46 protein-coding genes are annotated in these 55235 nt (G+C 71.3%); 19 read left to right on the forward strand and 27 right to left on the reverse strand.

Features of this window, described 5'->3' with window-relative positions; all coding sequences use genetic code 11:
- Positions 1-44 precede the first annotated feature (44 nt).
- The 4 genes from ABTZ59_RS31920 to ABTZ59_RS31935 form a co-directional block, all read right to left on the reverse strand.
- Positions 45-1517 (reverse strand): GntP family permease, encoded by a 1473-nt coding sequence (locus tag ABTZ59_RS31920; RefSeq protein WP_351421486.1) that lies wholly within the window; start codon positions 1515-1517, stop codon positions 45-47.
- 167 nt (positions 1518-1684) lie between these two features.
- Complete coding sequence (locus tag ABTZ59_RS31925) at positions 1685-2095, reverse strand: RidA family protein (protein ID WP_351421495.1); 411 nt, start codon at positions 2093-2095, stop codon at positions 1685-1687.
- On the reverse strand, positions 2092-2856 hold the full coding sequence (locus ABTZ59_RS31930) for an IclR family transcriptional regulator (RefSeq protein WP_351421507.1): 765 nt from the start codon (positions 2854-2856) through the stop codon (positions 2092-2094). The genes ABTZ59_RS31925 and ABTZ59_RS31930 overlap by 4 nt, the downstream gene beginning before the upstream one ends.
- Positions 2853-3941 carry a sugar kinase gene (locus tag ABTZ59_RS31935; RefSeq protein WP_351421703.1) on the reverse strand — a complete coding sequence of 363 codons (1089 nt, stop codon included), beginning with the start codon at positions 3939-3941 and terminating at the stop codon, positions 2853-2855. The genes ABTZ59_RS31930 and ABTZ59_RS31935 overlap by 4 nt, the downstream gene beginning before the upstream one ends.
- Positions 3942-4110: 169 nt before the next feature.
- Here ABTZ59_RS31935 and ABTZ59_RS31940 point away from each other — a divergent pair, with 169 nt between their 5' ends.
- Together ABTZ59_RS31940 and ABTZ59_RS31945 are read left to right on the forward strand one after the other, a co-directional pair.
- Positions 4111-5445, forward strand: a complete 1335-nt coding sequence (locus ABTZ59_RS31940; protein WP_351421515.1) for an amino acid deaminase — start codon at positions 4111-4113, stop codon at positions 5443-5445.
- Positions 5446-5542: 97 nt separating this feature from the next.
- Positions 5543-7174 (forward strand): N-acyl-D-amino-acid deacylase family protein, encoded by a 1632-nt coding sequence (locus tag ABTZ59_RS31945; RefSeq protein WP_351421520.1) that lies wholly within the window; start codon positions 5543-5545, stop codon positions 7172-7174.
- A 64-nt stretch (positions 7175-7238) separates the two neighbouring features.
- Here the strand turns inward: ABTZ59_RS31945 and ABTZ59_RS31950 are convergent, their stop codons facing one another.
- The 8 genes from ABTZ59_RS31950 to ABTZ59_RS31985 all read right to left on the reverse strand — a co-directional run bounded on the left by ABTZ59_RS31950 (position 7239) and on the right by ABTZ59_RS31985 (position 13517).
- Complete coding sequence (locus ABTZ59_RS31950) at positions 7239-7931, reverse strand: 2'-5' RNA ligase family protein (protein WP_351421524.1); 693 nt, start codon at positions 7929-7931, stop codon at positions 7239-7241.
- Positions 7928-9292 carry an extracellular solute-binding protein gene (locus tag ABTZ59_RS31955; RefSeq protein ID WP_351421527.1) on the reverse strand — a complete coding sequence of 455 codons (1365 nt, stop codon included), beginning with the start codon at positions 9290-9292 and terminating at the stop codon, positions 7928-7930. The genes ABTZ59_RS31950 and ABTZ59_RS31955 overlap by 4 nt, the downstream gene beginning before the upstream one ends.
- Positions 9293-9424: 132 nt before the next feature.
- Complete coding sequence (locus ABTZ59_RS31960; protein WP_351421533.1) at positions 9425-10246, reverse strand: carbohydrate ABC transporter permease; 822 nt, start codon at positions 10244-10246, stop codon at positions 9425-9427.
- Positions 10243-11157, reverse strand: coding sequence for a carbohydrate ABC transporter permease (locus tag ABTZ59_RS31965; RefSeq protein WP_351421544.1), 915 nt, complete (start codon positions 11155-11157; stop codon positions 10243-10245). Before ABTZ59_RS31965 ends, ABTZ59_RS31960 begins: the two co-directional genes overlap by 4 nt.
- A gap of 70 nt (positions 11158-11227) precedes the next feature.
- On the reverse strand, positions 11228-12241 hold the full coding sequence (locus tag ABTZ59_RS31970) for a LacI family DNA-binding transcriptional regulator (protein ID WP_351421551.1): 1014 nt from the start codon (positions 12239-12241) through the stop codon (positions 11228-11230).
- Positions 12234-12857 carry an HAD family hydrolase gene (locus ABTZ59_RS31975; RefSeq protein WP_351421555.1) on the reverse strand — a complete coding sequence of 208 codons (624 nt, stop codon included), beginning with the start codon at positions 12855-12857 and terminating at the stop codon, positions 12234-12236. Before ABTZ59_RS31975 ends, ABTZ59_RS31970 begins: the two co-directional genes overlap by 8 nt.
- 174 nt (positions 12858-13031) lie before the next feature.
- Positions 13032-13154 carry a DUF397 domain-containing protein gene (locus ABTZ59_RS31980; RefSeq protein ID WP_351421558.1) on the reverse strand — a complete coding sequence of 41 codons (123 nt, stop codon included), beginning with the start codon at positions 13152-13154 and terminating at the stop codon, positions 13032-13034.
- A gap of 15 nt (positions 13155-13169) precedes the next feature.
- Entirely contained in the window at positions 13170-13517 is a 348-nt protein-coding gene (locus ABTZ59_RS31985; protein WP_351421562.1) for a DoxX family protein, read from the reverse strand.
- A gap of 134 nt (positions 13518-13651) precedes the next feature.
- Between ABTZ59_RS31985 and ABTZ59_RS31990 the strand changes: the two genes are divergently transcribed.
- The 7 genes from ABTZ59_RS31990 (at position 13652) to ABTZ59_RS32020 (ending at position 20513) form a co-directional block, all read left to right on the forward strand.
- Entirely contained in the window at positions 13652-13804 is a 153-nt protein-coding gene (locus tag ABTZ59_RS31990) for a hypothetical protein (RefSeq protein WP_351421565.1), read from the forward strand.
- Between the two features lie 168 nt (positions 13805-13972).
- Positions 13973-15184: a pyridoxal phosphate-dependent aminotransferase gene (locus ABTZ59_RS31995; RefSeq protein WP_351421708.1), complete on the forward strand. Its 1212-nt coding sequence runs from the start codon at positions 13973-13975 to the stop codon at positions 15182-15184.
- A gap of 186 nt (positions 15185-15370) precedes the next feature.
- Positions 15371-15769 carry an SCO4983 family protein gene (locus ABTZ59_RS32000; RefSeq protein WP_351421568.1) on the forward strand — a complete coding sequence of 133 codons (399 nt, stop codon included), beginning with the start codon at positions 15371-15373 and terminating at the stop codon, positions 15767-15769.
- Positions 15770-15976: 207 nt separating this feature from the next.
- A complete protein-coding gene (locus tag ABTZ59_RS32005; RefSeq protein WP_351421571.1) occupies positions 15977-17068 on the forward strand; it encodes a hypothetical protein in 1092 nt (363 codons plus the stop codon).
- A gap of 37 nt (positions 17069-17105) precedes the next feature.
- The gene (locus ABTZ59_RS32010; RefSeq protein WP_351421576.1) at positions 17106-18296 is read left to right on the forward strand and encodes a toxic anion resistance protein; all 1191 of its coding nucleotides are present in this window, start codon (positions 17106-17108) and stop codon (positions 18294-18296) included.
- Positions 18293-19921 (forward strand): substrate-binding and vWA domain-containing protein, encoded by a 1629-nt coding sequence (locus tag ABTZ59_RS32015; RefSeq protein ID WP_351421579.1) that lies wholly within the window; start codon positions 18293-18295, stop codon positions 19919-19921. The genes ABTZ59_RS32010 and ABTZ59_RS32015 overlap by 4 nt, the downstream gene beginning before the upstream one ends.
- Entirely contained in the window at positions 19908-20513 is a 606-nt protein-coding gene (locus ABTZ59_RS32020) for a hypothetical protein (RefSeq protein WP_351421584.1), read from the forward strand. Before ABTZ59_RS32015 ends, ABTZ59_RS32020 begins: the two co-directional genes overlap by 14 nt.
- 142 nt (positions 20514-20655) lie before the next feature.
- On the opposite strand, the gene ABTZ59_RS32025 is transcribed toward ABTZ59_RS32020, so the two are convergent.
- Positions 20656-22512 carry a phosphoenolpyruvate carboxykinase (GTP) gene (locus tag ABTZ59_RS32025; RefSeq protein WP_351421592.1) on the reverse strand — a complete coding sequence of 619 codons (1857 nt, stop codon included), beginning with the start codon at positions 22510-22512 and terminating at the stop codon, positions 20656-20658.
- 251 nt (positions 22513-22763) lie between these two features.
- Here ABTZ59_RS32025 and trhA point away from each other — a divergent pair, with 251 nt between their 5' ends.
- The gene (trhA, locus tag ABTZ59_RS32030; protein ID WP_351421597.1) at positions 22764-23501 is read left to right on the forward strand and encodes a PAQR family membrane homeostasis protein TrhA; all 738 of its coding nucleotides are present in this window, start codon (positions 22764-22766) and stop codon (positions 23499-23501) included.
- A 60-nt stretch (positions 23502-23561) separates the two neighbouring features.
- Positions 23562-24185: a TetR/AcrR family transcriptional regulator gene (locus tag ABTZ59_RS32035; protein WP_351421602.1), complete on the forward strand. Its 624-nt coding sequence runs from the start codon at positions 23562-23564 to the stop codon at positions 24183-24185.
- A gap of 36 nt (positions 24186-24221) precedes the next feature.
- On the opposite strand, the gene ABTZ59_RS32040 is transcribed toward ABTZ59_RS32035, so the two are convergent.
- Positions 24222-25019, reverse strand: a complete 798-nt coding sequence (locus ABTZ59_RS32040; RefSeq protein ID WP_351421606.1) for a hypothetical protein — start codon at positions 25017-25019, stop codon at positions 24222-24224.
- A 126-nt stretch (positions 25020-25145) separates the two neighbouring features.
- Between ABTZ59_RS32040 and ABTZ59_RS32045 the strand changes: the two genes are divergently transcribed.
- From ABTZ59_RS32045 to ABTZ59_RS32060, 4 genes are read left to right on the forward strand one after another with little or no spacing between them, the layout of a single operon-like run.
- Complete coding sequence (locus tag ABTZ59_RS32045) at positions 25146-26741, forward strand: hypothetical protein (protein WP_351421609.1); 1596 nt, start codon at positions 25146-25148, stop codon at positions 26739-26741.
- Positions 26741-27880 (forward strand): hypothetical protein, encoded by a 1140-nt coding sequence (locus ABTZ59_RS32050; RefSeq protein ID WP_351421612.1) that lies wholly within the window; start codon positions 26741-26743, stop codon positions 27878-27880. The genes ABTZ59_RS32045 and ABTZ59_RS32050 overlap by 1 nt, the downstream gene beginning before the upstream one ends.
- Positions 27880-29691 (forward strand): tetratricopeptide repeat protein, encoded by a 1812-nt coding sequence (locus ABTZ59_RS32055; protein ID WP_351421619.1) that lies wholly within the window; start codon positions 27880-27882, stop codon positions 29689-29691. The genes ABTZ59_RS32050 and ABTZ59_RS32055 overlap by 1 nt, the downstream gene beginning before the upstream one ends.
- Positions 29685-30953 (forward strand): CHAT domain-containing protein, encoded by a 1269-nt coding sequence (locus ABTZ59_RS32060; RefSeq protein ID WP_351421622.1) that lies wholly within the window; start codon positions 29685-29687, stop codon positions 30951-30953. The genes ABTZ59_RS32055 and ABTZ59_RS32060 overlap by 7 nt, the downstream gene beginning before the upstream one ends.
- Positions 30954-31046: 93 nt before the next feature.
- Here the strand turns inward: ABTZ59_RS32060 and ABTZ59_RS32065 are convergent, their stop codons facing one another.
- From ABTZ59_RS32065 to ABTZ59_RS32115, 11 genes are all read right to left on the reverse strand, one after another.
- Positions 31047-32507 (reverse strand): aldehyde dehydrogenase family protein, encoded by a 1461-nt coding sequence (locus ABTZ59_RS32065; protein ID WP_351421626.1) that lies wholly within the window; start codon positions 32505-32507, stop codon positions 31047-31049.
- 11 nt (positions 32508-32518) lie between these two features.
- A complete protein-coding gene (locus tag ABTZ59_RS32070) occupies positions 32519-34279 on the reverse strand; it encodes an asparagine synthetase B family protein (RefSeq protein ID WP_351421630.1) in 1761 nt (586 codons plus the stop codon).
- An 87-nt stretch (positions 34280-34366) separates the two neighbouring features.
- Positions 34367-34915 carry a hypothetical protein gene (locus ABTZ59_RS32075; RefSeq protein ID WP_351421633.1) on the reverse strand — a complete coding sequence of 183 codons (549 nt, stop codon included), beginning with the start codon at positions 34913-34915 and terminating at the stop codon, positions 34367-34369.
- Positions 34878-35846 (reverse strand): hypothetical protein, encoded by a 969-nt coding sequence (locus ABTZ59_RS32080; RefSeq protein ID WP_351421636.1) that lies wholly within the window; start codon positions 35844-35846, stop codon positions 34878-34880. Before ABTZ59_RS32080 ends, ABTZ59_RS32075 begins: the two co-directional genes overlap by 38 nt.
- Entirely contained in the window at positions 35843-36880 is a 1038-nt protein-coding gene (locus ABTZ59_RS32085) for a hypothetical protein (protein ID WP_351421639.1), read from the reverse strand. The genes ABTZ59_RS32080 and ABTZ59_RS32085 overlap by 4 nt, the downstream gene beginning before the upstream one ends.
- Positions 36877-37626 carry a cupin domain-containing protein gene (locus ABTZ59_RS32090; protein ID WP_351421642.1) on the reverse strand — a complete coding sequence of 250 codons (750 nt, stop codon included), beginning with the start codon at positions 37624-37626 and terminating at the stop codon, positions 36877-36879. Before ABTZ59_RS32090 ends, ABTZ59_RS32085 begins: the two co-directional genes overlap by 4 nt.
- Positions 37627-37801: 175 nt before the next feature.
- Positions 37802-40270: a galactose oxidase family protein gene (locus tag ABTZ59_RS32095; RefSeq protein WP_351421648.1), complete on the reverse strand. Its 2469-nt coding sequence runs from the start codon at positions 40268-40270 to the stop codon at positions 37802-37804.
- Positions 40267-41598, reverse strand: coding sequence for a glycosyltransferase (locus tag ABTZ59_RS32100; protein WP_351421652.1), 1332 nt, complete (start codon positions 41596-41598; stop codon positions 40267-40269). The genes ABTZ59_RS32095 and ABTZ59_RS32100 overlap by 4 nt, the downstream gene beginning before the upstream one ends.
- A complete protein-coding gene (locus tag ABTZ59_RS32105) occupies positions 41595-43271 on the reverse strand; it encodes an ArnT family glycosyltransferase (RefSeq protein WP_351421658.1) in 1677 nt (558 codons plus the stop codon). The genes ABTZ59_RS32100 and ABTZ59_RS32105 overlap by 4 nt, the downstream gene beginning before the upstream one ends.
- Positions 43268-44524, reverse strand: a complete 1257-nt coding sequence (locus tag ABTZ59_RS32110) for a glycosyltransferase (RefSeq protein WP_351421665.1) — start codon at positions 44522-44524, stop codon at positions 43268-43270. The genes ABTZ59_RS32105 and ABTZ59_RS32110 overlap by 4 nt, the downstream gene beginning before the upstream one ends.
- Positions 44525-44729: 205 nt before the next feature.
- On the reverse strand, positions 44730-46769 hold the full coding sequence (locus ABTZ59_RS32115; RefSeq protein ID WP_351421670.1) for a thioredoxin domain-containing protein: 2040 nt from the start codon (positions 46767-46769) through the stop codon (positions 44730-44732).
- A gap of 177 nt (positions 46770-46946) precedes the next feature.
- On the opposite strand from ABTZ59_RS32115, the gene ABTZ59_RS32120 reads away from it, so the two are divergent.
- A complete protein-coding gene (locus ABTZ59_RS32120) occupies positions 46947-47513 on the forward strand; it encodes a Uma2 family endonuclease (protein WP_351421678.1) in 567 nt (188 codons plus the stop codon).
- A gap of 27 nt (positions 47514-47540) precedes the next feature.
- Here ABTZ59_RS32120 and ABTZ59_RS32125 read toward each other — a convergent pair whose 3' ends face one another.
- Positions 47541-48290 carry an anti-sigma factor gene (locus tag ABTZ59_RS32125; protein WP_351421681.1) on the reverse strand — a complete coding sequence of 250 codons (750 nt, stop codon included), beginning with the start codon at positions 48288-48290 and terminating at the stop codon, positions 47541-47543.
- On the reverse strand, positions 48287-48871 hold the full coding sequence (gene sigK, locus ABTZ59_RS32130) for an ECF RNA polymerase sigma factor SigK (RefSeq protein WP_503003796.1): 585 nt from the start codon (positions 48869-48871) through the stop codon (positions 48287-48289). Before sigK ends, ABTZ59_RS32125 begins: the two co-directional genes overlap by 4 nt.
- Positions 48872-49144: 273 nt before the next feature.
- Here sigK and ABTZ59_RS32135 point away from each other — a divergent pair, with 273 nt between their 5' ends.
- From ABTZ59_RS32135 to ABTZ59_RS32145, 3 genes are all read left to right on the forward strand, one after another.
- Entirely contained in the window at positions 49145-50725 is a 1581-nt protein-coding gene (locus tag ABTZ59_RS32135) for a molybdopterin-dependent oxidoreductase (RefSeq protein ID WP_351421691.1), read from the forward strand.
- 298 nt (positions 50726-51023) lie between these two features.
- A complete protein-coding gene (locus ABTZ59_RS32140) occupies positions 51024-51677 on the forward strand; it encodes a fasciclin domain-containing protein (RefSeq protein WP_351421694.1) in 654 nt (217 codons plus the stop codon).
- Between the two features lie 231 nt (positions 51678-51908).
- Entirely contained in the window at positions 51909-55145 is a 3237-nt protein-coding gene (locus ABTZ59_RS32145) for a tetratricopeptide repeat protein (protein ID WP_351421699.1), read from the forward strand.
- Positions 55146-55235 lie beyond the last annotated feature (90 nt).

Here is a 55235-nt window from a genome sequence, read left to right on the forward strand (position 1 = left end):
TGGGGCCCCCCCCCCGCCCCCCCCCCCCCCCCCCCCGACACGTTCTAGATGATCAGACTCAGCAGCGCCGCCACCACGAAGCCCGCCACCGACAGCACGGTCTCCAGGACCGTCCAGGACTTCAGCGTGTCGCGCTCCGAGATGCCGAAGTACTTCGCGACCATCCAGAACCCGCCGTCGTTGACGTGCGAGGCGAAGATCGAGCCGGCCGAGATCGCCATGATGATCAGCGCGAGATGCGCCTGCGAGAGATCCTGGCCCTCGACGAGCGGCACGACGATACCGGCCGTGGTGACGATCGCGACCGTCGCCGAGCCCTGGGCGACGCGCAGGACGACCGAGATCAGCCAGGCCAGCAGGATGACCGGCAGGCCGACGTCGTTGAAGGTGTCGGCCAGGGCGTCCGCGATCCCGCTGCCCTTGAGCACCGCGCCGAAGACACCGCCGGCGCCGACCACGAGCAGGATGTTGCCGACCGGCTTGAGCGAGGCGGTGGAGACCGTCTCCAGGGACTTGCGGGACCAGCCCCTCCTGATGCCCAGCAGGTAGTACGCGAGCAGCAGCGCGATCGTCAGGGCCACGAAGGGGTGGCCGAAGAACTCGATGACCGAGCGGCCCGTCGACGGGTCGAGGGCGATCGACGAGAAGGTCGCGAGCAGGATCAGGAGCAGCGGGGTGCCGATGATCGCGAGGACCGTGCCGAGCGCGACCGGCCGTTCCGGGGGCGTGACACCCGAGGCGCGCTGCTCGGCGGCGACCGCGGCCTTGGCCTCCTCAGCCGCCTCGACCATGTCCTGCGGAACGTCGACGAAGACGCGCTTCCCGATCCAGGCGGCATAGCCCCACGCGGCGAGGACGGCCGGGACGCCGACGACGACACCCATCAGAATGACCCAGCCGAGGTCCACCTCGAAGAGTCCGGCCGCGGCGACCGGGCCGGGGTGCGGGGGCAGGAAGGCATGGGTCATCGAGAGACCGGCGAGCAGCGGCATCGCGTACAGCAGGATCGATTTGCCGGACCGCTTGGCGGCGGCGTACACGATCGGCGCGAGCACGAAGATGCCGACGTCGAAAAAGACCGGGATACCGAAGACGACACCGGTGACGCCCATGGCGAGCGGGGCGCGTTTCTCACCGAAGAGGTTCAGCAGCCGGGCACTCAGCACCTCGGCGCCGCCGGACACTTCGAGGATCGCGCCGAGCATGGTGCCGAGACCGATGATGATCGCGACATGGCCGAGGATGCCGCCCATCCCGCTCTCGATCATCGAGACGGCGGCGGACTTCTGGACCGTACCGAAGAGTTCGGTGACGGACAGGCCCGCCGCGAGGCCGACGGCTATGGAGACGCCGAGCAGCGCCACGAAGGGCTGGAGCCTGACCTTGATGATCAGGAAGAGCAACAGGACGATGCCGAGGGCGGCGACGGTCAGCAGACCGGCGGTGCCGTCGATCAGGAGCAGCAGACCCCCCGTGTGGGGTGGGGTCTGCGGTGGTGCGTCAGCGGCGAGCAGCATGGGGAGCCTCTGGTCGTGGGCATGGGGGGATCACGGCACGGCGCCCGGTCGGCGGGCGCCGTGCCGTACGGCGGCGCGGATACGCGTAGGACGTTCAGCGGTGGGGTTCTCGGGACGGGGGGCAGGACGGGGCGGGGCAGGGAAGGCGGCAGGGGCGGAGCTATGGCTCAGCCGAGGACGGCCAGCGCGTCGATCTCGATCAACAGCCCCTTGGGCAGGCCCACATACACCGTGGTACGCGCGGCGGGCGCTTCCTTCAGGCCCTGCTCGCCGAAGTAGGCGTTGTAGATCTCGTTCATCTCGGCGAAGTGGTCGACGTCCGTGAGGTAGACGCGCATCATCATGACGTCGTCCCAGCTCGCGCCGCCCTCCTCAAGGATCGCCTTGACGTTGGCGAAGGTCTGGAGGGTCTGCTCGCGCAGGGTCGGGCCCGCGACGGTGGGCCCCTGGCCCTCGACGGCCGGGAGGAAACCGACCTGGCCCGCGACCTGGAGGATATTGCCCTTGCGGACGCCGTGCGAGAACTTCGCCGGCGGGGTGGTGTGGGTCGCGGGGGTCAGTGCGGTCTTGTCGGTCATGAATCGTCCTTGCTGGGATGGGTGTTGCCGGAATACTCCCTGCTGATCGCGTCGGCGGTACGACGTACCAGCGGGAGCAGGGTGAGAAGTTCCTCGGCGGTGACGACGACACTCGGCGCGGAGACCGACATGGCGGCGACGACCCGGCCGTCCGCACCGCGGATGGGCGCGCCGACACAGTTGATGGACTCCTCGTGGCCGCCGAGATCGGTGGCCCAGCCCTGTTCGCGTACGGTCGCCAGTTCCTTGAGGAAGGCGGCGGCGTTGGTGCTCGAACGGGGCGTGTACATGGGGTAGTCGAGGCGTTCGGCGAGCGCGCGGCGCTCGGCCTCGGGAAGGTCGGCGAGCAGCAGCTTGGCGACGGCGGCCACGGTGATCGCGACCGGCTTGCCGATCCGCGAGTACATCCGGACCGGGTAGCGGCTCTCGACCTTGTCGATGTAGACGACCTCGCCCTCCTCGTACACCGCGAGATGGACGGTGTGACCGCACTGGTTGTTGAGCGCGACCAGATGGGAGTGGGCGATGTCGCGCATGTCGAGGTTCTCGACGGCTTCCTGGGCGAGCGCGAAGAGGCGCGCGCCGAGGCGGTAGCGGTTGTCCTGCTGGCGGTAGACGAGCCCGTGTTCATGGAGCGTACGGAGCAGCCGGAGCGCGGTGGACTTGTGCACGCCGAGCCGGTCGGCGACCCGCCCGAGGTCGGCGGGGCCCTGGGCGAGCAGCGGCAGAATGCTCAGTGCCCGGTCGACGGTCTGGCTCATGGGGTACGTACCTCCTGCTCCGTGGCCGCCGTCCAGCCGGGGCCGAGACGAAGTGTCCCCCAGGTGGCGTCGTCGAGGCCCACGAGCCGGTCGGCTTCCGCCCGCGAGGGTGGTGTACCGAGGTCTCCGGGCACAGTGAGGGCAGCCGCGGCCATCAGATGGCCGTGCCGGAGCCGGGCGGCGGCGGGCAGACCGCGGAGGGTCGCGGAGAGGAATCCGGCGGCGAAGGCGTCCCCGGCGCCGACGGGCGCGACGACATCGACGCGCAGCGCGGGGACGGACGTCACGGTGTCGCCGCCGACGGCCCTGACGGCCCCGCCGGTCACGCCCTCGGCCCCCGAGCCAGCGCCCAGCCCATCCGCGCCCCGTTCGTACACCGTCGCCCCCGCGCCGCCCCGCTTCACCACCAGCGTCGCCGGCTCCGGGAGCGCGGCCCGGATCGCGTCCCCGCCGTGCAGGTCCCACGCCTCGGCCGCCTCGTCCTCACCGACGAAGACCAGATCGGCGCCCCGGGCGAGGTCCAGCAGAACGCGGGCGCCCGAGCCGTCGCGCCACAGCCCCGGCCGGTGGTTGACGTCGAAGGAGATCAGCGGGCGTCCCGGCGCGCGGCCGGTCAGCTCGCGCATCAGGGCGAGGCAGTCGTCCGAGAGCGCGGCCGTGATGCCCGACACATGCAGTACGCGCCCGGCCCACAGGTCGTCGTACGACAGGGCTCCTGGCGCCATCGCGGAGGCGGCGGAGCCCGCACGGTAGTAGGCGACCTCGTGCGCGTCGGTGGCGCGGTCCGTCGCCGTACGGAAGTAGATGCCGGTGGGCCGGTCCGGGTCGCGCTGTACGCCCGAGGTGTCGACGCCGTATGCGGCGATCGCGTCGACGAGATGGTCGCCGAAGCCGTCGGCGCCGACCCGGCCGACCCACCTGACGGTGTGTCCGGCGGCGGCCAGCGCGCAGGCGACATTGGATTCTGCGCCGCCGATCGTACGGGTGAAGGAGGGGACGTCGGCGAGGCGGCCCGGCAGCGAGGGCAGGAAGGTGACCATGGATTCACCGAGGCAGACGACATCCACGCCGGGGTGGAGGTCCATGTCTACGGTTCCGGTCACTCTGGGGCTCCTCGCCACTCGACCGGCTCTGGGCCGGTCACCGTGCCGGGTCACCATTGACCCGCTGTCGGCTCGGATGTTAGACAGCCCTCAGCGATATGCGCAATGGTCATTGCATGTAGTGCAACGAGATCGATATTGGGGAGGCTCCATGGCCGCCGGCCGACGAACGGACGAGCTCAGCGGACTCAGCGGACCCGGTGGGCTCAGTGGACTCAGCGGACTTCAGGAGCTGAGCGACGAACGCGTCGACCACCGCTTCAAAGCCCTCCCGCCGGACGCGGACGGCCTGACCGTCGGCGCGCTCGCCGCCGAGCGCCGCTCGCTGTTCACCGGTGGCTTCACCACCCCGGTCCTCGCCCTCTCCGCCGAGTCGGTCGAGCACAACCTCGCCCTCCTGGAGACCTACTCCGAGCGCCACGGCCTCGCCTTCGCCCCGCACGGCAAGACCTCCATGTCCCCGCGGCTGTTCGCGCGCCAGCTGGCCCACGGCGCCTGGGGCATCACCGCAGCCGTACCCCACCAGGCCCGCGTCTACTGCGCGTTCGGCATCCAGCGGATCTTCCTCGCCAATGAAGTGGTCGACGCGGCGGCGCTGCGCTGGCTCGCCGCCGAGCTGGACCGCGACCCGGGCTTCCGCTTCGTCTGTTACGTCGACTCCGTACGCGGCGTCGAGCTGATGGACGAGGCCCTGCGGGCGGCCGGCGCCGGCCGCCCGGTGGAGGTCGTGGTCGAGCTGGGCGCCGGTGAGGGAGCGCGCACCGGCGCGCGTACGGAGGCGCAGTGCGCGGCGGTCGCGGACGCGGTGGCGGCCGTACCGACCCTGCGGCTGACCGGGGTCGCCGGTTACGAGGGCGAGGTGCCGGGGGCCGACGGCGAGTCCGTGCGCGCCTGGCTGCGCCGGCTGGTCGCGCTGGCGGTGGAGTTCGACGCGGCGGGGCGGTTCGGGGGCACGGACGAGATCGTGGTCAGCGCGGGCGGCAGCGCCTGGTTCGACGCGGTCGCCGATGTCTTCACCGAGATCCCCGCCCTCTCCCGGCCCGTGCTGAAGCTGCTGCGCTCCGGCGCGTACGTCTCGCACGACGACGGCCACTACCGCCATCTCACCCCCTTCAACCGCGTCCCCGAGGAGGGCTCCCTCCAGCCGGCCTTCCGGCTCTGGGCGCAGGTCGTCTCCCGCCCGTCGGCCGGGCAGGCGTTCGTCAACGCCGGCAAGCGGGACGCGGCGTACGACCTCGATCTGCCGGTGGCGCAGGTGGTACGGGACGGCCGCACCGGCGAGATCCGCCCGGCGACGGGCATCACGGTGACGGGCCTGTCCGACCAGCACGGCTGGCTGACCACGACGCCCGAAGCCGCTCTGGAGGTCGGCGACTGGGTCGGGATGGGGCTGTCGCACCCCTGTACGTCGTTCGACAAGTGGCAGCTGATCCCGCTGGTGGAGGCGGACGGCACGGTCACCGACCTCATCCGTACGTTCTTCTGACCACGGACCACGGACCACTGATCAGCGACCACCGACCTCTGATCTCTGATCTCCGACCTCTGACCTCTGACCTCTGACCTCTGAGGGGGTTTCGCAGATGGATCTCGTCATTCGGGACGTACGGGTCATCGACGGCACGGGCGGGCCTTCGTACCGCGCCGATGTCGGCGTCGAGGACGGCCGCATCGCGGCGATACGGCGCGAGGGCGAGCCACGCCCGTCCGGCGCCCGCGTCCTCGACGCCGCCGGGCTCGCCCTCTCCCCCGGCTTCATCGACATGCACGCGCACAGCGATCTCGCCCTGCTGCGGGACCCAGACCACTCCGCGAAGGCCGCGCAGGGCGTCACCCTTGAGGTGATCGGCCAGGACGGGCTGTCGTACGCGCCCGTGGACGACGCGACCCTCGCACAGGTCCGGCAGACCATCACCGGCTGGAACGGCGGTGCGCCCGGGGACACGACCATCGACTTCGACTGGCGCACGGTCGGCGGCTATCTGGACCGGCTCGACCGCGCCTTCGAGGGCCAGGGCTTCGACGGCGACGGCATCGCGGTCAACGCCGCGTATCTGATCCCGCAGGGCACCGTCCGTATGTACGCGGTCGGCTGGGACGACCGGCCCGCCACGGACGCCGAACTGGACCGTATGAAGCGGCTGGTGGCCGAGTCGATGGAGCAGGGCGCGGTCGGGATGTCCTCGGGACTGACCTACACACCCGGGATGTACGCGAACGACTCGGAACTGACCGAGCTGTGCCGGGTGGTGGCGCGCTACGACGGCTACTACTGCCCGCACCACCGCTCGTACGGCGCCGGGGCGCTCCAGGCGTACGAGGAGATGGTGACGCTCACCCGGCAGGCGGGCTGCGCCCTCCATCTCGCCCACGCCACCATGAACTTCGGTGTGAACAAGGGCAGGGCGCCGGAGCTGCTCGCGCTGCTCGACAAGGCGCTCGACGCGGGCGCGGACATCTCGCTCGACACGTATCCGTACACCCCGGGGTGCACCACGCTCGTCGCGATGCTGCCCAGTTGGGCGAGCGAGGGCGGTCCTGACGCCATCCTGGAGCGGCTGCGCGACGAGCCGACCGCCGAGAGGATCCGCCACCACATGGAGGTGATCGGCGCGGACGGCTGTCATGGCGTGCCCATCGAGTGGGACACCATCGAGATCTCCGGGGTCTCGGCCGCCAATCTCGCGGACCATGTCGGCAGGACGGTCGCGGACTCGGCGGCGCGGGCGGGCGAGACCCCCTGGACCACGGCGCGCCGGCTGCTGATCGAGGACCGGCTCGGCTCGACGATCCTCCAGCACGTGGGCCACGAGGAGAACGTCCGGCAGATCATGCGCCACCGCGTCCACACGGGTGGCAGCGACGGCATCCTCCAGGGCGCCAAGCCGCATCCACGCGCCTATGGCACGTTCCCGCGGTATCTCGGTCGATACGCACGGGAGTTGGGCGTCCTGCCCCTGGAGGAGTGCGTGGCGCACCTCACCGGGCGCCCGGCCGCCCGCCTCCGGCTCCCCGACCGTGGCCTGGTCCGCGAGGGCTACCGCGCGGACCTGGTCCTCTTCGACCCGGACACCGTCGCGGCGGGCTCCACCTTCGAGGAACCGCGCGTGCCGCCGGTGGGCATCCCGTATGTGCTGATCGACGGCCGCTTCGTGATCGAGGACGGCCGCCGCACCAACGTCCTGGCGGGGAGGTCGGTGCGCCGCACGGGCTGACCGTCTCCGGAGAGAGGGTGCACGCCGGCGGGTCGAAGCACAGATACGAACGACCGGACAGGACCTAGTGGCGCAGGCGCCAGGTGTGGACGTGTTCCCAGGTGAGCGTCCGCCACCAACGCCCCGTCCAGTCGTCGCTGCGGGTGCGGTAGAGGGTGACGGTGTCACCCGGGAAGCTGTCAGAGAAGGGCACGGGAAGTCCGGTGACGTACTCCTCGACCTCGGCGAACAGGTCCGGGCGTTCGTACATGTCGTGCGAGAGCAGTGACAGGTGGGCCTGGAACGTGTCGGCGTCGAAGGGGTTTCCGTCCGGGTTGGGTGCCGGTGTCTCCAGGGGGGCGGTGGCCGCGTCGATCCGGGCCGCGAGGTCCGTGAACGCCGTGTTCGGGGAGATGCCGTCGGCGAGGTGGTGGACGTCGTAGACCAGCCCCACCCCCTGACGGCGCACGCCCGCGTTGTGCACGGTGAAGGCGGGGACGTCGGCCACCGCCCGGGTCACGGCCCCGATGATCTCCTCGACGGGGCCCGGGAGGTGGCGGCTGCCGACCAGCGTCGCGTGCGGCGGGAACGCGCCCGCCGAGACGAGCCCGTACTGTGCCCGCAGTTGGGTGGTCACCGCGGTGACCGCGGCGCAGGTGACGGGGTCGGGGCGCAGGTAGACGCCGTAGCGGTACGGGTCTCCGGGAGCCTGTGCGAAGCGCTCGTTCGAGGAGGTGTTCATGGGCGTGCCTGTGGTCGTGTTGGTCGTGTTGGTCACTGCCCCGCCTGCTTCCGGTAGTCCTCGATCTTCGCCGTCGCCGCTTCCTGCGCCGCCTTCAGAGCGCTGTCGAGCGACTTCTTGCCGCTGAACGCCTGCTGCATCTGAGGCACGACCGCGTCACGCACGCCCGGCATGGCGCCGCTGAGGCAGCCGGAGGTGGCCGTCGTGGCCGGGGCGTCGGCGAACTGCTTGCCGAGCACGGCATAGGGCTCGTGCTGGGCGAGGAACCCCTTCCACGTGGGCGAGTTGTCGACCGCGGTGTTGATGGGGGCGTATCCCGATGCCTTCGCGAATCGTTCCTGCGCTCCGGGGGAGGCAAGGTAGCTGATCAGCTTCCAACTGGCCACCTTCTCGGCCGCGCTGTGCCCGGTCCTGTCCACCCACATCGCGGCGCCGCCGATCGCGGCGCCCGCGGTGGACGGCGAGCCGGACACGGGGTAGGGCAGCGCGCTGTAGCCCTTCATGCCCGCCTCGGTGAGGCCGCCGATCGCGCCGCTGGAGTTGAACATCATGGCGGTCTTGCCGGCGGCGAACGCCGACAGGGCGGCGTTGCCGTCGTCGCCGGTGTCGAGACCGACGCCGTCGGTGTAGAGCTTGGCCATGATGCCGAACGCGGTGCGCTGCGGCCCGCTGGTCAGGGACAGCGCCGTGGCTCCGCCGGCCTTCCGGCCGTTGTCCGGGGTGCAGTAGGGGACCCCGGCCGCGGCGCTGAGCTGCTCGAACCACCAGCCGTCGAGGGGCTGGTCGATGCCCTTCACACCCGGCAGGGCCCCGTGGATCTTCCGCGCCGCCGCGGCCACGCCGGACAGCGTGCCGAGGGTCGAGCGGTCGACCTTCGCCTGGTCCAGCAGCGTGTCATTGACGTACAGCAGGGGCATGGACGTGTTCAGCGGTACGGCGAGGAGCTTGCCGTCGGCCGTGTAGTAGTTGCGCGCCGCCGGGCGGAGCTTGTCGAGGTCGAGGTCGTCCGGGTTCGCGGCGGCCATGTCCTGGGCGGCGACGGTCTGTCCGGCGTCGCGCAGATAACCGCTGGTGATGTCGTTGGAGACCATGACGCTCGGTGTGCCACCGCTGCGGATCGCGGAGGTGTACTTGGCGATGGCGTCGGCGTAGCTGCCCTGGAACGAGGCCTTCACCACGATCTTTCCGCCGGTGGACTTGTTGAACGCGTCGATCTCGTCCTGCAACGCCTGGCCGGCGGGGCCGCCGAGGCCGTGCCACAACGTCACGGTCACCGGCTTCTCCGCGTTGGCCAGCGCCGACGGTCCGGGCACCGCGTCGGTGGCCGTCCCGCCGCCGTCGGAGGCTCCGCAGCCGGTGAGGGTCAGGGCGAGGGCGGTCGTCAGGGAGCCGGCCACGACGCGTGCTCGCAGTCCGGTTCGGGAAGGGAGGGATGTTCGGGAAGGGAGGGATGAAGGAAACGGGGACATGGCGGATCGTCTTTCTTCCACGGTTGTGTACGGGTGGGCTGTGGGGGTTTCAAGGGGTGTTCAGGTGCTGATCCGCGCCGCCAGGCCGCGGACCAGGAAGCGCTGGCCGAACAGAACGAGCAGCAGGGTCGGCAGCAGGACCAGGAGGGTTCCGGCGTAGATGACGGCCGGTGCGGTGACCTGGTCCACGACGAGTTGCGAGAGGCCGACCTGGATGGTGCGACGCTGAGGGGAGTCGGTGATCAGCAGCGGCCAGAAGTAGCCGTTCCACGCCGACAGGGCGCACCACATCGCCGCCGTGACCAACTGCGGCCGCGCCATGGGCAGGATGACGAACAGGAGCGCGCGCAGATCCCCGCAGCCGTCCACGCGGGCGGCCTCCCACACCTCCCGCGGCAGTGCGAGGAACGCCTGGCGGAGCAGGAAGACCGCGTAGCCCGCGGCGAGATACGGGATGACGATCCCGAGCAGGGTGTCGCGCAGCCCGAGCCCGCTGACGAGCTGGAAGTTGGGGATGACCAGGCTCTCCCCGGGGAAGGCCAGGGTCGCCAGCACCAGGGCGAAGGCCCCGCCCCGGCCGCGCCAGCGAGGGAAGACGAGCGCGTACGCGGCGAGCGCGGCCGTGGTCAGCTGGGCGGCGGCCTGCACGGCGGTGACGGCCACGCTGACCATGTACTGCTGGGCAAGTGGCGCGGAGCCCAGGGCGGTACGCACGTTGTCCAGGGTGAGCCGGTCCGGTAGCGGGACGAGCCGGCCGGCGGCCACGTCGGCCGGCGGCAGCAGGGCGGTGACGACGGTGACGTAGACGGGGAACGCGACGACCACGACCACGAGGCCCAGCCACAACCAGCGCACGGCGGAAGCCGCTTGACGGCGTTTCATGCCCACCTCCTCAGCACCCTGAACTGAATCGCGGTGATCAGCAGGACGAGGAGCAGCAGGACCACGGCCAGTGCCGAAGCCGTGCCGACGTGGGGGAGCGCCTCGCCGAACGCGCGCTTGTACAGTTCGAAGACCAGCGTCGAGGTCGAGCCCGCCGGGCCGCCCCGGGTGAGGACCTGGACCTGGGTGAACACCTGAAGTCCGCTGATGGTCTGGGTGACCAGGAGGAATATCAGGCTCGGCCGGAGCATGGGGATGATCACCGACCGGGCCAGCCGCAGCCCCGACGCGCCGTCCAGCGCGGCGGCCTCGATGACGTGCTGGTCGAGCTGGGACACCGCGGCCAGCAGGACGAGGAAGGCGAACCCGAACTCGTACCAGGCGGTGGCGAGCGACACGGCGAGAACGGCCCATTCCGGAGAGCGCAGCCACTCCGGCCCGGTGACGCCGAGATGGGCCAGCATCTGGTTGAGGGTTCCGACCGCCGGGGCGAACAGGCCCGCGAACACGGCCGCCGACGCCGCCGCCGAGTACGCGAACGGCAGGGACAGCAAGACCGACACCACGGCCCGCGGCCGGCGTGCGGCCCGGCGCAGCGGGAGCACCGCGGCGAGCGCGCCGCCCACGGAGAGCAGCACGCTGAGCCCGGCGATCCCCACCGTGGTGAGCAGTGCCCGGCGCAGGTCCGGATCGCTGAACAGCGCGGAGTACTGGTCGAGGCCGGTGAACCGGGTCGGGTCGCCCAGCAGATCGTTGCCGTACAGGCTCAGTACGACACTGCGGACGACCGGCCAGTACGCGAAGACGAGCAACAGGCCGACACAGGGCAGGACCATCAGCGGACCGGCGAGGCCGCGCGGCCAGACCCTGCGGTGTGCCGCACCACGGGGGAGTGGAACGTTCCCAATCATGTGTGGAACGTTCCCATTCCGGGTTCGACGAGTGCAGTAGATGCCGGGTGAACAATGCGCAAAGAGCGGATCAGCCGACCGGCGGGGCGGTTGTGCGGCCCACCACCAGCGACCCGTGCAGCGCCTCGTGGTGGTCCGGAGGCTGCTCGCCGTCGAGCAATCGCACCAGGGCGTCCACGGCCCGACTGCCGATCAGGTCGATCGGCTGGCGCCAGTGCGTCAGCCCGATCAGGGATGTCGCCAGGTCCCCGATGCCGTCGTAGCCGGTCACCGACAACTCCCCGGGTACGGCCACATCCCGCAGCCGGAGTTGCTCCAGCAGGGCGACCGCGTGCCGGTCGCTGGGGGTCATCACGGCGGTGATCTCGGGATGCCGCAGCACTTCGGTCGCCCATGCGCCGGCCGTCTCCCGGTGCGGCCCCGCGATCTCGATGACGCGCGCTCCGTGCTCCCGCAGGTAGCGGGTCATGGCCGCCGTCCGCGGTCCCAGCGTCACGGAACTGCTGGCCGGCACGGTGATCACCGCGATCTCGCGATGCCCCAGACCGAGCAGATGGTCCGCCAGCGCGATGCCCCCCTCTTCCTCGTCGCAGTAGACGCTGGTGATGCTCGGATGGGTCTCGGGGCGCCCCGCCACGACCGTCGGCAGCCGGGCGGCGAACGGGAGGATCCGTTCACTCGGCAACAGTCCGCTGCACACGATCAGCGCCTCCACCCGCAGCATGGCGAGGGTCTCCAGCGCCCGGTACTCGTCACTCACCTCGAAGCGGCCGGAGCCCGTCGCGGTGACCACCCGGTAGCCGTGGGACGCCGCGCGCTCCTGCATCGCGGTGAGAAGGTGGCCGTAGAAGGGCGTTGCCGCGTCGCGGACGAACGCCCCGACGGTGTAGGTGCGGTGGGCGACCATGGCCCGGGCCACGGCATTGACGACGTAGCCCAGTTCCTGCGCGGCCCCCAGCACCCGCCGACGGGTCTCCTCCCCCACGCTGCCGCGCCCCGAGACGACCCGGGACACCACCGACTTGGACACCCCGGCCAGCCGGGCCACGTCGATGATCGTGGGGTTGCGCGGCCGGTCAGCCATCCAGCACACCCTCCTGGGCGAGCACGGCCGCGGCGGTCCCGGCTCCCGTCCACACGTGGGCGCGCCAGCCGTGGGCACGGGCCGCGGCGACGTTCTCCCGCCGGTCGTCGAAGAACACGACGTCCGAGGGGGCACGGCCGAGCCGTTCGTCCGTCTTCCCGTAGACGAGCGGGTCGGGCTTCATCAGCCCGAGATCGGACGAGAAGACCAGCGTCTCGAAGACATCGCTCCATGACGCCCGGCGGACCGCCGTCGCCAGCGAGTCCGGCGCGTTGGACAAGATTCCCAACGGTGTTCCGCGGTGCGTCAACCGGGCGAGCAGGTCGGCGGACTCGGGTGCGAGGCCCGACCAGCACTCGGTGTCGATACGGTCGAGTCGGTCGACCCATTCCTGGTTCAGCGGGCGCCCCAGATCCTTCGCGATCCGGTGCCAGTACTCATCGGGAGAGGCGCCCAGGTCGTAGGCATCACGGTGGGCCCAGTACGGGTCGGCAAGGCCGGATTCGGGTACGTCGAGAGCGGCGGCCAGCGCGCCGAGGGCACGGCCCGACGGAGCCAGGACGCCACCGAGATCCCATACGACTATGGTTGATGATTCACTTTGGGAACGTTCCACGAGCGGGATGATAGCGGCTCTCCCTCAACGCGCCGCCGGCACGAGTGTCCTGGCGGACCGCGCGGTACGCCGCACGGCCTGACGTACCGGTCCCGGCCGACCGGCGGCGAGGAGCGCCCGGCTCACCGCGGTGGCCGGGCGCTCCTGATCACGAGCGAGCCGGTGCGCCGACGATCAGCTGAACTCGCCGTCCACCGCGCCGCGCACGAACGCCTGCCACTCGTCGGCGGTGAACAGCAGGGCGGGCCCGCTGGGGTTCTTGCTGTCGCGTACGGCACGGCCGCCGCCGGACGGCACGGCGACCCGGCCGGCTCAGGCCGAGGCGAGGCGCAGCGCCAGCGCGGCGACGGCGAGCAGGAAGATGACGACGACCGGCGCGATCGCGTAGTCCTTGGCCCGCAGATGCGCGACGGCGGCGCCAATGAAGTAGAGGATCACGCCGATCGCGGCGGCGACGCCGAGCAGCGGCACCCAGAGCCCGACGACCAGCCCGAGGGCGCCCGCCGTCTTCAGCGTGGCAAGACGCGGCAGCCAGCTCTCGGGCACACCGAGCCCGAGCATCGAGCCGACGATCTTCTCCTGCCGGGTGAAGGTACCAACGGCGGAGCCGGTCAGGACGGCGGCGAGCAGGATGCCGACGACGGCATAGGCGATGAACACGGTAACCTCTCGGAAGATATGGACGGCAACGCCGGCCGCGGACGTACAAAGACCGGGCCGGACTGGGCAGGGCAGAGCTGCCACCGCCCGGGATCCGGCCGATTTCCTCAGTACCTTATTTTAAGTAAGCGACTATGGCCAGCCCTGCACCTCCCCCTCCGGCCGCCGACGGCGCGGATCTCACCGGCCACCTCGACCGCTTCGTCGCCACACTGGACGCATCCTTCGGTGACGACGTTCTGGGCACCCGCGACCTACTGACGGCAGAGGACCCCTGGAGCGACTGATCTTGAGGCGGCCGAAGCGGGCCCTGGCGACAGCGCGGGCCGGGGGTCCGTCTGCCGGTGCGCGCGGCGGCGTCGCGAGGGGCGACACCGTCCGGTTGGGGGCGAAGTGGTCCGGACGTGGCCAAAACCACCGAGCGGCCCCGCCCGCACCGCCGTAAGGTGGCCGCCATGCAGGTCATCCAGTCGACGAAGCTCGCCAACGTCTGTTACGAGATCCGGGGCCCGGTCCTCGACGAGGCGATGGCGCTCGAAGCAGCGGGCCACCGCATCCTCAAGCTCAACACCGGCAACCCCGCGGCCTTCGGCTTCGAGTGCCCGCCGGAGATCCTTGAGGACATGCTCCGTAACCTGTCCGGAGCACATGGCTACGGCGACGCGAAGGGGCTGCTGTCCGCGCGGCGCGCGGTGATGCAGCACTACCAGACCAAGGGCATCGAGCTGGGCGTCGAGGACATCTACCTCGGCAACGGCGTCTCCGAGCTGATCCAGATGTCGATGCAGGCGCTGCTGGACGACGGCGACGAGGTGCTCGTACCCGCCCCGGACTATCCACTGTGGACCGCGTCGGTCTCCCTCGCGGGCGGGACGGCCGTGCATTACCGCTGCGACGAGCAGGCCGACTGGATGCCGGACCTCGCCGACATCGAGCGGAAGATCACCGATCGGACCAAAGCGATCGTGATCATCAACCCGAACAACCCGACCGGTGCCGTCTACGGCGAGGAGATGCTCGGCGCGCTCACCGAGATCGCCCGCCGTCACCATCTCATCGTCTGCTCCGACGAGATCTACGACCGGATCCTGTACGACGGGGCCACGCACACCCCGACCGCCGCCATCGCACCCGATCTGCTCACCCTCACCTTCAACGGGCTGTCCAAGAACTACCGGGTGGCCGGGTTCCGTTCCGGCTGGCTGGCGGTCTGCGGCCCCAAGGCGCACGCCGGCTCGTACATCGAGGGCCTGACGATCCTGGCCAATATGCGGCTGTGCGCCAATATGCCGTCGCAGCACGCGGTGGCCACGGCGCTGAACGGCCGGCAGTCGATCCAGGATCTGGTACTGCCGGGCGGCCGGATCCTGGAGCAGCGGAACACCGCGTACGACCTGCTCACCTCGATCCCAGGCGTGACCTGTGTCAAGCCCAAGGGCGCGCTCTATCTCTTCCCGCGGCTCGACCCCAAGGTCTTCAAGATCAAGGACGACCGGCAGCTGGTGCTCGACCTGCTGCGGGCCGAGAAGATCATGGTCGTGCACGGTACGGGGTTCAACTGGCCGGAGCCCGACCACTTCCGGATCGTGACACTGCCGGCGGCACAGGATCTGGCCGACGCGGTGACCAGGATCGGCGCGTTCCTGGACGGTTACTCCCAGCCGTAGGCGCTACTCCCGGGCGTAGGCGCTACTCGCAGCCGTAGGCCCTACTCCCAGCCGTAGGGCCCTTCTCCCAGGCGTAGGCCTCACTCCCAGACTCCCAGCCGTGGGCAGACATTCGCCGGACTTCACTCAACTTTAGACTGAATCCAAGGTAGGATGGTCTCCTGACCCCGCCAGGAGGCCCCTCCCATGTACGAGCCGATCCGTACGAAGTCGGTCCACTCGCTGGCCGACGCCGCCCACGACTTTCCCCACCGCACCCGCGAGGAAGAGCTGAACATCCAGCTCGCCGGGCATCTCTCCGCCCTGCTCGCCGTCACGGACGAGCTGGGACTCGACGCGGCCGCCGAGTCCATCGCCGGACAGATCGCCAGGCTGCGCGGGGCCCCGCCGGCCCGGCACGCGGGGCTCACCGGCGCCGATCCGGCCGCGCTGCACCGCCGCGCGCTCGCCCTCGCGGGCCGCGCCCTGGTCGTCGCCGCCTCGCGCGCCGACACGGCGGCGGCGATCCTCTCCGCCGAGCGGATGGACGCGCACACCGCCGCGCTGCGCGAGCCGCACGAACCCCGGCTCGTCGGCGCCCGCTGACGGCCCCGGTCCACGGGCCGCGGAGGCGCGCGGACCGGGCGCCACACACGGCGCGGCCCCGCTCAGGACTCGCTCCGGCCGGGCCCACGTGAATTCCGGTCGGGCCCGCGTGAACGGATCCCTCCGGTTCCTCACCGGGATGGGCCCTTCACCTTCCGTACACCCAACTCCCCCCAGAACATAGGCTTCTGGGAGCACGCTTCCCTCGTGAAACGCATCGTAGGAATCGTTCTGGCGGTGCTGCTGATCGGCGGCGTGGCAGCGGCTGTCGTGGCAGGCCGGGAATCCCAGGGAACGGGCGAGGGCACGGCAACGAAGACCGTGCGGGGGGTGATCGGTTCGGAGAAGGGTGAGTTCTTCGCCGATCCCGATGTGGTGAAGGCCCTGGCGGACAAGGGCTTCACCGTCAAGACGGAGACTTCGGGCTCCTGGGCGATGGAGGAACTGCCCCTCACCGGCTATGACTTCGCGTTCCCCGCCTCCCAGGCCCCGGCCAAGGAGCTGGACGCGAAGTACAAGGTGCAGGGCGGCCCGCTGCGGCCCTTCTACTCGCCGCTGGTCGTCGTGGCGCACCGCCCGGTCGCCCAGGTCCTGGCGCGCAACGGGCTGGCCGCCCTCGAAGGGAAGCCGGGCGAAGAAGCGCGCGGCACGCTCCGGATGGGCCCGTTCCTCGACGCGGTCCGCGCGGACCGTATCTGGCAGCAGCTCAAGGGCGCCTCGGCGCACGCCGAGCTGAACGGGACGGTCTTCATCAGCAGCACCGACCCCGAGTCCTCCAACTCCGGCGCGCTCTATCTCGCCGCCGCTTCCTTCGTCGCCAACGGCGGTCTCGTCACCGACGCCCGCGCGGTGGACCGTACGGCGCCGCTGCTCAAGAAGCTGATCGCGCCCCAGGGCGCCCAGCAGACCAGCTCCGACGCGCCGTTCCGTGACTTCATCAGCGGCGCGGGCAATCCGCTGGTGCTGGTGTACGAGTCGCAGGTGGCCTCGCTGCTGCTCCAGAAGCAGGATGTCGGGGATCTGGTCGTGCTCTACCCGGACACCACCGTCAACAGCGACCACACTCTCGTCCCGCTCACCGCCGACGGCCGCGCGCTCGGCGAACTGCTCACCACCGACAAGCGGCTGCGCGAGCTGGTGGTACGCCACGGCTTCCGCCCCCAGGGAGCGGCGGCCGAGTTCACCGCGGCGACCGCCCCCCACGCGGCCTATCTCAACCAGACGCTGACCGGCGTCCACCAGGCGCCCGTGCCCACCACCCAGTGGCTCCAGGCGATGGCGCGGCGGAGCCGGTCCTGATGCCCATCCGGCACGGACACACACCCAGGGGGACCAGATGACCACCGAGAACACGGCGGGCGCGCCGAGCGAGCTGATCCTCACGCCGCCCGAGCCCGTCGCCCCCGTCCGTACGGAACAGGCGGCGGGGCTGGTACCGCTCGACGCCTCCGTACGCGACGAGATGACCCGGCGCGCCACGGACTATGTCGGCTCGCTCGCCGGTCTCGACGCGCGCTCGCCCGAATTCACCACGCGTATCGGGGAGATCGCGGCCCTCGGCTCCAGTGAGATCCGCGGCGCCGCGCAGCAGTCCAACCGGATGCTGGACCGTACGGTCCGCTCGCTCGCGTCCGGCGGCGAGGACGCCCAGTCCCGGGTGTCGTCCTCGCTCGTCGAACTGCGCCGTACGGTCGAGGACCTGGACCCGCGCGACACCCCGGGCAAGGGCGCCCGCAGGTTCCTCTCCAAGCTGCCCGGCGGCAACAGACTGCGCGACCACGCCGCCAAGTACGCCTCCTCGCAGTCCACTTTGAACCGGATCGTCAGCTCGCTCAGGGGCGGCCAGGACGAACTGCGGCGCGACAACGCCGCGCTGCACACCGAACGCACCCGCCTGTGGGAGACCATGGGCAAACTCCAGGAGTACGCGGTCCTCACCGACGCGCTCGACACCGCGGTCGGGGAGCGCATCGCGGCGGTCGACGCGACCGATCCCACCCAGGCGGACGCGCTGCGCGCCGATGTCCTCTTCCCGGTCCGGCAGAAGCACCAGGACCTGCTGACCCAGCTCGCGGTGTGTGCGCAGGGCTATCTGGCGATGGACGTCGTACGGCGCAACAACGAGGAGTTGATCAAGGGCGTCGACCGGGCCGCGACCACCACGGTCTCCGCGCTGCGCATCGCCGTGATGCTGGCCTCGGCCCTGGACAACCAGCGCAAGGTGACCGAGCAGGTGAACGTCCTGCGCTCGACCACCGAGGATCTGATCCGGGGCAACGCCGACATGCTCGCCACCCAGAGCGGTGAGATCCAGCGCATCGCGGCGGACCCGGCGGTCGGGGCGGAGACGCTGCGCTCGGCGTTCCAGCAGATCTACCGGACGCTGGACGCGATCGACACGTACAAGATCCAGGCGACGGAGTCGATGGCGTCGACGGTGGAGTCGCTGACGGCGGAGCTGAAGATCGCGAGCACACATCTGGAGCGGACCCGTTCCGCGTCCGCCCTGGAAGGCGGCCTCCAGTGACAGGAAAGCGGTCTTCTGGCAGCCGACGGCCGAGGCTGACGGCCACGCTGATCGCGGCGCTGCTCACCGCCACCGCCTGCTCGGCGGGCGGGTCCGACGGCGGGTCGAAGGACACCGGCAGCGGCTCCGGCACCGCCTACCACCCGGGCACCCTGCGGGTGCTCGCCTCCAGCGAACTCGCCGACACGCAGGGCGTGCTGGACGAGGCGGAACGGAAGACGGGGGTGAAGGTACGCCCCACCTGGACCGGCACGCTGGACGCCGCCGAGCTGATCGCGTCCGGCAAGGCGGACGGGAAGTACGACGCGGTGTGGCTGTCGTCCAACGACTATCTGCGACTGCACCCGGAGACCGCCGAGCGCCTCACCAACGAGACATCCATCATGTCCTCCCCCGTCGCCCTCGGTGTCAAGGCGGCCACCGTCGAGCGGCTCGGCTGGCGGCCGGACGAGGTCACCTGGTCACAGGTGCACCAGGCGGTGCTGGCCGGAAAACTGACCTACGGGATGACCGACCCCGTACGGTCCAACTCCGGTTTCTCCGCGCTGATCTCGGTCGCCTCCGGACTGTCGGGGGCTCAGTCCGCGCTGACGGACGCGGATGTGCGCCGGGCGACGCCCAAGCTCAAGGAGTTCTTCACCGGGCAGAAGCTGACCTCCGGCTCTTCCGGCTGGCTGGCGTCCGCGTACACCCGGAACGGCAGTGTGGACGCGCTGGTCAACTACGAGTCGGTGCTGCTCTCCATGAACCGCGACAGCAACACCGGACTCACCGTGATCCGCCCGAAGGACGGGGTGGTGACCGCCGACTACCCGCTGACGCTGCTGACATCGGCGACGCCCGAGGCGCGGGAGTCCGGCCAGGCCCTCACCTCGTATCTGCGCGGTCCGCAGGCGCAGCGGGCGCTGACCGAGGAGACCTTCCGCCGTCCGGTCGTACCGGCGGTGAAGCCCGCGGCGGGTCTTGACACCGAGAAGCGGCGCGAACTGCCCTTCCCCGGCTCGCGATCGGTCGCGGACGGGCTGCTCGACTCGTACGAGAACCAGCTGCGCCGGCCCTCGCGCACCGTGTACGTCCTGGACACCTCGGGCTCGATGCGGGGCGACCGGCTGTCCCGGCTGAAGGCGGCGCTGGCCGGGCTCACGGGCACGGACGACTCCGCGACCGGGAAGCGCTTCCGGGACCGGGAGGAGGTGACACTGATGCCGTTCGGCTCGTCGGTGAAGCGGGTCGGTACGCATACGGTGGACCCGCGTGACCCGGCCGCCGCGCTGAACGGAATCCGTACGGACGCCGGATCGCTGACCGCGTCCGGCGAGACGGCCATCTACAGCAGCCTGCGCGAGGCGTACACACACCTGGGCACGGGCAAGGCCGACGCCTTCACCTCGATCGTGCTGATGACGGACGGCGAGAACACCACCGGAAGCGGTCCCGGCGACTTCGACGCCTTCTACGCGAAGCTGTCGGCCGACCGGCGGGCCACGCCCGTCTTCCCGATCCTCTTCGGCGACTCGGACCGCGCGGAGCTGACGCATATCGCCGAACTGACGGGCGGGCGGCTGTTCGACGCGACCCGCGGTTCGCTCGACGGCGCCTTCGAGGAGATCCGTGGCTACCAATAGATTCCTCGGCTATCTGGAGTCCCGCAAGAACCTCACGGGCAGCGCGGCGGGGCTGGTGGGACTCGCCCTCACCTTCACCGGACTCGCGGGCGCGTACTGGCCGGTGGTCGTCGCGGGGCTGTACGGCGCGGGCGCGCTGATCGCCCCGCCCGAGCGCCCGGACGCGCCGCCCTTCACCGATCCGTCGGAACAACTGGACGAGCTGCGGGGCGACTTCGATCAGCTCATGACCTATCTGGGCGAGGTGGACCTGCCTCCCGCGGCGGCCGGCCGGCTGACCGAACTGACCGAGACGCTGGGGGCCCTGCTGGAACCCGGCTGGGTCACGGACGCCCTGGCCCGGGACCCGGAGGCGGTCCACACCCTGTCCAGGGCGGTCCGCCAGGACATCCCGGAATCGGTGGACACCTTCGTACGCACCCGCTGGTGGACCCGTCTCCAGCCGGGCACCGAGCCGCCGGAACGCCATCTGGAGCGCCAGTTGACGGTGCTGTACGACGAGGCACACGCGCTGGCGACGGCGCTGCGCGAGGCGGAGGCCCGCAGGCAGGAGACACATACGCGGTACCTGGAGGACCGGAACAAGCACTGACCGGACCATGCCCCGACCGGACCATGCGCCGGCCGGGGCAGCGGGGACTGTTCGCCGACGTACCCCGGAGCCGTGCGGGGGCTCCGGGGTACGTGTCGCACCGGGGGTACGGTCCGACGGGTGGCGGCGGGTGGCGGGGGCGTCAGCCCAGGCGCTGGACCAGCGCGTGGTATTCGTCCCACAGTTCCTTGGGCGCGTGGTCGCCGAAGGTGTTGAGGTGCTCGGGGACGAGTGCCGCCTCCTCGCGCCAGACCTCCTTGTCGACCGAGAGCAGGAAGTCCAGCTCGGGGTCCGACAGCGGCAGGCCCTCGGTGTCCAGGGCCTCCTTCGTCGGCAGGATGCCGATCGGGGTCTCGACGCCTTCGGCCTTGCCCTCCAGGCGCTCCACGATCCACTTCAGGACGCGGCTGTTCTCGCCGAAGCCGGGCCAGACGAACCTGCCCGCTTCGTCCTTGCGGAACCAGTTGACGTAGTAGATCTTCGGCAGTTTCGACGCGCGGCCCTCACGTGCCGCGTCGCTGCCGACCTTGACCCAATGGCCCATGTAGTCCCCCATGTTGTAGCCGCAGAACGGCAGCATGGCGAACGGGTCGCGGCGCAGCTCGCCGACCTTGCCCTCGGCGGCCGCCGTCTTCTCGGAGGCGACGTTGGCTCCGAGGAAAACGCCGTGCTGCCAGTCGAAGGACTCGGTGACCAGCGGTACGGCGGAGGCGCGGCGGCCGCCGAAGAGGATGGCCGAGATCGGGACTCCCTTGGGGTCCTCCCACTCGGGCGCGATGATCGGGCACTGCCCGGCCGGGACGGTGAAGCGGGCGTTGGGGTGGGCGGCGGGCGTGCCGGACTCCGGTGTCCAGTCGTTGCCCTTCCAGTCGGTGAGATGGGCGGGCGGTTCCTCCGTCATGCCCTCCCACCAGATGTCGCCGTCGTCCGTGAGCGCCACGTTGGTGAAGACCGAGTTGCCCCACATGGTCTTCATGGCGTTGGCGTTGGTGTGCTCGCCGGTGCCGGGCGCGACGCCGAAGAAGCCCGCCTCGGGGTTGATCGCGTAGAGCCTGCCGTCCTCGCCGAACCGCATCCAGGCGATGTCGTCGCCGATGGTCTCCACGGTCCAGCCGGAGATGGTGGGCTCCAGCATCGCGAGGTTGGTCTTGCCGCATGCGGAGGGGAACGCGGCGGCGACGTACTTCGGCTCGCCGTGCGGGGGCGTGAGCTTGAGGATCAGCATGTGCTCGGCGAGCCAGCCCTCGTCACGCGCCATGACGGAGGCGATTCGCAGCGCGTAACACTTCTTGCCCAGCAGCGCGTTGCCGCCGTAGCCGGAGCCGTACGACCAGATCTCGCGGGACTCGGGGAAGTGCGAGATGTACTTGGTGGAGTTGCACGGCCACGGTACGTCCGCCTCGCCCTCGGCGAGCGGCGCGCCCAGCGTGTGGACCGCCTTCACGAAGAAGCCGTCGGAGCCCAGCTCGTCGAGGACCGGCTGTCCCATGCGGGTCATGGTGCGCATGGAGACCGCGACATAGGCGGAGTCGGTGATCTCGACGCCGATCGCGGAGAGCGGTGAGCCCAGCGGGCCCATGCAGAACGGTACGACGTACATCGTCCGGCCGCGCATCGAGCCGCGGAAGACACCCTCGTCCCCCGTGGAACCGTCCTTCTCCGCCGTGAAGATGGCGCGCATCTCCGCCGGCGCCTTCCAGTGGTTGGTCGGGCCCGCGTCCTCCTCCTTCTCGGAGCAGATGAAGGTGCGGTCCTCGACGCGCGCCACGTCCGAGGGGTCGGAGGCCGCGTAGTAGGAGTTCGGCCGCTTGACCGGGTCGAGCTGGGTGAAGGTGCCCTTGGCGACGAGTTCCCCGCACAGGCGCTCGTACTCGCTCTCGGACCCGTCGCACCAGACCACCCTGTCCGGCTGCGTGATTGCTGCGATCTCGTCGACCCAGGAGATCAACTCCTGGTGGTTGGTGGGGACGGTGGTGGGAGCCGCGATATCGCGCGCCACGATTGCTCCTTGGTGAGGGTTTCTGAGGTTGTGCCCCTTGGGGGCTGCGACCCGGATGCTTCGTAGCCGCTCATCCGGTGCCGACCGCACTCATTTGATCATCCGACTCATTCGCCCATCTGTCCAGAGGGCCTCACACGTGAGCATCGCCACTCGCGCGGCACGTTCACGTCATCTCGACGGCACACACATGGCACCTGGGATCTTCTGTACCGGGTCGTAACTTACGGCTCCGTAGGTAGCATGAAGTCATGACTAACGCCGCTCCCGATCCGCTCGACGACCTCTCGAACCTCTCGCGGACAGACCCCCCGCGTCCGGCGGAGGGGCAGGTCGAGATCCAGCCGCCGAGCCCGGTCAAACCGAAGCTGCGCGGCTGGCTGCACGCGGGCATGTTCCCCGCCGTGCTGGTCGCGGGGGTGGCCCTGATCGTCCTGACCGGCTCGACCCGGGCGCGGATCGCGTGCGGAATCTACGTACTCACAGCGTGCCTGCTCTTCGGCGTCAGCGCGATATATCACCGCGGTGACTGGGGCCCGCGCGGCGAGGCCGTCCTGCGCCGGCTCGATCACGCCAATATCTTCCTGATCATCGCGGGCACCTACACCCCGCTGACCATGCTGCTGCTGCCCGACTCGACGGGCCGGACCCTTCTCTGGGCCGTGTGGGCCGCCGCCGCGGCGGGCATCGCCTTCCGGGTCTTCTGGGTCGGCGCGCCCCGCTGGCTCTACACCCCGTGCTATATCGCGATGGGCTGGGCCGCCGTCTTCTTCCTGCCGGACTTCATGCGGGCCGGCGGAATCGCCGTACTCGTGCTCGTGATCGTCGGCGGGCTGCTCTACAGCGCGGGCGGCGTGATCTACGGGCTCAAGCGCCCCAACCCGTCACCGCGCTGGTTCGGCTTCCACGAGGTGTTCCACTCCTTCACCCTCGTCGCGTTCGTCACGCACTTCGTCGGCATCTCGCTCGTGGCGTACCAGCACTCCTGACGCACAGGGATCCCGGTCCGCGCATGGTCCGGGCGGCGGGGGATGGCCGACAATGAGAAGATGGCCGCCATCTCTCACACCCCCCTCACCGCGCAGCAACCCCAGCTCGGTCTGCGTGAGCGCAAGAAGCTCAAGACCAGGACCGCGATCCGCAGGGCCGCCTTCGGACTGATCGCGGACCAGGGGTACGAGGCGACGACCATCGAGCAGATCGCGGAGGCGTCGGAGGTCTCCCCGTCCACCGTCTTCCGCTACTTCCCGACCAAGGAGGACATCGTCCTCACCGACGAGTACGACCCGGTCATGGCGTCCGTACTGCGCTCACGGCCGGCCGGTGAACCCCCGCTCGAATCCATCCGCTTCCTCTTCGACCAGACTCTCCAGTCCATACTGACCAGCGAGTACGACGAGGCGATACAGCGTACGAAGCTGATGGTCGAAGTCCCGGCCGTCCGCGCCCGGATGACCGAGACCATGTCGGTTTCGGCGAAGCTGCTCGGCGACATACTCGCGGAACGCACCGGCCGCGCCCCCGACGACCTGGAGCTGCGGATCTTCATCGCGGCCATGCTGAGCGTGGTGCGCGAGGTCACTCTCTACTGGGGCGAGCGCGGCAACCAGGACGATCTGCTCGTCCTGGTCCACCGCGCTCTGGACACCGTCGCCGACGGTCTGCGCCTCTGAGCACCGGCCCCGGCCCCCTGGACTCCTCCGGCGCGTTCAGCCGTTGGCCTGGAGGGCGAGGACGAGCGCGGACTCGTTCTGCGGAAGGTAGTGCACGTTCACGACGCGCCCCACCTGGACCTGCCCCACAGCCCGCGGCGGCAGGAACTTCGCCACCTCGGTGGTGAAGGTGGAGCCGTCGGGCCGGGTGACCGCCAGACCGACCAGGACCTTGGGATTGCCGTCGCGGATCTCGCCCAGGACCTCCAGGGTGCGCACCACCGCCTGGGCCACCACCCCGCGCTCCGCGATCTCCAGGCTCTCCCTGGTGGTCACGCCCTGCCGGATCATCGCCTCGTTCATGGCGCCCTGGGCCTTGCCGAAATCGCCGGAGCGGTCCAGCTCCACCCGGTCGGTACGGCCCGGCAGATAGCGCACAGGCAGCATCGTGCCCGGCTTGAGCAGGGCCAGGTCCGTCATCGGCACGACCGCCCTGGCGCAGGAGGCGAACCGGGCACCGTCCGCGCCCTCCACCATCAGATCGATCCGCAGCTCCGGCTGGCCGTTGTGCGACGCCCCGGTGGGCCGGGTCGCGGTGACGGTCCCCACGCCCACCAGGCCGTCACGGAAAGCCGCGCTGTTACGGCCCGAGAGCGCCGTCATCACGCTGTCGCCGGTGAACGCGAACACGACGGGGACCACGGTCAGCGCGATGATCGGCGCGACCATCTGGGGACCGACCCAGGCGAGGAACTCCATGCCCTCGTCGGTCCGTTGACCGAGGCCCTGCCGGACGTAATGGCCGAGCGAGCCGAGGAGGAACAGCAGGGCCGCGATCCGGATGAGCTTCTTCATGATCCGTCCTTCCCGAAAGGGGCCGTTGCCGCTGCCGACCGGCCGATGTCCAGGACGGTAGGAGCCGTCCCGGACCTACCGGTCCCAGGTTTGGCACGGCCTCGTCCTCCCTCTTAGCCTGATGTCATGCGGACAGGAGCGGGGGCGGTCGGCGGGACGGGTGCGGAGGCGAGTGCGGAGGCGAGTGCGGAGGCGGATGTCTGCGCGGAGGTGTCCCATGCGCGCGCTCCCCGAGGCACCGCCCGCCCCCGGGCCATGGTCCTGGACGAGGTGTGGCGCGAGTTGGACGGCGTCGGTCCGCTCAGCGGGCCCCAGGGCGGCCCGCTCAGCCGCACGGTGAAGCTCCTCCTCGATCCACTGGTGATCCGTCCCGTCCTCCATCCGCAGTGCGCGGGCCCGTTGGTGACGGCCGAGGGCGTGGCGCTGCTCGCCGCGCTGATCCACGCTTCGGCCGACGCGCTGCGCGCCACGGCCGCCTGGTTCACCCTGCTCAAGCAGGTGCGCCGGGGACTGCGGATCACCGAGGGCAACCCTCAGGATCTGTACTTCCAGCTCTGTTTCGAACTGGCCGCCACCCAGGGCCCGCCCGCCCCGGCGACCGGCGGGCGGATCGCCGAGGAGACGCTGCGCGAGGCGCACGGCTCGGCCCAGGGGCGTACGACGTGGGCGCTCAGGGAGTATCTGACCGACCCGGCGCACACCGGCGCGCTGACCTCGGCGCTCCATGCGGCGTGGGCGGCCAGGACCGTTGAACCCGCGCCCGGCGTGCGCCCCGACGAGGGGCGGGACGGCGGCGTCCCGGCGGTGGTACGGACCGTACTCGACGCCTGCCCCGTCGGGCGTCAGTCGAGTACGCGGGACTTCGGTACGAGGGACTTCGGTACGAGGGCCCCCGGCGGCCGGCGGTCCGGTGCGGGCAGTACGAACGGCGGGGCCGCGTTGGCCCGGCTGATCACGGACCACGCGGGTACGGCGGCGGGCCGGGCCCTTTGGGGCGCACGGCCGGAGGCCGCGCCCCGGGCCGGGGAACTGGGCCTGACCAGACACCCGGTGCCGGTCAGACCCGGTCTCGGCGACGGCTCGGCCTCCACGTCCGCCTTGGGGCTGCCGTTCGACCGCACGGTCCACGAGCGGGTCTTCACCGTTCTCCAGACGTCGCACGACCGCGCGGCGCTCGCCCCCGTACCCGAGTTGGTCCGCCGGGAGATCGGCCGCAGCTGCGCCCCCTGGGCACTGACCGACGAGTCGCTACGGGTCGCCGCCACCGTGGGGGTCCAACTCGCCCTGGGACTACGCCCGTTGGGAGAGGGACCCGGAGCGGTCGGCGAGACCGGCGCGCATCGGGCGATCAACAGCCGCTGGCGCCGGGAGGCGTACGTCCTCCAGGCCCGCCGGCTCGCCGTGTCCCTCGACACGGACAGCGATCCCGCCGATCCCGCCAATGCCTCCGATGCCTCCGATGCCTCCGATGTCGACGCTGCCGCCACTGTGGCCGAGCCGCTGGCGCGGATCGCGCGGGAGCTGCGTGCCCCGTGGCGGGCGTATCTGCGGCGGCTGTGGGTACGGCTGCACGGACGCGACGTACGGGATGCCCCGATGACCGGCGTCGAGGAACTGTGGAACGTGCTCGACGGGGTGGCCCGTTCAGTGATGCTGGACCACCGCGACCGGGTCAGACACGCCCTGAGCGCCCGGCCCGCCGCCCCCGAGGGGAGGTCCTGATGACCGCCGTCGTACGGATCGGACAGAGCGAGGGCGGACCGCCGCGCGTCATCGCACCGCCGCCCGGTGCCGGTGGCGCCGCGCCGAGCGTGCTGGATCCCGCGCCGGGCGTGGACGTGGCCGTGCTGGAGGTGGCGGGCGGGCTGCTGACCTGGAGCGTGCTCGCGCTGGATGCCCCGCCCGTAGCGGTACTTGACGATGTCGACCGGGCCCAGGAGTGGGTCTGGGCGATGTACGGAGAACAGGTCGCGCTGGCCCTGGCCGCCGAGGTCTCGGCCGACGTGCCGGTGCTGCCCGCCCTGCCCGCGCTCGTGGTGAGCGCCCGCCAACTGGCCTTCGCGCACTGGGCGTCACGGTGGTGGCCCGCCTCGGTGATCGACGGCATCCCAGCGCTGGACGAGCGACAGCTCGACCGGGAGATCGGCGATCTGACCGAGGAGTGCGATCTGCTCTTCGCCGGTGAGGAGACCGCCGACTCGCGCCCGCCGGGCGGCCCGGACGTCGAGTTCCCCGCCGACCGCTCCCCCGCCGTCGAGGAAGCACCGCGCGCGACCGACTACGCGCTCGCCGCCGGTCCCAGAGCCGGGACGGCCGGGACGGCGGACGGACTCACGCTGGCTCGCGGCACGGGCGGTTCCGACTGGCGCCGCTACCCGCCGGGGCTGGTCGACGCCTCCGAACGGGCCGTCTCCTGGGAGGTCGTACGGGCCGCCGCGCGCACCACGGTCTCCGTCTCCGTCGTGGCCGCGCCCGGACCGGTCGCCGTTGCCCCCGAGTTGACACCGCGCGCGACCGTCAGTGGCGCGGCCGATCCCCTCGATCTCGCGCTGCGGCGGGTGGACGACACCTGGCTGGGGAACGCCCCGTTCGACACCGCCGGGACCGGAGCCCCGGCCCCTGGCGGCCCGGGTCCGGTCGTCGACATCTACCTCCCGGGGTTCGGTACGTCACGGACCCGCGCCCACGACGACGAGGCGGCGGCCGAGACCCGGGCCCGGGTGAGGGCGCTCGTCCGATCGCGGCTCGCCAGGGCCAGGGACAGGGACAGGGACGAAAACGAGCACGGGGACGGGAACGACGGCCCCGGTCCACTGCTCCGTACCGAGATCGCGGCGGCGACCGCCGAGACGGACTTCTGATGACGACGACCGGCCCCGCCCCAGCCTCCGACAGTCCGGACGGCCCCGACAGCCCGGACAACCTCGACGACGCGCGACTCGCCCGGATCGGCGCTCTCGTCGACGCGGGCAACGACGCCTTCCTCCAGGGCGAGTTCCGTACCGCCCACGCCCTGTTCGACCAGGCCGTCGAGGCGACGGCGCCGTTCGACGACGCCCTCTACGCCCATACGAGCGCCCTGGTCAACCGGGCGAGCGCGGCGGACCGGCTGGGCGATCACCCGGCGGCGATCGCCTCGTACCGCGAGGCGCTCGGCCTCTGCGACCGGCTGGCGAAAGCCGTCACGGGCGCCCCGGAGGGCACTGCGGTCGTCGTGGTGCTCCGGGCCGGCGTACTGGTCAATCTCGCCCAGGCCCTCCAGAACACCGGGGACTTCGACGCGGCGAGTACCTCGCTGGAGCGGGCCCGCGCGCTTCTCGTGCCCCGGGAGGAGGGACCCGACGACGACGCGACCGCCTTCCGGCTGGAGGCGGACACCGCCGAACTCCTCGTCGGCTGTCTGGTCTCGCTCACCGCCCTCACCATCCAGCACGAGCGGTGGGCCAGGGCGCACGAGCTGGCGATCGAGTCCCTGGAGGTGGTGTCGCGGCATCACCCCGGCCTCTCCGGGCGGCCGTTGCTGAATCTGGCCACGATCCACGAGGCCACCGGACGGCCCGACCTCGCCGAGGACTTCGCGCACCAGGCGGTCGCCGCGTTCCTGGCGTCGGACACCCCGGCCGGAGTCGCCGAGGCGCGGCAGAGTCTGGCCCAGACGTATCTGCGCTCCGGCCGGCTCGACGAGGCGGAGGAACTGCTCATCGCGGGCCAGGAGTACTTCGAACGGACCGGCATGGGCGCCCAGAGCGCCCTCGGCCTCGATCTGCTCGGGCTGCTGGCCGTGCTGCGCGGGGACCCGGTCCTGGCGGACGAGCTGTACGAACAGAGCGTGGCGCGGTTCGAGGAGTCCGGGGCGGTGGTCTCCGCCGCCGAGGTACGCGTACGGCTGGCGGCCGGCCTGCACGCCGAGGGCCGCTACGAGGAGAGTGAGGCGCACATCCAGGCCGCTCTGGCCGTGTTCGCCGCGAGGGGGCTCGGACTGCGCTGCGCCCAGGCCGACTTCTTCCACGCCACGCTCCTGGAGGACCGCTGGGCCAACGGTCGGGGCGCGCCCCCCGACCCCGTCCTGCTCGGGCGGGCCGTCGGGCTGGCCGTGCCGGCGGCGCTCGCCATCGACGCGGTGCGGTTCACCCTGGCGAGCGGCGGGCAGCGGGAGCGATGGCATCGCGAGTTCGCCGCGCCCGCCATGCGACTGGCGTTCCGGCTCGCCGCCAGGGCCGGCGCCGCCGACTTGGTGAGCGAGCTGATCGAGTCGCAGTGCGCCGGGACCCCGCTGATCGACGGCTCACACGGCTCCCACGGTTCACATGGCTCCCATGGCTCGGACCGCGCGGAAAGTCCGGACGGCTCGGAAGGCTCACCGGACGCGGACGCGCAGGCGGACGCGGCCGACGGGCGCGCGAGCGACCGATCCCTCGCGCCCCCGAGGTTCCTGGGCCCCTCGGCCTTCCCCGAGCCGTCGGCGCCCGGCGAACAGCCCGGCCCCATGGACACCTTCCGGCTCGGCACCGCCCTCGCCGGGGTCGCGGCGAGCGCCGGCCTGCGGGTCTCGCCGCCGCCCCGGCTGGCGCTGAACCCGACGGGACCAGTGGCGCTCGATCCGTACATCGATCACGCCGAGACCCGCTACGGCGGCCGGATCCGGGAACGCCGGGTGGTACCGACATGGTGAGTGCACGCCCCCTCCCGGACCGCCCGACGGCCCTCGTACGGATGGCGGACGCCGGGGATCTCTATATCTCCTGGCGGTGGACCCATGAGCTGTCCGCGACGGGCGTCGGGCTGGTACCGGCCGCTCAACTCGCCTCGGCACTGGCCGCGTTGGCGGACGCCCTGCCGGGGGAGGCGCTGGAGCCCGCGCTGACGACCGGCGCCCTCGCGTCGTACGAGAGGGAACTCGCCCTCGCCGAGACGCTGTCGCGCACCCTCCTGCCGTACGGACTCGCCAAGCAGCTCTACGAGCTGTACCAGCGCGGGGTACGGCCGCATCTGCGCATCCAGCCGTCGCCGCGCGTGGCGCAGGTCCCATGGGAGCTGCTGGCGCCCGACCCCGGGGTGCGGCTGGTGGAGATCGCGGACATCAGCCTGCTGGCGCCGGTGAGCATCGTGCACGCCCCCGCCCGCCCGGCCAGACCCTGGGCGGCCACCCGGCGACTGCCCGTCGTGGGCGTCCTCGATCCGCGGGTGCCGGGGTTCCGCGCCGACTCCGCCCTTGGCTCGGTGCTGGGGCAGTTGCGGGAGGACGCGCCGGTCGCGCGGATGGTGGGCCGGTACGCGGCCGAGGGTCGCTGGTGGCCCGCCGTGGACGATCCGGTCGAGGCGTTCCGCCGTACCGACCTGGACCGGGACCGGCTCGGCGCCGCCCTGCGCGCGGGCGCCTCACGGCTGCTGTACGTCGGCCATGTGACGGCCGCGCCACCGGCATCGGGGGAGAGCGAGACCGCACAGCTGCATCTGGCCTGTACGGCGGAGGTGGTCGGCTTCGCCGATCCCGTACGGGCTCATCGCCCGCTGTCCGCGAAGGACTTGCTGCTGGGGACCATGGGACTCGCCGACAACCCCCAGCCGGGCGGGACCCGCTGGCCGATCCCCAGCCGGGTCGCGCTCATCGCCTGCGAGAGCGGGGGCGATCTGCGCTTCGCCGAGGCGCTCGGCCTGGCCACCGCGATGATCCACGGCGGCGCCGAGACCGTCACCGCCGGCCGCTGGACACTCCCCACCGATCTGGCCTTCCACCGCCTCGCGGACGCCGATCCGTCGGCGCGCCCGCTCCAGGACGCGGTCTGCGCGATCGACGCCGCGCACGAGCGGGAGGACGCGGTCCTCGCCCATGGTGACTGGCAGCGGGAGCGGCTGGCCGCCTGGCGGGAGCTGCGTACGGTCGAGCACTCCCCCGTCCTGTGGGGCGCGTTCGCCACGATCAGTACGGTCTGACGGCCAACCCCTCACGACGTTCTCCTGAGCGGCACGCCTTACGACGTCTCCTCAGCGGGCTCCCGCTCAGCGGCTCCCCTCAGCGGCTCCCGCTCAGCGGAAGCGGGGCGTGAGCGTCAGACGCGCCGTGATCGTCTTCGGGCGCTGGTACTCGTGGAGGGCCAGCGTGCTCAGGTCCGTGCCGTGGCCCGACGAACCCCGGCCGCCGTGCGGCAGCTCCGCCGTCTGGACGAGATGGCAGTTGAGCCACGCCTCGCCCGCGTTGAGCCGTCCCGCGAGGTCGAGCCCCGCCGCCAGGTCCCGGGTCCATACGCTGGCGGCCAGCGCCTGCGGCACCCCGTTCGCCAGCGCGACGGCCTCCGCCACGCTGTCCGCCGCCTGCACCGTCAGCAGCGGGCCGAACACCTCGTCCACCACCGCCGGATCGTCGTCCGGCAGCTGCGCGAGCACACCCGCGGGCCGCCAGAAGCCGCCCTCCTCGCCGGTGCCGGGCGCGGTGTCGGCCGTGACCGTCAGCTTCGCCGCCGAAGCGGCCACGATCCGGTCGTAGCGCGCCGCCTGGTCCGCGTTGTTGAGCGGGCCGAAGTCCCGGCCCGCCAGGCGCTCCCGCATCGCCTCGCCGAGCAGGGACACGGCCGACTCGTAGTTCTCGCGGAGGGTGATCACCCGCGCCGGGACGGCGCAGCTCTGGCCCGCGTTGTACGTGGTCGCCAGCGCCAGTTCCGTCCAGGTGTCCTCGGGAGCGTCCGGCAGGACGACGACCGGGCTGTTCCCGCCGAGCTCCAGGCTGACGCGTCGGGTGCCCGCGCGCGCCGCGACATCGGCCCCGGCGGCGGCGCTCCCGGTGAAGGCCACCAGGTCGATCGCGCCCGCCACCAGCAGCCGCCCGGTCTCGCGGTCGCCGGGCAGGGTCTCCAGGACCGACTCGCCCAGCGCCTCCCTCGCGTGTTCGGCGAGCAGCAGCAGCGAGTCGGGGGTGGTCTCGGCGGGCTTGACGACGACGGTGTTCCCGGCGGCGAGCGCGGGAGCGCAACGCCAGGTGGCCATCATCAGCGGGTAGTTCCAGGGGACGACGACCCCGGCCACCCCGAGCGGTTCCCAGCGGACCCAGCTCTCGTGCCCGGCGACAAAGCCTCCGGCGGCCGGGGCGGGCTGGGTGCGTGCCGCCCAGGCGTAGAAGCGGAAGAGGTCCGCCGCGTTCGCCACCTCGCCGGCCGCCTCGTGCGCCGGTTTGCCGGTGCCCGCGCGCTCCAGGGCGGCGTACTCGTCGGCGTGCTCCTCGATCAGCCCGGCGAGCCGGTCGAGCGCCCGGGACCGCTCCCTCGGGGTGCGCGCCCGCCAGCCGTCGAAGGCACGGCGGGCCGCGCCGACCGTGGCGGCGACCCGCGGGCCGCGGGCGACGGGCGAGCTGCCGCGTATCCGACCGGTACGGGGGTCGATGAGCGACACGGTGTCGTCCGATGCCCGCGGTGAGGCGGCGGACGGTGGGGGCGCGGACGGTGAGGCAGCGGACGGTGAGGTCGCGGACGGTGAGGTCGCGGGATCTGTGTTCAAGGGGGTCTCCATCAGCTGACGTCGTAGGCGCGCAGCCACAGTTCGAGGGTGAGCACGAGCCACAGCTTGCCGCCCTGCCTGGGCAGCAGCGTGCCCTCCCCTCGCATCCACGAGCGCACCGTGTCCGGCCGGAACAGCCCCCGGGCGCGCGCCTCGCGGCCCAGCAGCAGATCACCCGCCAGTTCCCGCAGGGGCCCGCCGAGCCACTGCTGCACGGGCACCCGCATACCGCTCTTCGGCCGGTCCACGACCGTGTCGGGCAGCAGGTCCCGTACCGCCTCCTTCAGCACCCACTTCTCGACCGCCCCGTTCAACTTCCACCGGGGCGGTGTGGCGAAGGCGTGGTCCACCACGCGGCGGTCGAACAGCGGGGCGCGGCCCTGGATCCCCTGGGAGGCGGTGAGCCGTTCGACCTTGGTGAGGATGTGGTGGGCGCCCTTGGTGCGCAGATTGCAGTGCAGCAGTTGGTTGAGCAGGTGGTCCATCCTGCCGTCCCGGGCCGCGGGCCGCAGATACGGGGCGACGAACCGCTCGGGGCCCGGCGCGGCGGCGAGGGCGTCCAGCGCGTCGGCGGTGAGCAGTTCGGGCAGATCGGTGAAGCATTTGCGGTACGAGCGCAGATACGCCGTCTCGCGCGCGTCCTCGGCGGCACCGCCCGCCACCTCGCCGCGGTGCATCTCGTACACCAGCATGGGCAGGTTCTTCGGCCCGCCGAACACCGGGTCGCCGCCTTCGCCGTTGAGCACGACCCGAGGCCCGTCCGCCGCCACGGCCTCGGCGAGCATCAGATTGGGCACGGTCAGCGGATCGCCCACCGGGCTGTCGAGCAGCGCGGCGGCCTCCGCGAGCCGCGCGGCCACGGCGTCGCCGGACACGGTGAGCACCTGGTGGCGGGTGTGGCAGTGCTGGGCGACCAGGCCCGAGTAGCCCAGCTCATTGGGGAGTTCGTCGCCGAAGCTGATGGAGTACGTATGCACGGGATGCGCGTGCAGCTTGGCGGCGAGCGCGGTCACCAGCGAGCTGTCGACCCCGCCGGAGAGCAGCACGCCCACGGCCTCCGCCTCGGGCAGTCGGCGCGCCGTGGCGTCCTCCAGCAGCTCGCGCAGGCGCAGGGCGTAGCTCTCGGGCGGGGCGCCGTCGTCCTCGATCAGCTCCTGAGGCTCCCAGTAGTGCTCTTCCGTGACGGTCCCGTCGGCCGCGAGCCGCAGACAGCGCCCGGGCAGCACTTCGCGTACGCCGCGCAGCAGCGTCTCTTCGCCGGGGAGGTAGGCGAAGGTCAGGAAGGAGCGTACGGCGGCCAGTTCGAGACCGGTGCCGAGCGCGGGCCAGCGGCGCAGGGCGCGCAGCGAGGTGGACGCGGCCCAGCAGTCGTCGGCGCGTGCGTAGAACAGCGTGCGGGCGCCCATGTGGTCGCGGATCAGGACCAGTTCCGCGTCGTCGTGCACGGCGAGCGCGAACATGCCCTCCGCCGCCCGTATCCCGGCCGCGCCGAGCCGTACCCAGCAGCGCAGCAGCAGCTCGCCGTCCGGGCAGCCGGGCGGCGCGTGCTCACCGGCGCCCGCGAGCGCGGCGAACAGTTCGGGCCGGTTGTGGAGGGTGACCTCGCCGACGGCGGTACGGCCGTACGCGGTGAACGGGCCGGTGGCATGGCCGGGTTCGTCCCGGATCAGCGCCGCGCCCGGCGCACCGGTGTCCACGTGGGCGCCCATCGCCGCGAGATGTCCCGCCGCCCGTTCGGGTGTCGCCGCCAGGCAGGCACAGAAGCGTGCCACGATCGCCCCTCCTCTCTGTTCCGCTCGATGCGCGCGGTTCCGCGACTCGTCGTTCAGCCTGTCCGACGCCCCGTCCCCCGGGCCGGATCATCCGAAGTCGTCGTCGCTCCAGCCGCCGTCGTCGTCGGAGTTCCATCCGTCGCCGGAGTCCCAGTCACCGCTGTCACCGCCGCCCGCGTCCCCGCCCCCCATGTCCCCGCCGCCTGAGGAGGAGTTCTGGGCCGCAGCCTGCTGTTGCTGGCGCAGTTCCTCCTCCTCTTCCGGCGTCAGCATCTCCGGCGGGAGCTGGGTGGCCGTGATGGCGAGGCTGACGAGCCCGAGCCCGCCCAGCAGCACGCCCATGCGCCCGCCGAACGAGGTCTTGTTGACCAGCATCGTCTCGCCCCGGTCCCAGAGCGTGCGGCCGTAGCCGATGTCCCTGCCGTAGGTCACCCTGCCATCGGAGTACTGGCGCTTGATGACACGTCCGCCGAGCAGTTCATCGGTACCGGAAGCGCCCTGGTTGTCGTGCCAGCGCACGTGCGTGCCACCTTCGCGCCGCCGCCACTCCTCACGTCCGTCCCGGTAGCGGCGGTGGACGCTGTGGTCGGCGAGCAGCTCATCCCTGTACTCCGTCTCGCGTGGCCGGTTTATCACCTTTGGTCCCCGTATCCCCTGGTTGGTTCGTCGGCCATGTCATGAATCCCGCCGTACGCAGCTCACGCAGCCCGGTCCAGACCGAATGGCTGGGCGTCCTCGGTCCGCGTACCAGCCGCAGCACAGTGCGCAGCAGCCGGGCGGGCGGTACGGACTCGACCTCGGCGAAGCGCCCTTCGGCGAGCCAGTCCCGCTCGCGGGCTTCGAGCCCGGCGGGCAGCGTCAGCGGGCCGGGTCCCGGTGCCGGGCCGCGCGGCGAGATCAGATGGAGCGCGGTGGCGTGCCGGGGTACGAGGCCCATCGAGGAGACCCGTACGCCGGGGTGCGCCTCGCGCACGCGTGCGGTGAGCGCGATCCCGTCCACGCTCGCGTCGTGCAGCACATGCACGGTGGCGCCGTCCACCCTGCCGAGCCCGGCCACCAGCCGGGGATCGAGCGGCAGATCGTCGGCGGCGAACACCGGGCAGGCGGCCTCCAGATGCACATCGTTGGCGAGAAGCATCCGGGCCACCCGGCGGCTCTGGCAGACGAGCAGCCGGGGCAGTCCGTAGTCGTAGAGATCGGGCTCGGAAGGCTCGGAGGGCTCGGAGGGCTCGCGAGGCGCACGGCCCGAAGCCGAAACGGGGCCCGAAGCCGAAGCGGGGCCCGAAGCCCGGGCCGAAGCGGCGGCGGCAGCAGTCGTCAGCAGCCCCGGCACCGCGCCGTACCGCCGCAGGGCCTCCTCGAACCGCTCGTACCGTACGGGCGGCGCGGGCGTCAGCGGAAGCCTGCGCGGGACCATGTGCGGCGGGCGCAGGACGCGGCACATCTCGTAGTACAACTGCGCCTCGGTGAACCGGATCCGGCCGGGCGCGCCCGCGCGTTCGACGGCGGTCGCGAGGGCACGGTCGAGCAGCCGGTCGCCGATACCCACGGCGACGCGTGGGGTCATCGGCCCGCCTCGCCGGGCCAGGTGAGGAACCCGACGGCCTCGGCCTCGCGGCGCTCGGGATCCGCGGGGGTGGCGGCGGCGAGGCGTTCGACGGTCCTGCCGACGGCCGCGAGGAGCTTGGCGGGGCGTATGGCGACGAGGGCGACGGTCCAGCCCCCGGCCAGCCACTCCAGCTCGTCCTTGGTGAGCGTCCCGCTCTCGCCCAGCCACTCGATGAGGTCCTTCGCCGGCTCGTCGCCGCGCCGCGCCGGTGCGCCCGGCGTCCTCATGACAGCGCGCGGAGGCAGCCCGGCGTCGATCACCGTACGGCCGGGCAGCGCCTCACGCGTCCGTATGACCAGTCGGCAGCCCGGCGCGCTCGCGTCGTGCAGGACGAGGACGGGGAGCGCCTCCGGCACCTGCTCGACCTCGGTGGCGATGACGGCTCCGTACCGCTCGGGCATCCCGTTGGCGGCCAGGAAGGCGGCGATGGCCCGGTCCGGGCAGAGCACCGCGAGTCGCGCTCCGTCCGGCAGATAGACGCGGCGGTACGGGAAGTCGTCCACGATCCCGGGCGGCAGCGCGCCGTAGACGCCCACCCAGTCGCTCAGCATCATCGAGCGGAAGCCGCTGAGCGGATTCGGCGTCGGCTTCTTCTTGCCGCTCGCCAGGGCGATGATCATACCGAGGACGAAGACGCCGATCAGGATCGAGCCGAAGACGGTGAACCCGCTGACGCCGTCGGCGTTCGTTCCGGCGAGGACCATGATGACGCCGACCAGCAGCGGAACCCACAGACAGCCAAGGGCCGTCACGGCCGGACTGTGGCTCTTGGGCGGCGACGTCTTGGGCAGCGCCGCGGCCCCTAGCTGGTTGATGGAGATCTTCAGCCGGCCGCCGTCGGTGAGCTTGGGGAGGAGACGCTGGACCCGTGCGTCACTCATCCCCAGCGAGTTGGTCTTGGGGTCCAGGGCGTAGCGCCGCTTGCAGTGCGAGCAGGTGCGGTTGGGCCGCTCCCTGAGGAGCAGGTTCCTGTTGCAGAACGGGCAGATCATCGCGGGCCCTCCAGTGCGGACGCGGCGCGCCGGAGCCCGGCGGCGAGACGCTCTCGCACGGTGGTGGCGCCGATGCCCCTGACACGCTGGATACGTTCGATGTCGCGCAGCGCGGCGGCCAGCAGCCCGTAGTCGGTGCTCACGCGGGTGACCGTGCCGAGCGCGCCGCGGCCGTGCCGTACACCGTCGTCGCTCGCGTCGTCCACGGCGCGGCGCTCGGCCTCGTCGGCGGTGATCGCGTAATCCTCGTGGTCGATACCGAAACCGGTGTTGGCGGCGAGGATGTTCAACGGTTTCGTGCCGCGGTTGGCGAAGGAGTGGGGCATCATCTCGGGGATCCGGATCATGGCCCCGGGGAACAGCCTGATCTCGGTGACCCGGCCGCGCGGCGCGTCGTAGAGACCGCAGGCGGCATGGCCGAGGCTGAGCACGATGTGCTCGCCGCCGTGCGCGTGCGGGGTGAACGCGCTGCGCGGGCCGACGACCCCGAGCTTGAACGTGGCGTTGGAGGGGCGCTCGGGAGAGGTACGCGCGTCACCGACGAGATAGTGGGCGAACTGCCCTTCGTCGATGAAGCGCAGGAACTCCTCGCTCGGGCCCAGCTCGCGCGCGCCGTCCCGGTCCGCGAACAACACGCTGCCCTCGGGCTTGAGATGGAACAGCTCCACCCCGTGCGGCAGGTCTCGCGACAACCGTTCCATACCCCGCAGTCCGGGTGTGCCGGACCGGGAATCCACGTCGGACATCAACGCCCCCCTCGCGTCGTGGACCACGATCGCATCGTAGAACCGCGACCGGGAACACCTTGGACAGATGATATTGCCGAGCACCGACATCGGGATGAAGTGACGGGGCGTCGCGCGTACCCGGGTGGCTGTCGGGTCCCGCGTACGCGCGCCGTTCGAGATCGGGCCGCGCTGCTCAGCGCCGCCGCACGTCCCCCTTTCCGCATGCCAGCCCGTCCCCGTCCGGGTCCAGCCGGAGCGGATCGTCCCCGCCGTTCACCCTCAGCCGCCCGTAGTCGTTCGCCGCGAGCCAGTCGCAGCGCGCCTTCGTCGTCGCCGCCTTCGTGCTTCCCCGCACCGTCTCGGGAAAGACCGTCGGTACGCAGACGTTCGCCGAGCCGTAGTGCCGGTCGCATCCCGCGATCCGTGGGCTCACCGGCGCCGAGGTCCGCTTCTTCCGCGGCTTCTCGGGGCTCTTCGCGGGCTCGCCCGCGAAGTCATGGACGTGCGCCGACTCCACCGCCTTGTCGGCGAGCGCCGGAGGGCCGCCCAGGCGCACCCACTCGGCCACCGAAGGAACGCCGTTGGCGTCGACCGCGAAGAGCATGTACCAGCCGGGCGGCGCCAGGTTCGGGTTGCTGGTGACATTGAGGTCGACGGTGATCCCGTCGTTTCCGTCCACCGACAGCGGCAGATCCACGAACCGCTGGTTGGGGTCGGAGGAGTGGGTGACCGCGGCCGGCCGGATCAGTTCGGCCTTGGCGATCGGCCGGTCGACCGTGATCCGCCGCGTGTCCCCGTACAGCCACTGGTCGTCGCTCAGTGAGGTGATCCGCGGGCGCGGCCCCTTGAGGAGATACGGCGGGGTGTAGAGCGACACCCGATGGTTCCAGGAGCCGTTGCCCGGGTTGTCGCCGGTCGTCATCACCCGGCCGTCCGGCAGCAGGAACGCCGACGAGTGGTAGCCGCGCGCCTCCGGGTCCGCCGCCACCGGATCGAAGGTGTCCGTCACCGGGTCGAACAGCGAGGACTCGTGGACGGGGTTGGCGCGGTTGTGCAGCGCGCCGCCCGTCTCCAGGACCTTGCCGTCGGGCAGCAGCACGGCGGAGCCGTACATCTTGCCCTGCGCGCCGGTCGCCGGCCGGGGTCCGTCGCCGAGGTCGACGGTGCCCTGCGGCAGCAACGGGCCCGGTGTGTACCGGGGGTTGGGCTGCTTGAGATCGATGAGATCCGTCAGCCTGTTCGCCTCCGGGTTGGAGTCGATATTGCCGCCGCCGATCGTCAGCACCCGCTGGTCCTGCGCGGGCGGCAGCAGCACGCTCGCCGACTGGTCGCGCTCGTCCTTGTTCTGGAGCCCCGCGATCTCGGTCACCGTGTTGGCGTCGTAGTCGTAGACCGACGAGCCGGTGCCGGGTGTGCCGTTGCCGAAGACATGGCTGCCGGAGTAGAAGAGCCGCCCGTCCTGCATCAGGATCATCGACGGGTACAGGCCCCAGTACGACCAGGTCTGGTTGACCTGCCACGTCGGCAGCCACTTGTCCTGGGCCGCCGACCAGCGCTCGGCGGTCACCGAACCGCTGGAGTCCTCGCGCAGCCCGCCGAAGGACAGCACATCGCCGTTGCCCATGATCGTGGCGGACGGATACCAGTGTCCGTCGTTCATGTCGTTGGTCCTGGTGTACGTCTCGGTGGTGGGGTCGAAGACATACGAGTCCTTGAACCCCTGGTAGCCGACCGTGCCGTCCGCCGACGGATAGCCCTTGTTGCCGCTCATCACCAGCACCCGGCCGTCGGAGAGCTGGACATGGCCGGAGCAGAACATGTCGTCGGGGGTGGGGACGGTACGGTACGAGCCGTCCGCCGGGTCGTACACGGCGGAGGTGAACGTACCGGCCGCGAACATCTCCGGGTCGTTGCCGGAGCCGGCGATCAGCAGCACCTTGCCGTTGTGCAGCACCACCGAGTGCATCGAACGCACCGGGTTCTCCGTCGGCAGCACCTCCCAGCGGCCGTTGGCGCACTCCTCGGCGGTACCGGTGCACTCCGGTTCGACGGGCGGCGGGGCGACCTCCTCCATCACATAGTCGTCGGTGGTGACACTGCCCGTGCCGTACACCGACACGCCCCAGGTGATCCGGTCGGTGCCGGGCGGAATCACGGGGGTACGGACCTCGGCCCGCTGGTAACCGGCGCTCAGGTCCAGGGTTTTGAGATCGGTCCAGTACTGCCAGCCGGCCGTGGTGTCATGGCGGAAGAGGGTGATCGCGGCGTCGGGGGTCGTCGACCTGTACCAGAGGGACAGGTCGTACTGCCGCTCGGGCACCACCGCGGGCGCGCACTGGGCGGACTCCGTGATCAGCGCCTTGCGGTCGCCGTCGGTCCGGCGGGTCAGCTCCACCCGCAGCGCGGCGGTGCCGGAGTGGGCGTCGGTGACGGTGTCGAAGGAGAAGTCGTTGTCGCCCCAGCCCGACCGCTCCCAGCAGTACGGCATTCCGTCCGTGCCCGGCGTCTCGAACCCGGGGTTCTTGACGAGGTTCGCCCCGGCCATCGCGGGCCGCTCGGTGGCGAACAGCAGGCCGCCGGTCAGCGCGAGGAGGGCGAGGAGGGCGGTACGGCGCGATGTGCGGAACCGGCGCGGCGAGACGCGCGGACGGACAGGGCTCATCGGCGCACGCTCCCCTCGGAACCCTCGGAACCCTCGGAACCCCCGGACCTCTGGGAACCCCCAGAGCCCTTGGACCCCCGGGAGCCCCCCGACCCCTCTGCCGCCTCGGCCGCCTCGGCCGGCGCCGCGCCACGCACCGTGAGAACCCGGGCGTCACGCCCCGCGCGCCGCCGCTTCGGCAGATAGACCAGGGCCTCCGTCCCCACGAACCGCAGCACGAATGTCGCCAGCAGCGCGCACGCGGTCGCCGTCAGCACCCCCATCCCGAACTGGCCGACGAGCAGCGCGATCAGCGGGATACGGAGGAACAGATCGGCGTTGGCGAGCAGCGCGAACCGGCCCACCCGGTCCGCCCAGTGCCGGTGCGCCCGCCGGTCGCGGAAGAGCAGTGTCTCGATCAGGAGGAAGTTCCACACCACGCCGAACTGGTTGGCCAGCACCTCGGCCGGCAGATAGTGGACCCCGGCCGCCATCAGTCCGTGCAGCGCGAGCAGGTTCGGTACGAAGCCGCTGAGCCCGATCAGTCCGAAGGCGATCATCCGGGCGAGGGGCGCGGCCGTCCGCAGCTCCACGAGATGGCGCAGGAAGCGCAGCCCCTCCTTCGCCGTCGACTTCGACTCGCCCGCGAACCGGTCGCGGAAGACGAACGGCACCTCGGCCGGCTGCTCGGGCCGGCAGCGTACGGCCAGTTCCAGCAGGATCTTGTAGCCGAGCGGACGCAGCGCCTCCGCGGTGACGGCGGAGCGCCGGATCGCGAAGAACCCGCTCATCGGGTCGCTGATCCCGCGCAGCCTGGCCGGGAAGATCCCCTTGGTCAGCCAGGTCGCCGCGCGGGAGACGGCGACGCGGTAGCCGCCGGCCAGACCCGCGCGGCTGCCGCCGTCGATATAGCGGCTGGCGACGACGAGATCGGCGGAGGTCCGTTCCCCGGCGGCGACCAGATCGGGGACGAGCGCGGGCGGATGCTGGAGGTCGGCGTCCATGACGACGATCCAGTCGGAGCCGGCTGCCCTGAGCCCTTCGACGACCGCGCCGCCGAGACCGCCCTCGGGCGTGGCGCGGTGGATCACATTCACGGGGAACGGGCAGTCCTGCGCGGCCGACGCGATCGCCGCGGGGGTGTCGTCGGTCGAGTCGTCGACGAAGAGCACTTCGCAGGGCAGCCTGGCCGGTACGGCGTCGGTGAGCTGTCGCAGCAACTCCCCGATGTTTCCGGACTCGTTGAAGGTCGGGATGATGACGGTGACGGCGCCGGGCTCGGCGACGGCGGTCGCTTCCAGCTCCGGTTCACCGCGCTCCCCGGCACCGATGGGGGGAAGAATGCTCATCGCTCGTCGCCTCCCGCGATCCGGTCGCCATCTGTGATCCGGCGGATCTCGATCCGGTCCTCGCCGTCCCCGAAGACGGCGACGGCGGTCGAGTGCTCCAGCGCGTCGCGCACCTTGGGCAGATCACGCGCGTCGCGCCGTACGGTCGGGGACGCGACCACATAGTCCAGATCGCGCCAGCCGTCCGGCATGGTCTTCGTGACGGCCGGGTCGAGGTCGGCCTTGTAGAACCAGATCGCGCCGAGCCCCGGTGCGTACCCGGCGTGCACCAGATCGAGCCAGAGCGCGTCATCGACCAGTACCCGGGCCCGGGAGGGGTCGGGCACCTCCGTCGCCATCCAGGCGGCCGCCTGCCGGTAGGGGGCGTTGGCGTCGACGGTCAGCGCGGTGCGATCGCCCTCGTACCACCGGGGCACGACGACCACGAGCGCGGCCATGGCGAGCGCCGCCAGCGCCGTCCGGCGGACGGTGGTGAGCACCCGGCCCTCCCGCGGACCGCGCCGTCTGCGCAGGATCGCGTGGCTGACGGACGCGGCGCCGCCCGCCAGCACCAGGGCCAGGAACGGCAGCCCCTGGATCACATACATCGCGGGCAGATAGCCGGACGGGCGCAGCGCGACCAGGGTGAGGATCACCACGGCCAGCGCGGGCCCCGCCAGCGCCCGCGCGGTCACCGACCAGCGCAGGGTGACCATCAGCAGGACGGCGCCCGCGATCCCGCCGAGCGGCAGCACCCGGTCGTAGTACAGCCAGGACTGGAGCACCCCGTAGGAACCGCTGCCCGGGTCGAGCACAAAGCCGGATCCGGGCCTGCTCATCTGGTACGTGATGCCGTCCCAGAGCGAGACATGCCCGGCGCCGGGCAGCAGTTCCCCCTTGAGCAGGGCCATCAGCGGATAGCAGAGCCCGACCAGCGCGCAGGCGGTGATCGCGCCGGTCACCGCGAACTTCCGGGTGTCGCGATGGCTGTGCCGCCACAGCGTCACCAGCAGCGCGGGCAGGACGACCAGCATGGTCTCCTTGGTGAGCACCCCGACGGCGGCGGCGAGTCCGGCCGCGAAGTGATGCCACAGGTGCCGGCTGGGCGAGGCCGCGAGACAGAACGCGAGCAGCGTCCACATCACGGCGAGGTTGTCGAGGAAGATCTCCCGCTGGAGCACCACGGAGAGCGGGGAGAGCCCGAACAGGGCCATCGCCAGCCCGGCGGCCCAGCGCGGCAGTCGGAGCCGCCGGGCCAGCACATAGAGGAAGACCGCGCTCGCCGCGCTGACCAGCAGCATCGCGAAGCGCATCGGGGCGACCGTCATCGTCTCGGGCGAGAGGAGCGAGGGCAGCCAGGTCAGTAAGGCGATCTGCATCCAGCCGAGCGGCGGATGGTCGTACCAGTAGGTGTAGTGGGCGAGGCCCTTGCCCTCCTGGACGGCCCAGGCCTGGGCGAGATAGGTGCCCTCGTCGTCGCTGAGCGTCGGATAGTGCTGGATGTTCCAGCCCTGGACCAGCAGGATCGCGACGAGGAGCGCCCCGCACAGGAGCAGATCGGCGCGGGAGCGGCGGAAGCGGATGACCGGGTGGACGGTGAGCGGCGTCGGGCCGCCGCCGTGGCGGGCATGACTCGGCCGCGCGGGGACGGTGGTCTGCTGATCCGCCGTCACCGCGGGAAGGGTGGAGGTCACGCGTGGACGTCCTCTCGGATGAGATGCGCGCCGACATGACTGGTCAGCTCCCAGTCGCCGTGCCCCCGCTGCTCGCGCCAGACGGCGCGGATCGCCGCGCCCGCGAGGAGCAGTTGGTAGAAGGGGCCGCCGACGATGAGCTTCAGATAGTGCGTGAGCCGGACCCGCAGTCCGTACTGCTTGCCGAAGTCATGGAGCCCGACGACCTCGAAGACGAAGGTCACCAGTGCGGTGACCAGCGGCAGGAAGGTCACGAACGCGACGGTCACCGGGACGTCGAGGAAGAGCGCGATCCCCACATTGAGCGGGATGACCAGACCGGTGAACGCCTGGAGGAACGGTGTCATCAGCGTGTAGCGGGCCAGCATCCGCTGCCCGCGCGTGGGCAGTTGGCGCCAGTCCTTCTTGCGGTACACCTGAAGGAAGCCCTGGTTCCAGCGGGTGCGCTGTTTGAGCAGGGACATCAGCGAGCCCGGGGTCTCCTCGCGGGTCACCATGTCGGAGTCGTACGCGACGACGACCTTCTTGCCCGCGCTGGAGAGCCGTACGCCCAGATCGCAATCCTCGGCCAGGCAGTTCTGGTCCCAGCCGCCCGCCTCGCGCAGGACGTCGGTGCGGACGAAGACGGTGTTGCCGCCGAGCGGGATGAAGCCCTTCTGGGCGTGGAGATGGAGCCTGCTGCGGAACCAGAAGAAGTACTCCAGGCAGTTGCGCAGGCTGTACCAGCTGGAGTGGAAGTTGATCAGCTGGACGCCGCCCTGGACGACATCGGCGCCGGTGGTGCGGAAGGCGTGGTCGACATGGGCCAGCAGCTCCGGATGGACCTGGTCCTCGGCGTCGAAGACCCCCACGACCTCGCCGGTGCAGTGCGGCAGCGCGGTGTTGAGCGCCTTGGGTTTGTTCTTCGCCTCATGGGTGTCGACGACGACCCTGACCCGGTGCGGATCGCGGGCGGCGGCCCGTTCGGCGACCGCCGCGGTCTCCGGGTCGTCGTGCCCGACGATGACGATGATCTCGAACCGGCGGTGGCTGGACTCCAGCAGCCGTTCGACGGTGTGCTCCAGTACGGCCTGTTCATGACGGGCCGGCAGGAGCAGCGAGAACGAGCCCCGGCGACCGCCGTCGGGCCGGTCGAATCTGGTCGCGGCCAGCGTTTCCGGCGTACGCCAGGCATGCATCTGCCACCAGAGCGTGAACGCGGCCATCCAGAACAGCGCCAGTGAAATGGCAGCGATGACTACGGACGTGAACACATGGCCCCCCTCGGCCAGGGCCGGCCGCGGCAGGCCCCCCTGGCCGTCGGCAGACCCGTACATCCCCCTGTGCGCACAGTCCCCTCGTGCACACCCGTTGTGACTCTTGTGAAGACAATAAGGGGGACCTGTGTCCGCCGGAGGGCCGATTGGGTGAATACCGCGTTTCAGGCCGATTCACCATGCGTCGGAAATCAGCCAGACGTTATTCGAAAACGCCCAACTCTCCCTTGAGGGCGCTTACTTCCGTCACCGGCGCCGCGCAGACGAACCTCCGGCAGACATACGCGGCGGCCTCCCCGCCGACCAGCGGACGGTCCGCCAGCAGCGGGAACTCATCACTTCCGGCCACGCCCGCGGCGACGACGGCGCCCGGCGCGGTGCCCAGCAGCGCCGTACGGTGCAGCGCGCCGCGCCCCTGCCCGGTCCCGTCCGGGGTCTCCACGACCGCGACCTCGCGCGGCCCGTCGAGCAGTGCCTCGGCCACCGCGAGCCCCCAGCCGATGAACCGCGGCGCCCTCGGCCCGAGGGCCTTGACCACCCCCAACGCCCCTTCGGCGGCGGTGCGGTGGGCCTCCGAGCCGGTGTGCGCGGCATACGAGAGGAGCGCCCCGGCGGCGGCCGTCCAGCCGGACGGCGTGGCGTTGTCCGTGGGGTCCTGCGGGCGCCTGATCAAACGTTCGGCGTCGTTCGCCGTGTCGTACAGCGTGCCGCCCTCGGCCACGAACCGGTCGAGGACAATGTCCAGCAAGAACCCGGCGAATTCCAGCCAAGCACCCTCTCCGGTGACTCCCGCCAGCGCCAGGAAGCCCTCGGCGACATCGCCGTAGTCCTCCAGGACCCCCGCGTTGGCTCCGGCGCGGCCGTCCTTCGACGTACGGGCCAGCCGCGCCGTATCGTCCAGATGCACCCGCACCAGCAGATCGGCGGCCTCGGTGGCACGCTCCACCAGATCCGGCCGGTCGAAGTAGGCGCCGGTCTCGGCCAGGGCGGCGATCGCCAGCCCGTTCCAGGCGGCCACGACCTTGTCGTCCCGGCCCGGCCTCGGCCGTCCGTCGCGCGCCGCGAGCAGCCGCCGCCGTACGGAATCGACCCGCGCCGCGTCCGCCACCCCGCCGTCCAGGGGCAGTTGCAGCACGGACGCGCCCTTCTCGAAGGTGCCCTCCTGCGTCACCCCGAAGTACCGCGCGGCAAACGCGGCGTCGGACTCCCCCAGCACCTCGCGCAGCTGGTCCGGCGTCCACACATAGAAGGCCCCCTCCACATGCGCGCCGCTGCCGTCGTCGCTGTCCGCGTCCAGCGCGGACGCGAACCCGCCCTCGGCCGTGCGCAGTTCACGCACCATGAAGTCGGCCGTCTCCAGCGCCACCCGCCGGGCCAGATCGGAACCGGTGGCCCGCCACAGATGCGCGTACACCCGGCACAGCAGCGCATTGTCATACAACATTTTCTCGAAGTGGGGCACCGTCCACTCACGGTCCACCGAGTACCGGGCGAACCCGCCGCCCAACTGGTCGTAGATCCCGCCCCTGGCCATCGCCTCACACGTGTCGGCCGCCATCTGGAGCGCCCCCTCCGCGCCGGTACGGGCGTAGTGACGCAGCAGGAACTCCACCACCATCGACGGCGGGAACTTGGGCGCCCCGCCGAACCCGCCCCGCGCCGCGTCGTACTCCCGCGTCAGCCCCAGCAGCGCCTGCGCCAGCTCCTCCTCGCCGGGCACCCCGTCCCCCCGGTACGCGAGCGACCGCCCGGCCAGCTCCCCCACGATCCGCGCCGCGACCTCCGCGACCTCCCCGCGCCGGTCCTTCCACGCGGCACTGACCCCCTCCAGGACCTGAGGGAAGGACGCCATGCCGTGGCGGGGCGCGGGCGGGAAGTACGTACCGAAGTAGAACGGCTCCCCGTCCGCCGTCAGAAACACCGTCATGGGCCACCCGCCCTGCCCCGTGGCCGCCTGCACGGCCTCCATGTACACGGCGTCCACATCGGGACGCTCCTCGCGGTCGACCTTGACGCTGACGAAGTGGGCGTTCATGTACCGGGCGGTCGTCGGGTCCTCGAAGCTCTCGCCCGCCATCACATGGCACCAGTGACAGCTGCTGTACCCCACACTCAGCAGCACCGGCACATCACGCCGCCGCGCCTCCTCGAACGCCGCCGGCGACCACGGCCACCAGTCGACCGGGTTGTCGGCGTGCTGGAGAAGGTAGGGGGACGTCTCATGGGCCAGTCGGTTCGCCATGCGACCCATCCTGCCCCAGCCCTCCCGTACGCCCGCCGCAGGCACGGAGTTCTCGACACGAAGCCGAAGCGTCGGTGATGAGCGGCTGATCACCGAGCGGGCGCATCTGAGATCACAGGACAGTAGGCTGAGCCCAGCGGCGCTGGAACTGCCGAGGCTCCTCGAAGGAGGTACACCATGACCGCCGAGATGGTGGCGCCCGCGTGGATGCATACGCAGATCAGCGCGGAGCAGTACGACTCCTGGTCAGAGGAGCAGTGTGCCGGCATTGAGGTCGTGGACGGGATGGTCGTTGTGAGCCCGAGCGCGTCAAAGCGGCACAACCGGCTGGCCCGAATCCTGGCCAATGCCCTGGACGCCGCCGCGGGCCCGGACTGGAACGCCGACACGGACTTCGACGTCCGCCTGCAGGACGTTCCGCTCACCAACCGCCGTCCGGACGTCGTCGTCTACCGGGCGGAGACCATCGACCTCACGCCCACCCGCCCGGAGCATGTGCTCCTGGTCGTCGAGGTCGTGTCCCCCGGCTCGGAGACCACCGACCGGATCGTGAAGGTGGACCAGTACGCCAAGGCCGGCATCCCCTTCTACTGGCGGATCGAACAGGCCGCGACCGGTGTCCCCATCATCTACACCTACGTTCTCGACCCTGCCACCAAGGCCTACCGGGACGGCGAGATGTTCACCGGCGTGATCAAGGCTGCCGCGCCCTTCTCCGTCACCGTCGATCTGGGAGCCATCTGACGGTCCGACGTACGCGCGTGCGTCCGGTCACGCGGGAAGCGTGAGCAGCATCAGCGGAGTGGTGGTGGGCTGGGGTGAGCCGCCGGCGGGTTCGATGGTGAGCCCGACGGCGGTGGCCTTGCCGAGGTCGCCCTCGATGGCCACGGCCCCGTCGTGTTCGAGCAGTCCGGCCGGGTGCATGGTGCCGTGTTCGGCGTACCAGAGCTGGTAGGTCCTGCCCGTCGCCGGGCTGGGGAGGTCGGTGCCGACGAACACCGCCTTGCCCAGCTGTCTGGACGTGATGACCGCGGTGGTGGCCCCGTTGGTGGTGCGGCCGTTGACGGTGCGGACGTCGGGGGCGGACATGACCGAGGTCAGGTCTTCGAGCTGCCGGACCGCCTGCCGCGCCTCTCGTTGCGACTCGGTGCTCCGCTGGTGCTGCCAGGCCGCGACGCCCGCCAGGGTGACGGTGACGACGATGCCGGCCGCGACGAGCAGGGGGCCGGTCCTGCGCATTGCCGAAAGGATCGATGTGACGCGATGGTCCGTCGCGGGCACGCGTGGGGGCATCTGGCGTACGGAGTCGATGCCGTGCATGACCGAATCCCTCATGCCCCGCGGCGCCGGGCTGCCCACCGCTCCGGCGAGACGGGCGGCGGTGGCGGAGAACCCGGCCGCCTCGTCCCGGCACGGTGCGCAGTGCGCGAGATGGGCCTCGACCACGTCACACTCGTCGCGTGGGAGCGCGTCGAGTGCGTAGGCGCCGGTAAGGCTGTGGAGTTCTTCGTGGCCTTTCATGCTGTCACCCCCATGCAGTCGCGCAGCCGGATGAGCCCGTCGCGCATGCGTGTCTTGACGGTCGGAAGCGGGGTGCGGAGGGTTTCCGCGACTTCCCGGTATGTCAGCCCCTGGTAATAGGCGAGAGTGACGGCCTGCCGCTGGAGTTCGGTGAGCTGCTTCATACAGCGGCGCACCTGCTGGCTCTGCAGCCGAGTCTCGGCTCGCTCGGCGACATCGTCGTAGGGCCGTTGCAGGTCGCGTACGGCGTGGTCGTGGTCGCGGTTGGCGGCCGCTTCGGCCGAGCGGACCCGGTCCACGGCGCGGCGGTGAGCGATCACGGTGGCCCAGGCGTGGACGCTGCCCTTCTCCGGGTCGTAGCGCGGAGCGCGCCGCCACAGGTCGATCATGACTTCCTGGGCGACTTCCTCGGACTGGGCGCGGTCGCGCACGACCTTGAGGACGATCCCGAACACGGTGTCGACGACGGCGTCGTAGAGAACCGTGAAGGCTTCCTTGTCGCCGCACGCGACGCGCCTCATGATCTCCTCCAGCCGGAGTTCGGCCGGGTGTGGCGGGCCGGAAGAAGCGGGTTCACTCAACGGGTTCCCTCTCATCGCTGATGGGCCACCTCACACGGGCAGCCCTCATGATCGGCAGGACGCTTCCATCGCATGTCAGTCCTTCGATGACCAATGACGAAAAATGGGGGAGTTCGCGCACAGTGCGCTCTGCCACGCTGTGCCTCCTCATTACTTCGCCACGGTCGGGCAAGCGGATGGGTCACTCATCGCCCGGAGGATCGACCGTGTCCGGCGGTCAACTGTGACATCAACGGCGCCGGGTCCAAGCCGGTGGATGCGTCGCCGCGAAGGATGGGTGTGACCATCAACCGAGCAACTCTCATCCGTGGGACGCTGGCGGGCACCGGCGGCCTGCTGGCCGCGATCTCCTCGCTGGCGGTGGCGGAACTGGTGGCGGCGCTCGTGCGACCGGAGTCCAGTCCCGTGCTCGCGGTCGGCGGCGCGTCCATCGACCTCACCCCGGCACCGGTGAAGGACTGGGCGATCCGCAACTTCGGCACCCACGACAAACTCGTGCTGCAGACGGGCATCCTCACCGTTCTGGCGCTGTTCGCCGTGGCCCTCGGCCTGCTTGCCCTGCGCCGGCGGCGGGCCGGTGCCCTCGGAGTCCTGGCCTTCGGCGTGATCGGAGCGGCCGCCGCACTCGGGCGCCCGGATTCCGCGTCGTGGACCGACGCCCTGCCGTCGATCATCGGGTCACTCGCCGGTGCCGCCGTGCTGTACGTCCTGGCCCGCGGCCTCACCGGCCCCCGCGACGCGGTGACGCCGGACGAACCGGATGGCTGGGACCGCCGCGGCTTCCTGCTCGCCGCATCCGCGGCGGCCGTCGCCTCCGCGGGGGCAGCAGTCCTCGGCCGCGGCCTGGTCGCCTCCCGAAGCGGTGACGCCGTCGCGTCACGAGCGGCCGTCACCCTGCCGACCCCCGGGTCGCCGGCCCCCGCCATCGATTCCCGCGCCGCACCGCGCGTTCCCGGAATGCCGCCGTTCACCACCCCGAACAAGGATTTCTACCGCGTCGACACCGCCCTCGTCGTCCCCAGGGTCGACGCCACCGCCTGGCGCCTGAGGATCCATGGAAGGGGCGTGACCAGCCCCCTCAGCCTCACGTTCCAGGATCTGCTGGACAGCGAACTGATCGAGCGCGACATCACCCTGACCTGCGTGTCCAACGAGGTGGGCGGCCGCTACGTCGGCACCGCGCGCTGGATCGGCGTACGCCTGGCGGAGCTGCTCCGGCAGGCAGGAGTCCGGCCGCCGTCACGCGGGGGCCAGGCCGATCAACTGGTGGCCCGGTCCGTCGACGGGATGACGCTCGGCGCCCCTGTCGAGGACGTGATGGACGGCCGGGATGCCATGCTCGCCATCGGGATGAACGGCGACCCGCTGCCCTTCGAGCACGGCTTCCCGGTCCGTATGGTCGTGCCGGGGCTCTACGGCTATGTCTCCGCCTGCAAGTGGATCGAGGATGTCGAGCTCACCACCTTCGACGCCTACGACCCCTACTGGGTCAAACGGAAGTGGGCCCGCGAAGCCCCCATCAAGACGCAGTCCCGCATCGACACCCCCAAACCCTTCGCGCGCCCCAAGGTCGGCACTGTCATGATCGCCGGGGTCGCCTGGGCACAGCACCGGGGCATCGACCTGGTCGAAGTACGGGTCGACGACGGCCCCTGGCAACGCGCCCATCTCGCGGCCGAACACACCACCGACACCTGGCGCCTGTGGTCCCTCCCCTGGAGAGCCACCCCCGGCACCCACACTCTGACCGTTCGCGCCACCGACCGCACCGGCGAGATCCAGACGGAGCGGCGCGCCCGCACCATCCCCGACGGCGCCAGCGGTTGGCACAGCGTCGTCGTGACAGTGACCTGACGGGCGAACGCCCCGAACCCCCGTTCAAGAGTTACACCAGCGGGTGACATCTCGTCGCCTACGCGATCCACCAATCCACTTGGCGCCGCGCTCCGAATCACCAGTGTGACGATCAAACGGAGAGTCCTCGCCCACCGCCGGCACGAGGGGCACCGCCGACCATGGATCGCCATCGCGCCCTGATCGTCCATGAACCCTTACGGGAGCGTCACCGGGTGACCCGCACTTCTCGCCCAAGCCGCTCCGCACACTCAATCCGCTACACACCGCGACCCTTTGATCACTCAGGAGAACTCTGATGGCTTCCTTCCGCTTCCGTCGTGCCGCCGTCGCTGTCGCCGCGGCCGCTGTCCTGCCACTCGCGCTGACCGCCTGCGGGGAGAACGACTCTTCGACATCAGCCGCGGACAAGGGGACGACGGCGCCGGCCGAAGAGAAGTCGACCTCGCCCGCGGACGATGCCGCTCCTGGCGGCGATGGTCCGTTCGGGCCCGCCTGCGCCTCGGTCCCCACGGAAGGCGCCGGCTCCTTCGACGGCATGGCCAAGGACCCGGTGGCCACCGCCGCCTCCAACAACCCCGCCCTGTCCACCCTGGTGGCCGCGGTGAAGAAGGCCGGCCTCGTCGACACCCTCAACAACGCTCAGAACATCACCGTGTTCGCGCCCACCAACGACGCCTTCGCCAAGCTCCCGAAGGCCGACTTGGACAAGGTTCTCGCGGACAAGGAAATGCTGACCAACATCCTCACCTACCACGTGGTCGGGCAGAAGCTCACCCCGCAGCAGCTTGAGAACGGCAGTTACGAGACCCTCCAGAAGTCCACCCTCACCACCAAGGGCTCCGGCGAGGACTACACCGTCAACGACAGCTCAGAGGTCGTCTGCGGCAACGTCTCGACCGGCAACGCCACGGTCTACATCGTCGACACTGTGCTCATGCCGAAGTCCTGATCGGCGAACGGGACTTGGACGAACACCCACCACCCACCGCTCACCCGGCACACCAGCGACCGTGCCAGGTGAGCGGCGACAGCGCCGACCGGCCAGAAGTCCGGTCGGCGCTGTCGCGCGTCCCCGAGGGACACGGGTGCGCCCACCGTGGACCGGCGGGCTCCCTCGCCATCGCGTGCCGCAGGCAGGACAATGTCGTTTCTCAACCCATGCTCTCGGAGGGGGACGCAGATGCGGGAAAGCCACCGGGCCGAAGCCGAGAGGCTGTTGGTACGTGCCGTGGAGGAAGAGGTACGGCGCTCCGGCGGGCGGACCGAGGGGAACACCCTGCTGGCGCGCGGGCGCGGCGCCCTGGACGCCATCGCGGCGGGCGCGGACGAGGAGTACGCCGCGTATGTGCGCGCGCTGGACACGGAGCGGGCCGAGCGGCCCGCGCTCTCGGAACGCTTCAGCAAGCAATCCCTCGGAACGCCCGTACTGGTCACGTCCGTCGCCGCGGTCGCCGCCATCGGCGCGGACGTCGCGCTGGGCACCGCCACAGGCGTCGCGTTCGGCGCCGGCGCCGTCGTCGCGGTCGCGGGGGCCGCGACCACCGTCGCCAAGGTGACCGCCTCGCACTGGCCGGCCGCGCACCGCAGAGCCGGCGCGGCCGGTCAGCCGGGCGGCACCGAACAGTTGCGGCTCCAGTGGCTGACGGCGCTGGAGGTACGGGGCATCCGCCCGTTCCTCGACCAGCAGCGGGTGCTGACCTCCGCGTCCCGGCGCACCACCAAGAAGCCCACCGTCGTCCCGCAGCTGCGCGGCGGGGACCGCAGCGCCGCCGCCCGCAGACGCAGTGTGCTGGAGCAGTCCTTCGGCCATCTGCCCAAGCCGGCCGGGCCGTTCGCCGGCCGGCGCGCGGCGATGGCACAGATCGCGCAGTGGGTGCACGCGGCCCGGGTGTCGACGGAGACGAAGCCGACGGTCGTGGTGCTCCACGGCGCCCCCGGCTCCGGCCGCACCGAACTGGCCGTACGGGCCGCGCACCAGCTCAAGGACCAGTTCAGAGGCGCGTGCGTGGTCGACCTGCGCGGCGGCGGCTCCTTCGAGGCGCCCCTGTCGACCCGGGACGCGCTGCTGCATCTGCTCAACCGGCTCGGCGCACCGCGCGAACAGCTGCTGTTCCGCGAGGGGTCCTCCCCGGAGCAGCAGGTACGGCGGCTGGGCGAGCTGTATCACCAGCATCTGACGGGCCTGCCGGTGACGGTCGTCCTGGACGACGCCTCCGACCCCGAACAGGTACGGACCCTGGTGCCAGAACGGTCCGACAGCCTGGTGCTGGTGACGGCGCGCGAGCGGCTCGATCTGCCGGACGACGTACCGGCCTGGGTGCACCAGCTGTCCGTGGAGCCGCTGGACACGGCGGGCGCGGAAGAGCTGCTGCGGGCCATGGCCGAACCGTCCGCCGCGTCGGCGGAAGGACCGTACGACGCGCAATCCACCGACCGCGTCGGCGAGTTGTGCGGCGGCCTGCCGCTCGCCCTGCGGATCGCCGGTTCCTCTCTCACGGAGCGTTCCGCCCAGCGGCTGGCCACGGACCTCGACGCGTACGGCCCGGTCGAACCGGTCGACCGGGCCCTGTGGGTGCGCTACACCGACATGAGCGACCAGGCCCGCAGGCTGCTGCGCCGCCTCGCGCTGGCGGGCCGCGCCTCCCTGGGCGCGGCAGCGGCGGCGGCGCTGCTGGCGACGGACGAGCAGGAGGCGGGCCAGCTGCTGGCCGAGCTGTCCCGGGCGGGTCTGATCGACCACGTACGCGCCAGCCGCTACCGGCTGCACGACGTGGTCAGGATCTTCGCGCACTCGCGGCTGCGGGACGAGGAGGGCGCCGAGGACCGTACGGCCGCCCAGGAACGGCTGATCCGGAACTACGGCGAGCTGGCCGACTCCGTGATCCGGCTGGTCGACGGCAAGACCTCCACCCGCGCGGATCTCTTCAAGACCGCGGCGGGCGCGCACGGCTTCTCCTCGCTGGAGTCCGCGCTGCGCTGGCTGGACGACGAGTCCAGCTTCATCACGGCCGCCCTGCGGCACGCCGAGGGAGTCGACCAGCAGGCCGTACTCAACCTGCTGGGCGCGCTGTGCGACTACTGCCTGCTGCGCGGCGACCTCTACCGGCTGGGCGAGATCAACGAGCTGACCCAGGCGGTGGGCCAGGGGCTGCTGCTCCGCTCGGTCCAGTGGCGTACGGGCATCGCGGCCCGGCAGCTCGGCGAGCTGGACAAGGCGCGCACCACCCTGACCACGGTCGTCGGTCTCTACCGTGAGGCGGACCATGACGCGGGCGCGGCCCGCGCGCTGTGCTCGCTCGGCATCACCCTGCACCACCAGGGCAATCTGACCGAGGCCGCGGCGAAGCTGCGCGAAGCGCTCGCCCTCCAGTCCGCGGAGCCGCTGGCCGGTGACCGCGGCTGGACCCTGCACGCGCTGGCGGCCGTCGAGCGCGACCGCGGCTCGCTGGCCGAGGCGCTCACCCTCCTGTCCCGCGCGCTCGTACTGCACCGCGAGAACGAGTCCCTGCACGGCGAGGCGTGGACGCACTTCCAGCTGGGCCAGTTGTATCTGCGCCTCGGCGAGGTCGCGCGGGCGGAGGCGGAGCTGCGCGCGGCACTCGATCTGTACGGCAGGACCCGCGACGGCCGCGGCGAGGCCTGGGCGATGACCCAGCTCGCCCGTACCCACCTGGTGGACGGTGACCCGGACCCCGCGGTCGGTGAACTGCGCGACGCCCTCGCCCGCCACCGCGACAACGAGGACGCGCGCGGCGAGGCGTGGACGCTCTACTACCTGGGCCACGCGCTGGAGGCGACGGGCGACCGCGATCAGGCGGTACGGGAACTGGAGCGGGCGCGCACGATGTTCTCCCGGATGCGGGACGTGTACGGGCTGGCCTGCGCCCGGCACCACTCGGGCCGGGTCACCCGCGACCAGCGCGCCGCCCAGACCGGCAACCTCCGCAACTCCGGCTTCGCCCGCCAGCTGCTGACCGACGCCCGCGCGGACTTCCGCCGCATCGGCGTCGCCCACGGCGAGGCCTGGACCTGTCTGGAGCTGGCCATCATCGACGCCGGTAACAACCGCCCCGGTCAGGCGCTCCAGCTGTGCGACGAGGCGACGGCGCTCTTCGCCTCGTACGACGACCAACGCGGCGCCGACTGGTCCCGCTTCCTGCGCTGCACGCTGCTGCCGTACGCCTCGGCGGGCGGTATCGAGGTGGGCTCGGTCGTCGCGGAACAGGAGCTGTCGGAGCTCTCCGCCGCCGGCCACGCGTCCCGCGACAGCAAACTCACGGAATCCGTGGCGACGCTCGGGGTCATGCTGAGCCGGGGCCTACGGCTGGAGGACGGCTGGGGGGCCTGGCAGCTGGGCATGGTGCCGAACCGTCACGCACGTGAGGTGATGGGCGTACCCGTGACCGCGGTCACCTAGGGCCTTTCGTTCGGATCTTGCCGGGCTCGCGTGCCCTGGCACCGCGCCTCGCCGCGTTGTCGTCAGTCACCAGGGCTCCGCCATGGCTCC

This window comes from Streptomyces sp. NPDC094034 (assembly GCF_040303865.1).
Taxonomy (GTDB): domain Bacteria; phylum Actinomycetota; class Actinomycetes; order Streptomycetales; family Streptomycetaceae; genus Streptomyces.

Coding starts and splice junctions, on each gene's coding strand:
- ABTZ59_RS31920 (WP_351421486.1), bottom strand. CDS start 1,517: ATGCTGCTCGCCGCTGACGCACCACCGCAGACCCCACCCCACACGGGG.
- ABTZ59_RS31925 (WP_351421495.1), bottom strand. CDS start 2,095: ATGACCGACAAGACCGCACTGACCCCCGCGACCCACACCACCCCGCCG.
- ABTZ59_RS31930 (WP_351421507.1), bottom strand. CDS start 2,856: ATGAGCCAGACCGTCGACCGGGCACTGAGCATTCTGCCGCTGCTCGCC.
- ABTZ59_RS31935 (WP_351421703.1), bottom strand. CDS start 3,941: ATGGACCTCCACCCCGGCGTGGATGTCGTCTGCCTCGGTGAATCCATG.
- ABTZ59_RS31940 (WP_351421515.1), top strand. CDS start 4,111: ATGGCCGCCGGCCGACGAACGGACGAGCTCAGCGGACTCAGCGGACCC.
- ABTZ59_RS31945 (WP_351421520.1), top strand. CDS start 5,543: ATGGATCTCGTCATTCGGGACGTACGGGTCATCGACGGCACGGGCGGG.
- ABTZ59_RS31960 (WP_351421533.1), bottom strand. CDS start 10,246: ATGAAACGCCGTCAAGCGGCTTCCGCCGTGCGCTGGTTGTGGCTGGGC.
- ABTZ59_RS31965 (WP_351421544.1), bottom strand. CDS start 11,157: ATGATTGGGAACGTTCCACTCCCCCGTGGTGCGGCACACCGCAGGGTC.
- ABTZ59_RS31970 (WP_351421551.1), bottom strand. CDS start 12,241: ATGGCTGACCGGCCGCGCAACCCCACGATCATCGACGTGGCCCGGCTG.
- ABTZ59_RS31990 (WP_351421565.1), top strand. CDS start 13,652: ATGGCCAGCCCTGCACCTCCCCCTCCGGCCGCCGACGGCGCGGATCTC.
- ABTZ59_RS31995 (WP_351421708.1), top strand. CDS start 13,973: ATGCAGGTCATCCAGTCGACGAAGCTCGCCAACGTCTGTTACGAGATC.
- ABTZ59_RS32000 (WP_351421568.1), top strand. CDS start 15,371: ATGTACGAGCCGATCCGTACGAAGTCGGTCCACTCGCTGGCCGACGCC.
- ABTZ59_RS32010 (WP_351421576.1), top strand. CDS start 17,106: ATGACCACCGAGAACACGGCGGGCGCGCCGAGCGAGCTGATCCTCACG.
- trhA (WP_351421597.1), top strand. CDS start 22,764: ATGACTAACGCCGCTCCCGATCCGCTCGACGACCTCTCGAACCTCTCG.
- ABTZ59_RS32035 (WP_351421602.1), top strand. CDS start 23,562: ATGGCCGCCATCTCTCACACCCCCCTCACCGCGCAGCAACCCCAGCTC.
- ABTZ59_RS32040 (WP_351421606.1), bottom strand. CDS start 25,019: ATGAAGAAGCTCATCCGGATCGCGGCCCTGCTGTTCCTCCTCGGCTCG.
- ABTZ59_RS32045 (WP_351421609.1), top strand. CDS start 25,146: ATGCGGACAGGAGCGGGGGCGGTCGGCGGGACGGGTGCGGAGGCGAGT.
- ABTZ59_RS32050 (WP_351421612.1), top strand. CDS start 26,741: ATGACCGCCGTCGTACGGATCGGACAGAGCGAGGGCGGACCGCCGCGC.
- ABTZ59_RS32055 (WP_351421619.1), top strand. CDS start 27,880: ATGACGACGACCGGCCCCGCCCCAGCCTCCGACAGTCCGGACGGCCCC.
- ABTZ59_RS32060 (WP_351421622.1), top strand. CDS start 29,685: ATGGTGAGTGCACGCCCCCTCCCGGACCGCCCGACGGCCCTCGTACGG.
- ABTZ59_RS32080 (WP_351421636.1), bottom strand. CDS start 35,846: ATGACCCCACGCGTCGCCGTGGGTATCGGCGACCGGCTGCTCGACCGT.
- ABTZ59_RS32085 (WP_351421639.1), bottom strand. CDS start 36,880: ATGATCTGCCCGTTCTGCAACAGGAACCTGCTCCTCAGGGAGCGGCCC.
- ABTZ59_RS32090 (WP_351421642.1), bottom strand. CDS start 37,626: ATGTCCGACGTGGATTCCCGGTCCGGCACACCCGGACTGCGGGGTATG.
- ABTZ59_RS32095 (WP_351421648.1), bottom strand. CDS start 40,270: ATGAGCCCTGTCCGTCCGCGCGTCTCGCCGCGCCGGTTCCGCACATCG.
- ABTZ59_RS32100 (WP_351421652.1), bottom strand. CDS start 41,598: ATGAGCATTCTTCCCCCCATCGGTGCCGGGGAGCGCGGTGAACCGGAG.
- ABTZ59_RS32115 (WP_351421670.1), bottom strand. CDS start 46,769: ATGGCGAACCGACTGGCCCATGAGACGTCCCCCTACCTTCTCCAGCAC.
- ABTZ59_RS32120 (WP_351421678.1), top strand. CDS start 46,947: ATGACCGCCGAGATGGTGGCGCCCGCGTGGATGCATACGCAGATCAGC.
- ABTZ59_RS32125 (WP_351421681.1), bottom strand. CDS start 48,290: ATGAAAGGCCACGAAGAACTCCACAGCCTTACCGGCGCCTACGCACTC.
- ABTZ59_RS32135 (WP_351421691.1), top strand. CDS start 49,145: ATGGGTGTGACCATCAACCGAGCAACTCTCATCCGTGGGACGCTGGCG.
- ABTZ59_RS32140 (WP_351421694.1), top strand. CDS start 51,024: ATGGCTTCCTTCCGCTTCCGTCGTGCCGCCGTCGCTGTCGCCGCGGCC.
- ABTZ59_RS32145 (WP_351421699.1), top strand. CDS start 51,909: ATGCGGGAAAGCCACCGGGCCGAAGCCGAGAGGCTGTTGGTACGTGCC.